61 protein-coding genes and 1 pseudogene (2 of these 62 cut by a window edge) are annotated in these 53,533 nt (G+C 52.7%); 34 read left to right on the forward strand and 28 right to left on the reverse strand.

The window, feature by feature from the left end; genetic code table 11:
* Positions 1-812, forward strand: the 3' portion of a protein-coding gene (locus tag F3J26_RS11545; protein ID WP_166993919.1) for a Y-family DNA polymerase. Its footprint begins 457 nt before the window's first position; only the last 812 of its 1,269 coding nucleotides appear in the window; its start codon lies off the left edge, out of view; it ends in the stop codon at positions 810-812.
* Positions 813-1,047: 235 nt separating this feature from the next.
* Here the strand turns inward: F3J26_RS11545 and F3J26_RS11550 are convergent, their stop codons facing one another.
* Positions 1,048-1,860 carry a hypothetical protein gene (locus F3J26_RS11550; protein ID WP_166993921.1) on the reverse strand — a complete coding sequence of 271 codons (813 nt, stop codon included), beginning with the start codon at positions 1,858-1,860 and terminating at the stop codon, positions 1,048-1,050.
* Between the two features lie 459 nt (positions 1,861-2,319).
* On the opposite strand from F3J26_RS11550, the pseudogene F3J26_RS11555 reads away from it, so the two are divergent.
* A pseudogene (locus tag F3J26_RS11555) lies at positions 2,320-2,490 on the forward strand (isocitrate/isopropylmalate family dehydrogenase); the annotation flags it as partial.
* A gap of 114 nt (positions 2,491-2,604) precedes the next feature.
* The gene (locus tag F3J26_RS11560) at positions 2,605-3,423 is read left to right on the forward strand and encodes a carbon-nitrogen hydrolase family protein (protein WP_166993925.1); all 819 of its coding nucleotides are present in this window, start codon (positions 2,605-2,607) and stop codon (positions 3,421-3,423) included.
* A 93-nt stretch (positions 3,424-3,516) separates the two neighbouring features.
* Here the strand turns inward: F3J26_RS11560 and F3J26_RS11565 are convergent, their stop codons facing one another.
* Together F3J26_RS11565 and F3J26_RS11570 are read right to left on the reverse strand one after the other, a co-directional pair.
* The gene (locus F3J26_RS11565) at positions 3,517-4,587 is read right to left on the reverse strand and encodes a serine hydrolase domain-containing protein (RefSeq protein WP_166993927.1); all 1,071 of its coding nucleotides are present in this window, start codon (positions 4,585-4,587) and stop codon (positions 3,517-3,519) included.
* 292 nt (positions 4,588-4,879) lie between these two features.
* Complete coding sequence (locus tag F3J26_RS11570; RefSeq protein ID WP_166993929.1) at positions 4,880-6,493, reverse strand: ABC-F family ATP-binding cassette domain-containing protein; 1,614 nt, start codon at positions 6,491-6,493, stop codon at positions 4,880-4,882.
* A gap of 370 nt (positions 6,494-6,863) precedes the next feature.
* Between F3J26_RS11570 and F3J26_RS22685 the strand changes: the two genes are divergently transcribed.
* A complete protein-coding gene (locus F3J26_RS22685; RefSeq protein ID WP_166994060.1) occupies positions 6,864-7,067 on the forward strand; it encodes a DUF6434 domain-containing protein in 204 nt (67 codons plus the stop codon).
* Positions 7,068-7,145: 78 nt separating this feature from the next.
* Here the strand turns inward: F3J26_RS22685 and F3J26_RS11580 are convergent, their stop codons facing one another.
* Entirely contained in the window at positions 7,146-8,354 is a 1,209-nt protein-coding gene (locus F3J26_RS11580) for an MFS transporter (protein ID WP_166993932.1), read from the reverse strand.
* Between the two features lie 102 nt (positions 8,355-8,456).
* Between F3J26_RS11580 and F3J26_RS11585 the strand changes: the two genes are divergently transcribed.
* Complete coding sequence (locus F3J26_RS11585) at positions 8,457-9,365, forward strand: LysR family transcriptional regulator (protein WP_166993934.1); 909 nt, start codon at positions 8,457-8,459, stop codon at positions 9,363-9,365.
* Positions 9,366-9,515: 150 nt separating this feature from the next.
* Here the strand turns inward: F3J26_RS11585 and F3J26_RS11590 are convergent, their stop codons facing one another.
* Together F3J26_RS11590 and F3J26_RS11595 are read right to left on the reverse strand one after the other, a co-directional pair.
* On the reverse strand, positions 9,516-10,400 hold the full coding sequence (locus F3J26_RS11590) for a GGDEF domain-containing protein (RefSeq protein WP_008456730.1): 885 nt from the start codon (positions 10,398-10,400) through the stop codon (positions 9,516-9,518).
* Between the two features lie 224 nt (positions 10,401-10,624).
* A complete protein-coding gene (locus tag F3J26_RS11595; RefSeq protein ID WP_166993936.1) occupies positions 10,625-10,846 on the reverse strand; it encodes a DUF7661 family protein in 222 nt (73 codons plus the stop codon).
* Between the two features lie 252 nt (positions 10,847-11,098).
* Here F3J26_RS11595 and F3J26_RS11600 point away from each other — a divergent pair, with 252 nt between their 5' ends.
* From F3J26_RS11600 to F3J26_RS11630, 7 genes are all read left to right on the forward strand, one after another.
* Positions 11,099-11,296, forward strand: coding sequence for a hypothetical protein (locus F3J26_RS11600; RefSeq protein WP_008456727.1), 198 nt, complete (start codon positions 11,099-11,101; stop codon positions 11,294-11,296).
* Positions 11,297-11,437: 141 nt separating this feature from the next.
* A complete protein-coding gene (locus F3J26_RS11605; RefSeq protein WP_008456726.1) occupies positions 11,438-11,710 on the forward strand; it encodes a hypothetical protein in 273 nt (90 codons plus the stop codon).
* A 293-nt stretch (positions 11,711-12,003) separates the two neighbouring features.
* Positions 12,004-12,435 carry an ASCH domain-containing protein gene (locus tag F3J26_RS11610; protein ID WP_166993938.1) on the forward strand — a complete coding sequence of 144 codons (432 nt, stop codon included), beginning with the start codon at positions 12,004-12,006 and terminating at the stop codon, positions 12,433-12,435.
* Between the two features lie 99 nt (positions 12,436-12,534).
* Positions 12,535-12,750, forward strand: a complete 216-nt coding sequence (gene fumD / locus F3J26_RS11615) for a fumarate hydratase FumD (RefSeq protein WP_008456724.1) — start codon at positions 12,535-12,537, stop codon at positions 12,748-12,750.
* A gap of 40 nt (positions 12,751-12,790) precedes the next feature.
* Complete coding sequence (locus tag F3J26_RS11620; protein WP_205246474.1) at positions 12,791-13,144, forward strand: DUF1304 family protein; 354 nt, start codon at positions 12,791-12,793, stop codon at positions 13,142-13,144.
* Between the two features lie 338 nt (positions 13,145-13,482).
* Complete coding sequence (locus tag F3J26_RS11625) at positions 13,483-13,641, forward strand: YqaE/Pmp3 family membrane protein (protein ID WP_008456722.1); 159 nt, start codon at positions 13,483-13,485, stop codon at positions 13,639-13,641.
* 361 nt (positions 13,642-14,002) lie between these two features.
* Positions 14,003-15,112 (forward strand): SDR family oxidoreductase, encoded by a 1,110-nt coding sequence (locus F3J26_RS11630; RefSeq protein WP_008456721.1) that lies wholly within the window; start codon positions 14,003-14,005, stop codon positions 15,110-15,112.
* An 80-nt stretch (positions 15,113-15,192) separates the two neighbouring features.
* On the opposite strand, the gene F3J26_RS11635 is transcribed toward F3J26_RS11630, so the two are convergent.
* Entirely contained in the window at positions 15,193-16,041 is an 849-nt protein-coding gene (locus tag F3J26_RS11635; RefSeq protein WP_166993940.1) for a Vmh family MBL fold metallo-hydrolase, read from the reverse strand.
* A gap of 132 nt (positions 16,042-16,173) precedes the next feature.
* Between F3J26_RS11635 and F3J26_RS11640 the strand changes: the two genes are divergently transcribed.
* The gene (locus F3J26_RS11640) at positions 16,174-17,052 is read left to right on the forward strand and encodes a LysR family transcriptional regulator (protein ID WP_008456717.1); all 879 of its coding nucleotides are present in this window, start codon (positions 16,174-16,176) and stop codon (positions 17,050-17,052) included.
* A 93-nt stretch (positions 17,053-17,145) separates the two neighbouring features.
* Positions 17,146-17,451, forward strand: a complete 306-nt coding sequence (locus tag F3J26_RS11645; RefSeq protein WP_008456716.1) for a hypothetical protein — start codon at positions 17,146-17,148, stop codon at positions 17,449-17,451.
* Here the strand turns inward: F3J26_RS11645 and F3J26_RS11650 are convergent.
* Together F3J26_RS11650 and F3J26_RS11655 are read right to left on the reverse strand one after the other, a co-directional pair.
* On the reverse strand, positions 17,445-17,798 hold the full coding sequence (locus F3J26_RS11650) for a DUF488 domain-containing protein (RefSeq protein WP_166993942.1): 354 nt from the start codon (positions 17,796-17,798) through the stop codon (positions 17,445-17,447). The two genes, F3J26_RS11645 and F3J26_RS11650, sit on opposite strands and share 7 nt — an antisense overlap.
* The gene (locus tag F3J26_RS11655; protein WP_166993944.1) at positions 17,795-18,298 is read right to left on the reverse strand and encodes a 2-thiouracil desulfurase family protein; all 504 of its coding nucleotides are present in this window, start codon (positions 18,296-18,298) and stop codon (positions 17,795-17,797) included. Before F3J26_RS11655 ends, F3J26_RS11650 begins: the two co-directional genes overlap by 4 nt.
* A gap of 162 nt (positions 18,299-18,460) precedes the next feature.
* Between F3J26_RS11655 and F3J26_RS11660 the strand changes: the two genes are divergently transcribed.
* Positions 18,461-19,168 carry a CTP synthase C-terminal region-related (seleno)protein gene (locus F3J26_RS11660; protein WP_166993946.1) on the forward strand — a complete coding sequence of 236 codons (708 nt, stop codon included), beginning with the start codon at positions 18,461-18,463 and terminating at the stop codon, positions 19,166-19,168.
* Positions 19,169-19,401: 233 nt separating this feature from the next.
* Here F3J26_RS11660 and F3J26_RS11665 read toward each other — a convergent pair whose 3' ends face one another.
* Positions 19,402-20,142 (reverse strand): class I SAM-dependent methyltransferase, encoded by a 741-nt coding sequence (locus F3J26_RS11665; protein WP_166993948.1) that lies wholly within the window; start codon positions 20,140-20,142, stop codon positions 19,402-19,404.
* A 22-nt stretch (positions 20,143-20,164) separates the two neighbouring features.
* Positions 20,165-21,367, reverse strand: a complete 1,203-nt coding sequence (locus tag F3J26_RS11670; RefSeq protein WP_166993950.1) for a CynX/NimT family MFS transporter — start codon at positions 21,365-21,367, stop codon at positions 20,165-20,167.
* A 98-nt stretch (positions 21,368-21,465) separates the two neighbouring features.
* Between F3J26_RS11670 and F3J26_RS11675 the strand changes: the two genes are divergently transcribed.
* Positions 21,466-22,266 carry an AraC family transcriptional regulator gene (locus F3J26_RS11675; protein ID WP_008456703.1) on the forward strand — a complete coding sequence of 267 codons (801 nt, stop codon included), beginning with the start codon at positions 21,466-21,468 and terminating at the stop codon, positions 22,264-22,266.
* Here F3J26_RS11675 and F3J26_RS11680 read toward each other — a convergent pair.
* A complete protein-coding gene (locus F3J26_RS11680; protein WP_166993952.1) occupies positions 22,256-23,791 on the reverse strand; it encodes a methyl-accepting chemotaxis protein in 1,536 nt (511 codons plus the stop codon). The genes F3J26_RS11675 and F3J26_RS11680 overlap by 11 nt on opposite strands.
* A 294-nt stretch (positions 23,792-24,085) precedes the next feature.
* Between F3J26_RS11680 and F3J26_RS11685 the strand changes: the two genes are divergently transcribed.
* Genes F3J26_RS11685 through F3J26_RS11700 form a run of 4 tightly spaced genes read left to right on the forward strand, consistent with a single transcriptional unit; the run spans position 24,086 to position 27,203 of the window.
* The gene (locus F3J26_RS11685) at positions 24,086-24,943 is read left to right on the forward strand and encodes an ABC transporter substrate-binding protein (protein ID WP_166993954.1); all 858 of its coding nucleotides are present in this window, start codon (positions 24,086-24,088) and stop codon (positions 24,941-24,943) included.
* A gap of 1 nt (position 24,944) precedes the next feature.
* On the forward strand, positions 24,945-25,763 hold the full coding sequence (locus tag F3J26_RS11690) for an amino acid ABC transporter ATP-binding protein (RefSeq protein ID WP_166993956.1): 819 nt from the start codon (positions 24,945-24,947) through the stop codon (positions 25,761-25,763).
* Positions 25,760-26,518, forward strand: coding sequence for an amino acid ABC transporter permease (locus tag F3J26_RS11695; protein ID WP_166993958.1), 759 nt, complete (start codon positions 25,760-25,762; stop codon positions 26,516-26,518). The genes F3J26_RS11690 and F3J26_RS11695 overlap by 4 nt, the downstream gene beginning before the upstream one ends.
* The gene (locus tag F3J26_RS11700; RefSeq protein WP_166993960.1) at positions 26,508-27,203 is read left to right on the forward strand and encodes an amino acid ABC transporter permease; all 696 of its coding nucleotides are present in this window, start codon (positions 26,508-26,510) and stop codon (positions 27,201-27,203) included. Before F3J26_RS11695 ends, F3J26_RS11700 begins: the two co-directional genes overlap by 11 nt.
* Here the strand turns inward: F3J26_RS11700 and F3J26_RS11705 are convergent.
* Positions 27,184-27,630 (reverse strand): DUF441 domain-containing protein, encoded by a 447-nt coding sequence (locus F3J26_RS11705; RefSeq protein ID WP_034808455.1) that lies wholly within the window; start codon positions 27,628-27,630, stop codon positions 27,184-27,186. The genes F3J26_RS11700 and F3J26_RS11705 overlap by 20 nt on opposite strands.
* Positions 27,631-27,780: 150 nt before the next feature.
* Between F3J26_RS11705 and yoaI the strand changes: the two genes are divergently transcribed.
* On the forward strand, positions 27,781-27,885 hold the full coding sequence (gene yoaI, locus F3J26_RS22790; protein ID WP_284143111.1) for a small membrane protein YoaI: 105 nt from the start codon (positions 27,781-27,783) through the stop codon (positions 27,883-27,885).
* Here the strand turns inward: yoaI and F3J26_RS11710 are convergent, their stop codons facing one another.
* The gene (locus tag F3J26_RS11710) at positions 27,886-28,389 is read right to left on the reverse strand and encodes a YbaK/EbsC family protein (RefSeq protein WP_166993962.1); all 504 of its coding nucleotides are present in this window, start codon (positions 28,387-28,389) and stop codon (positions 27,886-27,888) included.
* A gap of 72 nt (positions 28,390-28,461) precedes the next feature.
* On the opposite strand from F3J26_RS11710, the gene F3J26_RS11715 reads away from it, so the two are divergent.
* A complete protein-coding gene (locus tag F3J26_RS11715) occupies positions 28,462-29,286 on the forward strand; it encodes a phosphotransferase family protein (RefSeq protein ID WP_166993964.1) in 825 nt (274 codons plus the stop codon).
* On the opposite strand, the gene F3J26_RS11720 is transcribed toward F3J26_RS11715, so the two are convergent.
* Positions 29,283-29,729 carry an NUDIX hydrolase gene (locus tag F3J26_RS11720; RefSeq protein ID WP_286180250.1) on the reverse strand — a complete coding sequence of 149 codons (447 nt, stop codon included), beginning with the start codon at positions 29,727-29,729 and terminating at the stop codon, positions 29,283-29,285. The two genes, F3J26_RS11715 and F3J26_RS11720, sit on opposite strands and share 4 nt — an antisense overlap.
* A gap of 104 nt (positions 29,730-29,833) precedes the next feature.
* Here F3J26_RS11720 and F3J26_RS11725 point away from each other — a divergent pair, with 104 nt between their 5' ends.
* On the forward strand, positions 29,834-30,259 hold the full coding sequence (locus F3J26_RS11725; RefSeq protein ID WP_008456684.1) for a GNAT family N-acetyltransferase: 426 nt from the start codon (positions 29,834-29,836) through the stop codon (positions 30,257-30,259).
* 52 nt (positions 30,260-30,311) lie between these two features.
* Here the strand turns inward: F3J26_RS11725 and F3J26_RS11730 are convergent, their stop codons facing one another.
* The 3 genes from F3J26_RS11730 to ycgZ form a co-directional block, all read right to left on the reverse strand.
* Positions 30,312-30,590 (reverse strand): biofilm development regulator YmgB/AriR family protein, encoded by a 279-nt coding sequence (locus tag F3J26_RS11730; RefSeq protein ID WP_286180251.1) that lies wholly within the window; start codon positions 30,588-30,590, stop codon positions 30,312-30,314.
* Between the two features lie 37 nt (positions 30,591-30,627).
* Positions 30,628-30,993 (reverse strand): hypothetical protein, encoded by a 366-nt coding sequence (locus F3J26_RS11735; protein WP_286180252.1) that lies wholly within the window; start codon positions 30,991-30,993, stop codon positions 30,628-30,630.
* Between the two features lie 72 nt (positions 30,994-31,065).
* Positions 31,066-31,314, reverse strand: a complete 249-nt coding sequence (gene ycgZ, locus F3J26_RS11740) for a regulatory protein YcgZ (protein WP_166993968.1) — start codon at positions 31,312-31,314, stop codon at positions 31,066-31,068.
* 307 nt (positions 31,315-31,621) lie between these two features.
* On the opposite strand from ycgZ, the gene F3J26_RS11745 reads away from it, so the two are divergent.
* The 3 genes from F3J26_RS11745 (at position 31,622) to F3J26_RS11755 (ending at position 34,821) form a co-directional block, all read left to right on the forward strand.
* Positions 31,622-32,812 (forward strand): EAL domain-containing protein, encoded by a 1,191-nt coding sequence (locus tag F3J26_RS11745; protein WP_166993970.1) that lies wholly within the window; start codon positions 31,622-31,624, stop codon positions 32,810-32,812.
* Between the two features lie 129 nt (positions 32,813-32,941).
* On the forward strand, positions 32,942-33,670 hold the full coding sequence (locus tag F3J26_RS11750) for a MerR family transcriptional regulator (protein WP_166993972.1): 729 nt from the start codon (positions 32,942-32,944) through the stop codon (positions 33,668-33,670).
* Positions 33,671-34,071: 401 nt separating this feature from the next.
* Positions 34,072-34,821: an SDR family oxidoreductase gene (locus F3J26_RS11755; protein WP_166993974.1), complete on the forward strand. Its 750-nt coding sequence runs from the start codon at positions 34,072-34,074 to the stop codon at positions 34,819-34,821.
* Positions 34,822-34,946: 125 nt separating this feature from the next.
* On the opposite strand, the gene F3J26_RS11760 is transcribed toward F3J26_RS11755, so the two are convergent.
* Complete coding sequence (locus tag F3J26_RS11760; protein ID WP_039292166.1) at positions 34,947-36,230, reverse strand: YeaH/YhbH family protein; 1,284 nt, start codon at positions 36,228-36,230, stop codon at positions 34,947-34,949.
* A 71-nt stretch (positions 36,231-36,301) separates the two neighbouring features.
* On the reverse strand, positions 36,302-38,236 hold the full coding sequence (gene yeaG / locus F3J26_RS11765) for a protein kinase YeaG (protein WP_008456669.1): 1,935 nt from the start codon (positions 38,234-38,236) through the stop codon (positions 36,302-36,304).
* A 424-nt stretch (positions 38,237-38,660) separates the two neighbouring features.
* On the opposite strand from yeaG, the gene F3J26_RS11770 reads away from it, so the two are divergent.
* Entirely contained in the window at positions 38,661-39,407 is a 747-nt protein-coding gene (locus F3J26_RS11770; protein ID WP_008456668.1) for a MipA/OmpV family protein, read from the forward strand.
* 98 nt (positions 39,408-39,505) lie between these two features.
* Here F3J26_RS11770 and F3J26_RS11775 read toward each other — a convergent pair whose 3' ends face one another.
* Together F3J26_RS11775 and gapA are read right to left on the reverse strand one after the other, a co-directional pair.
* Complete coding sequence (locus tag F3J26_RS11775; protein ID WP_166993976.1) at positions 39,506-40,396, reverse strand: aldose epimerase family protein; 891 nt, start codon at positions 40,394-40,396, stop codon at positions 39,506-39,508.
* 83 nt (positions 40,397-40,479) lie between these two features.
* Positions 40,480-41,475, reverse strand: a complete 996-nt coding sequence (gene gapA, locus F3J26_RS11780; protein ID WP_008456666.1) for a glyceraldehyde-3-phosphate dehydrogenase — start codon at positions 41,473-41,475, stop codon at positions 40,480-40,482.
* A 344-nt stretch (positions 41,476-41,819) separates the two neighbouring features.
* Between gapA and msrB the strand changes: the two genes are divergently transcribed.
* A complete protein-coding gene (msrB, locus tag F3J26_RS11785) occupies positions 41,820-42,233 on the forward strand; it encodes a peptide-methionine (R)-S-oxide reductase MsrB (protein ID WP_008456665.1) in 414 nt (137 codons plus the stop codon).
* 39 nt (positions 42,234-42,272) lie between these two features.
* Complete coding sequence (locus F3J26_RS11790) at positions 42,273-42,554, forward strand: YeaC family protein (protein WP_008456664.1); 282 nt, start codon at positions 42,273-42,275, stop codon at positions 42,552-42,554.
* Positions 42,555-42,601: 47 nt separating this feature from the next.
* Here the strand turns inward: F3J26_RS11790 and chiD are convergent, their stop codons facing one another.
* The 4 genes from chiD to sppA all read right to left on the reverse strand — a co-directional run bounded on the left by chiD (position 42,602) and on the right by sppA (position 47,691).
* Positions 42,602-43,876, reverse strand: a complete 1,275-nt coding sequence (gene chiD, locus F3J26_RS11795; RefSeq protein ID WP_166993978.1) for a chitinase ChiD — start codon at positions 43,874-43,876, stop codon at positions 42,602-42,604.
* A 205-nt stretch (positions 43,877-44,081) separates the two neighbouring features.
* On the reverse strand, positions 44,082-44,717 hold the full coding sequence (pncA, locus tag F3J26_RS11800; protein ID WP_166993980.1) for a bifunctional nicotinamidase/pyrazinamidase: 636 nt from the start codon (positions 44,715-44,717) through the stop codon (positions 44,082-44,084).
* 9 nt (positions 44,718-44,726) lie between these two features.
* A complete protein-coding gene (gene ansA, locus F3J26_RS11805) occupies positions 44,727-45,743 on the reverse strand; it encodes an asparaginase (protein WP_008456661.1) in 1,017 nt (338 codons plus the stop codon).
* A 97-nt stretch (positions 45,744-45,840) separates the two neighbouring features.
* Positions 45,841-47,691 (reverse strand): signal peptide peptidase SppA, encoded by a 1,851-nt coding sequence (gene sppA / locus F3J26_RS11810; protein WP_166993982.1) that lies wholly within the window; start codon positions 47,689-47,691, stop codon positions 45,841-45,843.
* Between the two features lie 232 nt (positions 47,692-47,923).
* Between sppA and F3J26_RS11815 the strand changes: the two genes are divergently transcribed.
* Entirely contained in the window at positions 47,924-48,475 is a 552-nt protein-coding gene (locus F3J26_RS11815) for an NAD(P)H nitroreductase (RefSeq protein ID WP_166874945.1), read from the forward strand.
* 44 nt (positions 48,476-48,519) lie between these two features.
* On the opposite strand, the gene phoC is transcribed toward F3J26_RS11815, so the two are convergent.
* Positions 48,520-49,269: an acid phosphatase PhoC gene (gene phoC, locus F3J26_RS11820; RefSeq protein WP_008456655.1), complete on the reverse strand. Its 750-nt coding sequence runs from the start codon at positions 49,267-49,269 to the stop codon at positions 48,520-48,522.
* Between the two features lie 230 nt (positions 49,270-49,499).
* Here phoC and selD point away from each other — a divergent pair, with 230 nt between their 5' ends.
* From selD to F3J26_RS11835, 3 genes are read left to right on the forward strand one after another with little or no spacing between them, the layout of a single operon-like run.
* Entirely contained in the window at positions 49,500-50,540 is a 1,041-nt protein-coding gene (gene selD / locus F3J26_RS11825) for a selenide, water dikinase SelD (RefSeq protein WP_008456654.1), read from the forward strand.
* A gap of 3 nt (positions 50,541-50,543) precedes the next feature.
* On the forward strand, positions 50,544-52,538 hold the full coding sequence (locus F3J26_RS11830; RefSeq protein ID WP_166993984.1) for a DNA topoisomerase III: 1,995 nt from the start codon (positions 50,544-50,546) through the stop codon (positions 52,536-52,538).
* Positions 52,495-52,740: a YnjH family protein gene (locus F3J26_RS11835; protein WP_286180254.1), complete on the forward strand. Its 246-nt coding sequence runs from the start codon at positions 52,495-52,497 to the stop codon at positions 52,738-52,740. Before F3J26_RS11830 ends, F3J26_RS11835 begins: the two co-directional genes overlap by 44 nt.
* Here F3J26_RS11835 and F3J26_RS11840 read toward each other — a convergent pair.
* Positions 52,706-53,116 carry a pyrimidine (deoxy)nucleoside triphosphate diphosphatase gene (locus F3J26_RS11840; protein ID WP_166993986.1) on the reverse strand — a complete coding sequence of 137 codons (411 nt, stop codon included), beginning with the start codon at positions 53,114-53,116 and terminating at the stop codon, positions 52,706-52,708. The two genes, F3J26_RS11835 and F3J26_RS11840, sit on opposite strands and share 35 nt — an antisense overlap.
* Positions 53,117-53,186: 70 nt before the next feature.
* Here F3J26_RS11840 and F3J26_RS11845 point away from each other — a divergent pair, with 70 nt between their 5' ends.
* Positions 53,187-53,533 carry the 5' portion of a carboxymuconolactone decarboxylase family protein gene (locus tag F3J26_RS11845; protein WP_166993988.1) on the forward strand. 220 nt of this gene lie beyond the right edge of the window, so 347 of the gene's 567 nt are visible here — the first part of the coding sequence; it begins with the start codon at positions 53,187-53,189; its stop codon lies beyond the right edge, outside the window.

Consider the following 53,533-nt stretch of genomic DNA (forward strand, 5'->3'; position numbering starts at 1 on the left):
CGAAGCAATGGCAAAAGCAGACTGGAGGCGTGGTTGATTTGTCTAACAAGGACAGGCAGCGGAAGCTGATGGCTGCGCTGCCGGTTAGCGAGGTTTGGGGCGTCGGTCGGCGTATATCAAAAAAGCTGGAAGCCATGGGCATTAAGACGGTTCTTCAGCTTGCGGATACCGATATTCGTTTTGTCCGGAAGCACTTCAATGTCGTGCTCGAGCGTACCGTTCGGGAGCTACGCGGTGAACCTTGTCTGGGCCTCGAGGAGTTTGCGCCAACAAAGCAGGAGATAGTGTGTTCCCGTTCCTTCGGAGAGCGCGTAACGGAGTACGCGCAGATGCGCCAGGCCATTTGCAGTTACGCCGCGCGTGGGGCAGAAAAGCTGCGCGGTGAGCATCAGTATTGCCGCTATGTGTCAGCGTTCGTGAAAACGAGTCCGTTCGCAGTTAACGAACGGTATTACGGCAATCATGCATCGGTGAAGTTATTAACACCGACGCAGGATACGCGGGATATTATCGCGGCAGCCTGCCGGTGTCTGGATGCTATCTGGCAGGATGGCCATCGTTTCCAGAAAGCAGGGATCATGCTGGGGGATTTTTTCAGTCAGGGAGTGGCCCAGTTAAACCTGTTCGACGATAACGCGCCCAAGCCCAACAGCGAACAGCTGATGACGGTGCTGGATCATCTCAATGCCAAAGATGGAAGAGGGACGTTGTACTTTGCCGGGCAGGGCGTCCAGCAGGCATGGAAGATGAAGAGAGAAATGCTTTCGCCGCACTACACAACGAGATATGTGGATTTGCCGCGGGTTAAATAATGTTGCTATGTGTCGGCAGTAATTCCCCCATTTCTCCCCAACGCTTCCCCAGACAAAAATAAGACATAAAAAAACCAGCCGTAAGATGCTGGTTTTAAATGTTGATTTGGTCGGCTCGTGAGTGTATCTATCTACGCTCAATGGTAGAGATGGTAAGCTTAAATTGATATTAAATTCACGGGCTGGTATAATTCCTATATGATTTCTGGCTGGGTTGTAATCCATATTTTAATTTTCATAGCTCGCTGAAGTAATTTATTTCCTTTTCCTCACTGATTTTAGAGCGCATTTCACGTATTTTTTTAATTTTATCCTCGGCCATGCTCATTTCCTGTTTCTTTTTGAATATTAAACTACCTGTAGCTAAAGTATTATCATTGCCTTGAGAAAACATAGTTAAGCTAACATCAGCTATGTAATGTGCTGTGTGCTTTTCACCACCTATATCCTTATAATAAATTATTACCTCTAGTTTATTTGATGACTTATCTAGAATTTCACCTGCACTATGAGCGTAGATTATATTGCAGCAAATCAATGAGATAAAATGAAAAGGAATCAGTATCTCCGATGGTGAAGGGTTTTGGCTACTAGATAGTATGTAGTCAATATCATCCTGCTTGAGGTCACGATGCCAAGAGCCGCCATCGCTCCCATCTGTTCTTTCAAGCGAAATGCCAAATTTATCTTTAACTAAGTAAAATGGTTTGCATAGTTTTTTTAAATTTTCATTTATATTGTTTATCATCTTGGTAGAGTCGTATATCCATTCTACTTTTATTTCTAATGCTGCGCCCAAACCTATGTTTACAGCAATATTCTTCTTATGGGAGTTATTTTCTGAATCATCTCTAAAATTGATTTTGTTGAAAATATTGTGACTCGTGTTGCTGAATTTATATTCGAAGAACTGGGGTTTAAGCAATATTTGCGGCTTATAAGAAAGTTTTCTCTGAATATTAGATTGACGAATAACTATCAATGCGGCTATTGCAGATATACATGCAGCTACAGCAGCACTAAGAGCGATAAACTTATCAATTGTCATAAATGATAATCTCAAATTGTAATATAAAAAGAAATTATTCTTCAAATCTCAAAAAAAATCAATGAGTTTACTACATAAAAACCATGCTCTTCATGATGAGAGATATCAGTTCTAAGAACATTTAAGCACCTTATTATCTTGGTCAGAAAAGGAGAGTACTATGGTCGATTATCCATATCGAATGGAGCAGCATTCGCATGCGGCCCAGGAGCATAGAAGTTTTTCTGAGGGTAGAAAACTTGTGCTTTACCTATATAACTCGTGTTAAGAATAGTGAACAGGCATAAAGCGGCAAAGATCGTCACTCGCTTTTTGACATACGAAGGTGGGGAATCTGGTTATCAAAACTCTAAGATTATTATACAAAAACAATAGCTTATAATTACTACCAAAAATGAGGAATTAAGAGAGGAAAAGCATTTTTATTGTTTTAAAACAAAAAGTTATAGAAGAAGGCTGGATCTGCTGCTGCGTCATATGGAATGGTTCGAAGCGGCAGACCTGATCGTTAAAGGTATGGAAGGCGCTATCGAAGCTAAGACCGTAACTTATGACTTCGAGCGTCTGATGGATGGCGCTAAGCTGCTGAAATGTTCAGAGTTTGGCGACGCTATCATTAAACACATGTAATCAGCGCCGCTGGTGATGTGACAACGGGAGCCTTAGGGTTCCCGTTTTTTATTGTTCGGTTTTGGATGATGGTTACAACCCCCTGCGCCAAAAGAACCTTGGGGCTGCCTGAATATGAGGCAAGGTGTTTGTTTTAAGATTTTAGCCGATGATTGTAAAAAAATTGCGGGGATAAGTATGAACGGTATTCGGGAAAGGTTAAGCATTGCCGCGGGACAGTTTGCTCCGGTTCGCGGCAATATTGAAGAGAATATGCGCTGTCACGAATTGCTGATTACTTTGGCCGCCTCGGCAGATGTAAACCTGATCATTTTTCCGGAGCTTTCTTTAACGGGTTATGAGCCTGAGCTAGCTGGAAAATTGGCTCTCATCGATGAGTCCTGCCTCCAGCCGCTTCAGGCATTGGCCGACCGCCATGAGATGACCATTGTGGCGGGGGCACCTTTGTATGTGCAGGATAATAAACCGGCCATTGGCGCATGTGTCATTTCTGCCGGGCAGCCAATTTCTTATTATCGAAAAATGTATCTTCACCCCGGAGAGTCTGATTACTTTTCATCCGGCACAGCGGCGTGTGTTATTACGGCCCGCACGTTTAACGTCGGTGTGGCTATATGCGCAGACGCCGGGCAGCCGAGGCATGTAGAACAAACGGTGCAGATAGGCGCTGAGATTTATATTAATTCAGTTTTGAGCGCGGGCGGCTATGAGAAAGATACCGATGTGCTTAAAAGCTACGCCAAATTTTACGCAATGCCTACGCTAATGGCCAATTACTGCGGCAACTCAGGCGGTTGGAAGCCAGTCGGGAAAAGCGCCGCATGGAATGCAAAAGGTGAACTTATTGCTCAGGCGCCAGAGGATCGTGACGCCCTGGTCATTATGGATTTCAAGGACGGTGAGTGCGCCGGGAGAGTGATTTACCTCAGCTGAGAGCAATATATTTACTGTGGTTTTATAGCGTGAAGGATTAACGTCCGCTCTGTGCCAGGTGCGGACGTTATGATGGTGTTCAGAAAAAGTTAGTTAATATCCAAAGTCACTTTGAGAATCATAGTCATTCAGGTCTATATTGAGTAGCAATTCCGATGCATGATAAGCGGCTTTCCCAGCGTTAAAATCATCTCTATTTGAAAGTACAACTACTGTTAACTTTGAATTAACGTGTCTAACGAAAAATGAAGCGTAGCCTATCCAACTTCCTGAGTGCAGCAGGCTTTTTTCTTTAAAATCATGCTGAATAAATAAACCAGAGCCATAAGCCTGATAACTCGCAACCCTAGAATTAACATCAGCCATTAGTTCATCGAAAGGCTCAGAAATCATGTCTATTATCTTGCTATTTCCTGATTTAATACTTGAGAAATTCCCACCCCATTTCATCAAGTCTTCTGCAGTAGAGTAAATAGCCCCATCGCCAGTTTGTGTCCATAAACTTTCATTATGATCATAACACCCTGTCAACTCAGAAGGGCTATATCCTTTAGCTGTTTCTATTTCGATAGGGTACGATTCGTTATAAAAAGTATCATTCATATTGAGGGGTGTGAAAATCATATCACGCGCAAATTGAGATATTTTCTGTCCTGTAACCCTCTCTATTAAAATAGAAAGAAGAAAATAATTCGTATTAGAGTAAGCGAACTTACTCCCTGCGATGAAATCTGGCTTGCTGCAATCGCAGACATCTTTCAAACTTTCTGTTGGAGACAAGTTCCCAGATAGTGAAACACCCCTTTCTTCCGCTATATCTATGTAGTCCCTTAATCCACTTGTATGGTGAACTAGATTATCTATTTTTATAAAACTTGCATACTCAGGAAGTTCTGGTATGAATTTTTTTATAGTATCATTTAAAGAAATTCGACCTTCGCTTTCTAATAAGTGAATGCAAAAAGCAGTAAATTGTTTTGAAAGTGAGGCGATGTTAAATACCGTTTTTTTACTAACATCAATACCTTTTTCAATATCAGCCTTACCACGCCCCAGATAATACTCATTGCCGTCATCAAATCTGGCCATGAGAACGACACCCGGTCCATCATCACAAACATCATTTAACAAAACACCCAGTTTCTCATTTAGCTGTAAATTCATATTATAAAATCCTTTTATTAAACCGATAAGTAAAAATGCCAACTATGAATCAATATTCAAAATAATGAATTATGCATATCCACACTAGATTATGATTGTAACATGTTACAATCACTTGATGTTATCAGTATAAAACTAATGTCTGCTCCTCGCTCACACCGGACCTTCAGCTTCATTGGCTCGTCCGCCAAGTGCCAGGAGTAGATATTGCTCACTTTTGCTTATGCGGCCTAAATCGGTATGTCACTAGATTCTGTTTGAAATTGCATGAGCCATAAGATCATTCAACCTGCTAACAGGGGGATAATTCCCAACCCTTATCTCCCGCAACCAGCCAGTGTGTTAGCTCAATCTGGCTGAGAAACACCTCATCGTGTGACACCACCATCAGGGTGCCCTGATACTGATTGAGGAAAGATTCCAGCGTATGCAGGGATACAATATCCAGATGATTACTCGGTTCATCGAGCAATAAAAAGCTGGCGGGCGAGTCAGCATAAATTAGCATTGCCAGCGCAGCTTTGAGTTGTTCCCCGCCGCTAAGTTCGCCGCAGGGTAATGACACACGAGATGCATCCAGTCCAAGCTGGGCAAGTTGCATACGCAGTTGGGATTCCCCCACCTGAGAATTCACCGCCAGAAGTTGCTCAAGTGCCGTTTTTTGCCGATCCAGAATGGACATCTGCTGGTCAAGATAAGCCGCTTTAGCCCAGACCTCACGATGACCAGACACCGGCGGCAACAGACACGCTAAGGTTTTTAATAATGTTGATTTACCGCATCCGTTGGAACCGACAACACCGATCCGTTGCCCGCCGTTAATGGTCAGCGTTATCTCGCGAAAAGAAGCAGGAACAAAAGGTAATACGACCTCGTCAAGGGTGGCGACCTTCTGCGGTAATGCCCCGAATGTAGAGGTGATGTGCATGGCGATGTGCGTAGATACCTCAATTTGCTTTATGGCTTGCTGCACCTGCTGGCTGAGCAACGCCCGCGCCTGGGTTTGCTGCTTTATCCGTTTTCCTGCTGAAGTCTCACTCCGGCCTTTTTGACGGCCCAGCAATATTTTTGCCTGATTCGCATTCTTACCCTGCCGGGTACCCCGGGATCCGCGTTTTTCAAGTCGTTCGCGTTGTTCACGCAGCGCCTGCTCTTCGCGCTTACGCTCGGTTTTGAGGCGCACCAGGTTTTGCGTGGCGGAGGCAGTCTCCTGCGCTTTCATTTGCTGGTAAAAATCATAGTTGCCGCCGTAGCTGCGTAAACCGAGCGACGATAGTTCGACCATTCGCTCCATCTGCTGCAGCAACGTCCGGTCATGACTGATGAGTAAAAGACCACGGGGCCATTGGTGCAACTGCCGCATCAGCGTCAGTCGGCTGGCGGCATCCAGATGGTTGGTAGGCTCATCAAGGATAAGAAAATCTGCCTCAGATAGCATCGCGCCGATCAGTGCTACCCGCATGGCTTCTCCGCCACTCAGCTGATTGACCGCTGAACCCGGCGAAAGGTAACCCAATCCCGCGGACTCTAACTGCGCCTGCAGCCGCTGGCGAAGGTCCCAATTATCACCCACAAGGTCAAAATAAGCCGGGTCGGTGCTGCCTGCTTCAATGCGATCCAGCGCGGCTAACTGGCTGTCGACTCCCGCAAGCATCGCCACGCTATGATAATGGTGCGGTGTCAGATGCTGCGCCAGATATCTGACACGACCTGAGCAACTACACTGGCCGGAAGTCGGCGCCACCTGGCCTGAAAGAATTTTAGCCAGCAGGCTTTTACCCACGCCATTTCTACCGACCAGAGCAGTATGTCGGTGGTCAAATTGTTCAGTGAGATCTGAGAAAAGGCGTTTCCCATCAGGCAATACAAAAGAAACGCGATCGAGCGTAAGAATAGAATTCGTCATGCGATAACCCTGAAATTAATGCACCAAAACAGCCCCGAGGGAAACTGCATAAAGGCCGTCAAAGATGACGGTGGGCATTAATTGCGCATTGGACGAATACCTCTAAAGAGACGTGAAAGTGGGCCGATTATAAAATTGCCAATTTCTGTCTGTCAAATGACATCCAGCGACCAGACCACGGTATTAGATACAACGGGCAGGGAGCAATGTCGGTTTGTTAAACCTGACACCACAGATGGAGATGCCGTGGATGTTCATTATGTTGACGCCTCTTACGAGGCCCGGTGCATCTCTGGCGCAGCATTTAAGCGCCAATGTGCTAAGTTTAACGCCACTATCGGCTGCTTATTACAGGAGTAAATAAGTCAACATCGACTGGCACAGTGCGGTATTAACACGCTCGACTGTAGTGGATAAAAACTACAAAAATACACAAAACGTTCGCCGTTTCATGATCGGTGAGTGTGGGCCGCATTTTCGGTTTGATCGTGAATTTATGGCATGGATACGTAATGGCATGCCCAAAAATTTGGGTGATGTCGTTGATGAGTGGAGGCGCAGACATTCATTCTAGAGAAGGAACGCCCGCGTTTCACATTGCGGAGTCCGTCTGGTTCACGCCCGTCCGCATCGCAAACAATCAGCCGCTAATCTAATCACTCATAAGGCGCTCAGCCTGAATCGTCCGTTTATCCAGTTTCTTTTGCAGAATAATAACGAGAATTGGAAACCCTGATGCGGAAATGGCACATAGCACCAGCAACATATTAATATTCTGGGGCGCTATTTCATCAGTGGGTAAGAGAAAGGCTGACAGGAAAAATGCGGCAGTAGTCATCAGATACATGATTGATGTCTGCAGGGATGCGAATCCCGCCCGTTGCCCGTTATCTGGAAACTGAATGGTAAGCGCCGAGGATGAAACCAGGCGGCTGTATGATGCTCCGAGAAATAAAATAATAAATAACGCCGAATGCGGATAGCCCAGAGCGGGAATTAGCAAACTCAGTATAAAAATGAGGGTTGCGCCAGTAGCCAGACTCGAAGCAGAAAAACGAGAAGTTAATGCGCCAGTCATTTTGCTAGACAGGTACCCGGCAATGCCTCCGGCGAAGAACAGCCAGGACAACTGCTCCAGTGAAGCACCCAACAGCCGGGTCATTAATGGCACCAGAACCGGGATGACCAGCATCGGGCTAAACTGCACCAGCGCATTACCCGAAGCGAACAGGAGAGTATTTCTATCGAGAGGGAGAGCGGGGGGCGTGTCGCAGCAGACCTGATCCCGAGGGATAAAGGAGACAATAAGTGGCAAGGCTAATAAACACAGGGTACTGATTAACCACAAAGCGGGATGCCAGCCATAATGAGTACACAGAAATAATATCGTGGGCATGCCTGCAATGCTTACTACCGAATATGAAGCAATCACCGTGGCCAGCATTTTTCCGCGCAAGTTAGCCGGGGCGTGATTGATCAATATGCTAATCCCCACTCCCATTGTCGTCCCTCCCACCAGGCCCGCACAGAATCGCAATGCCAGCAGAAGGTTAAAACTGGCGGTGAACGTAGTCAAAAACGTCAGCAGGCCCAGCAGCGCCATATTGGCGATTAAAAAACGTTTCTTGTTGAAACGGCCGATCCAGTAAAAGGCAATAATGCCCGACAGGACGGCCCCGAACGTATACATCCCGGAAACATAGCCGGAGAATGAGACGGGAACAGAGAAATCAGCAGCCATAAAAGCAAAAACAGGGTTGAACATCATGTATTCCAGCGCGTTAGTGAACTGGATAAAAGCCATGATAAGCGCTATCCGCATAAGGGATTTATCGTTAAATGTCTGTGTAACCGGTGGCATAGCAGGCACCTGTGAGTGAAAGATGCCTGAGTTTAACGGCTATCAATACTGGTGATTAGGTGGTAAAAATGGCACTTATTATTATCATTTATGGGATAGTTGATGCGTCCGGCGCTTGATTTTAATACCCTGAAAGTGTTCATTGCCGTGGTTGAAAAAGAAAGTTTTGTTGGGGCATCAAAAGTGCTTGAGATGCCGACATCCAACGTGAGCCGCTGTATCTCTCAGTTAGAAGACAAACTGAATATGCAGCTCATTGAGCGCAGCACCCGGCATATGAAACTCACTCAGGCGGGACATTTGCTTTATACCCGAGCGAAGCCCTTAGTGGAGGCGCTCGAGCAAACTGAGACAGAATTAACTTTGCGGCAAGTGCAACTCAAAGGCCCATTGCGCCTGTGTATTCCTAATGAACTGGGGCCTGCATTGCTGGGGGCTGTTATTGCCGACTTCGCCTGCCGACACCCGGACCTGGAAATCAGCTGTGTCACAAATTTGTCCGGGTTGGAATCTCTGCGCGACGATCTGGATTTAGCTATCATTGTTAGCCGCGGCAAGTTGGATGACAGTGACTACATTGCCCGCCACCTGTTGACTATCCCTTGTACGGTTGTTGCAGCCCCGGCCCTCATTCAGCGCTATGGTACGCCCGAACGCATACAGCAATTTGAAGAATTACCCTGTATCACAACGGTCAGTGCGCTGAAAGGCGCGCCCTGGCAGTTCGTCAATAAAAAGGGAGGATTCGAGACTATCAAGGTGAAAGGTCAGTATCGGGTCAACAGCGGAGAGATGGCAGGGCGAGCGGCGGTAGCAGGTGTCGGGTTTGCCATTCTGGCGAAGCAAGCCTGCCAGCCATGGATTGACGACGGCCGGTTAATCGAAATTGAGTTCGAACACTCGGCAGCCCCATTACAGCTGTTCGCTCTTTATTCCGATCGGCGCTATTTGCCCGGTAAAATAAGAGCGCTGATTGATTTTATGCATCAGGAATTGAATCATATAAGTTAAGCTTGAAAAGCCGCAGGAATCAATGAGCCTCTAAACACATAATCTCTCTTTCTCGTTCATAGCTGCAGCGTATTCTCAATACTGTTGTCGGATCGACTATTTGATAACGTTTTCATGGTTTGCCAGAAAATTTCTGCGACTTGTGGCTCATTATGCATAAACTATACGATCTCTGCCGCTTCTCTTGGCCCTATATAATGCTTTATCCGCTGCGGCCAGAGCATACGATGAAGAGCTGTTCATCTGTTTAACGGCAGCACCAATGCTGAGAGTTATAGTCTCTCCGTTACCATCTTTGCATGAAACTGAGTCTTTTATTTCATTGATAACGGCTTCAGCAGCCATGTTATTAAAAATAATTACAGCAAATTCCTCGCCGCCTGATCGTGAGATGAATATATCCTTTGAGAGGAAGTGACTCAGCTGTAAGCCGATATTTTTAAGCGTTATGTCGCCAAAATCATGCCCGTAAGAATCATTTATTTTTTTGAAGTGATCAATGTCGATAATACACAGTGTGCCATATTTAGCATCAAGCTCCCTTAGCTTCATATTAAGATGTCTTCTATTGGGTAATCCTGTAAGTTCGTCAGTTAATGAAAGATCTATCGCAGCTTTATAATTATTATTAATATACTTAATAAATCTCTTGAAGGAAAGAACAATAATAAACATGGCTGGTGCATAAAGCACTGCTGCTATTAAAGAGGTCGTATCGCGATCTAAAATTTCCACTCCACCAGTCAGCGAGGCTAAGCTTGAGTTTAAAAGAAGGAATAACGCAATTCTGAACGACGCTATGTATTTTTCTTCTGATTTAATATGAAAGGATTTTCTGATGAACCATGTTAGCAGGGAAATGGTGCAAGCATTGATAAAGAAATAAAAGTTAAGTCTGCTGACGCTACCCATTGTCAATGTTAAAATCAGGATTATTGCTGTCGCACCGCAGACATAAGCGGTAATCATTCTGTAAAGCAGTCCTTGAGCTGACTCTGCCTCCTCAATAAGTTTGTCATGTATTTTAAAATTCATTTGAAGACCTTAACCGCATGCATAACTCGGAGTGTTATTTAATCACATTACCAGTAGGTTGTTAATCATCTTTGGCAAAGACAAATAGTTAGAAATATTGCTGTTTAGCCGAAGTTTAAGGATTATGTTATTTTTCTGTTATGTTGGGCTGGAAACAAGCGAGTATTTATATAATTTTTTCTTCGGCTTGTGTTCCGGCTAAATGTATCCTTCCTGGACCAATTTCAGCTATCTGTACGCCGCACATCCGGATGCTTTTCACTCGCCGCTTCATGGTAAATATCTCCGAGCCAGCCGGGGAGTTCATCTTCCGTTAGCCATCCCGGGATAACCACATCATAAATCCGGGAATATTTGCCCTCGTTAGGATCAACGCGATAAAGCAGCCATTGTTCACTGACTTTCTTTACGCCCAAACGTCTACCAAAGACATCAAAGTGCAGCATACTTTCCCCTGGCGTGCCCCTATATTTATTAATGATAATCGCTACCGGGCCTGTTGAACAGGCCAGTATTTAGGGGGCATTTTTCCTCTTGTAAAATTCAGACATAAAAAATCCGCGAAATGTTACAGAGTTGTATCAATGAGTTATTTGCCGACGTCGCAAAAGGGCGGGGGATTAGGAAAAGATCCCAGTTTTGTCTGAGTTCTCTTGTGCTAGTTTAGAAAGACAGGGAATTTCATTTATGGAGTGAGTATGGACAAGGACAAGCACGTCTCCGAGGAGCTTCATCCTGAAACGTTGCAGGTGATCGGGGCGGCTGTCGTGCAACTGCTGGCGCGTAAAGAGGCGCTATCGCGGGAGTCGATAGCCGACATGATACATAAGCTGTATGCCAGTGGCCTGGATGACGTAGCGGTGCAGAGGGCGGTTGATGTCCTGATCCTGGGGTAAACGTGTGTTCAGGGCCCTCTATTAGTACGCTATTTTTATACTGCTTTGGCTAATAATCTTCAGTTTTAAACTGATTGTCTTCAAGTGACATGAAGATGTTAAAATTGCAGTTGATTATCATTATCATAAAAGGGATTGTTTATGAATAAGACGCTTATCATCTGCGCTATGTTGTTAACCGCCCACGCCTATGCCGCGAACAAGCCTGCTTCGGAACTCGTCTGGACCGAGGCGGAACAAGACCCGGGCTGCTACGGGAATGTGTGTGTGAGTAACGAAGAAAAGAAACCTCAAAATATGTACGGCAAGCTTGATAAAGGTGACCAAAAGCTGCTGTCCGATCCTTATTCTAAATACGATCGCGATAACAGCAACAGTACCGCCCGGGCTGGCGTGACGTTTAAATGGGATTAAACTCGCTGTTAATTTAAAAAGTGAGAGCCAGATGGCTCTCATCGTTGAGTCACTTACCGACAATGCGCTGAAAAAAAGATACTGTGTGAACCCATCTTTATCATCAAACAGAAATATCTCCTGTTTTCCGTCACAGCTCTGGTAAATTACCCCGTCCACACCCGTTTTTCGATGATGCCCTGCCGGGCCATTCCTTCAAATATATTGTTTAAAATGCAGCTAACACTGGGTTGATGCTCCATTCTGATGGCTTCGCCTGTATTTCAATCCCAAAAGGAGAGGGAGAATACTTCATGTCTACGCGACTGACTGAATACCAGAAAAAATATCCCAATGCGCAGGTATGGGCATTTGGCGATTCGCCTGAGCTGGCCGACGAGCTGGTGGATTTAGTTTTGAAGGGCCGCAAAACAGCGACATGTTCTGCGGTATCTGCCTATGAGAATGGGGAAGAGGCTCCCGTACCCGGCGGATATAGCATTATTCTTAACGGCAGCGGTGACCCGGTTTGTGTTATCCAGACGCGGTCTTTAACGACTCTTAAATTTTCACAGGTCAGTGCAGAGCAGGCCCGTAAGGAGGGGGAAGGGGACTTAAGCCTCTCGTACTGGCGGCGAGAGCATCAGATATTTTTTGAAAGAACTGGTGAGTTTTCTGAAGAGATGCCCTTAATTTTTGAAGAGTTTATGCTGGTGGAACGCATCCCACAGGAAGAGAGCCCGTAACGTGAACTGTTCCAAAAAGCGTAAAAATTGTTTTGCTATTTTTAGTCGTCGATGGCGTTAAATGCTACTGTAAGATCAAACAGATAAGCCGGAGGCGAGATGGATAAAAAAGCTAAAGATGAAGCGCTGTACCAGGAGATGTGCCGCGTGGTGGGTAAGGTGGTGCTGGAGATGCGCGATCTTGGGCAGGAACCTAAACATATCGTGATTGCAGGGGTGGTCAGAACCATGCTGGCTAACCATAAAATCAAACGTTCCCCGCTGACCAGCGAAGCGATGGAACACGTGATCGAGGCGCTGGGCTATGAAGTGTAACCGGTGCCTGGCGACAAAATAACCCTTTCAGGAATTGCCTATGATTGCCAATATTCTTATCGGCCTGGTGGCCGTGATTCACCTTTATATTCTGGTGCTGGAAATGGTGCTTTGGGATAAACCGGCGGGGCGAAAGGCTTTTGGGTTGTCTTCTGAGTTTGCTCAACAGTCGAAAACTCTGGCGGCCAATCAGGGGTTGTACAACGGTTTTTTAGCAGCGGGATTGCTTTATGGACTCCTGGCGGCGAGCAGCGGCTATGAATTTAAACTGTTTTTCCTTATTTGCGTTCTGATTGCTGGTTTATTTGGTGGTTTAACAGCCAGTAAAAAAATACTTTACGTGCAGGCAGCGCCTGCGGCATTGGCATTGATTGCATTATTCGCAGGAATATAATCGAAAAAACCCGGCAAACGCCGGGTCACCATAAGGCTATCATCATTAATATAATTGGTGATCGACCGGATCGTTTTTTGAGTGGTTCCGGCCCCTCCAGTGGAGGAGAAATATAGGCATATTTCGATAGCGGAATGAGGGTTCATCGAGCTACCGAAGGCAAGAAATTATCCTGAGTTGTTATGGTTGGCAAGTGCCGCATGATATTTTTTTCAACATTGAGTTATGAAACTAAATTTTCCAGAATTATCACTCTGAACAAACCTCTGAGATTCGTCTACGCTTTAAGTGCAAGGTGTTTTTTTAGTATGGACTAATCTAATTTATCAGGAGTTTATATGGGGTTTTGGCGCGTTGTTTTCACAATTATCCTGCCACCGTTGGGTGTGCTTATCGGCAAAGGTTTTGGCTGGGCCTTCATCCTCAATATCATCCTCACCCTGCTGGGCTACTTCCCCGGCCTGATTCACGCGTTCTGGGTTCAGACCCGGGATTGACCTGTTGGGCCATTGCTGCGACGCCTGCGCCCGAGAAAAAATGACTGCTTTGGCAACTCACCTCCAGCCCACTGTTGTGGGCTTTTTATTTCCTGTAAATTAAAAAGAGTTCCTGATTACCCAGAAATAACGGTTCTGTTTATCGTTTATTAAGGTTTTCTTAATATTACCGACATCAATAAATAGTCAAAATAATTGCGCCTGAAATTAATTTTTTATTTTTATTTTTCTTTTAAAACAAGGATGTACAAACCGTTACACGAAAGTACTGGGCATTATGTAAAGGTAATCCGCTTTATTGAGGAAACGTTTATTTTTGCCATTTTACTATGCTCGTGTTTTCACTCCTGAGGTTATAATAATGAGTCAACTTTTGATTACCGGTGCGACAGGTTTCCTGGGCGGCGCGGTTTTAGCCCGATCCCTCTCTGAATCTTCTTTCAATACCGTATTACTATTGGTACGAGCGAACTCTCCTCAGGAGGGCGTGGCCAGAATCAGAAATAACCTTGCTAATTTTGGCTGTACTGAAGCACAGCTGGCACAAATTAACCCGGAAAATATATTGCTGGGTGACTTAGCCGAGCCTGAACATTTTCTGGATGATGAAAGACTGTCCAGCGTCACGCACGTTATTAACTGCGCCGCGGTGGCGTCGTTTGGCGAGAATGCGCTGATCTGGAAAGTTAATGTGGAAGGCACGCTGCAGTTTGCTCGCCGCATGTCCCAGGTGAAGGGCCTGCAGCGTTTCCTGCACGTCGGCACCGCAATGTCCTGTGTACCGGATGCGGGCACGCTGGTAACGGAAAGCATGTCGAGCAAGCCGGAAGAAGAGCACCTGGTGCAGTACACCTGGTCTAAGTCCACCATCGAACGTATGATGTCCGAGCAGTTCCCGCAGCTGCCGCTGGTTATCGCTCGTCCATCCATCGTGGTCGGCCACAGCGAGCAGGGCTGTCGCCCGTCCAGCAGCATCTTCTGGGTCTTCCGCATGGTGCTGATGCTCGGGAAATTTATGTGTTCCCTGGATGACAAAATCGACGTTATTCCGGTGGACTATTGCGCAGAAGCGCTGCTGCTGCTGGCGAAGAGCGACTCGCTGAAAGAGAAGATCTACCACATCTCCGCCGGGGACGTGAGCAGCATCCGCTTTGCTGACATCGATGAAGCGATGTCCAGCGCGCTGAACCAGACGCCGATCTTCTCCAATTACGAGCAGGTGGATTACAGCGAGCTGGTGAAAAGCCGCAGAAGCTTCAAATCCATTTACGGGCCGTGCAATGAGCGCTTAATGCTGCGTGCGATGCGTCTGTACGGGGAGTTCTCTATGCTGAACGTGCGTTTCTCTAACGAGAAGCTGCTGGATTTAGGCATGTCTCCACCGCCGCGCTTTGTGGATTACATCAGCCGTTGCGTGGAAACCACCCGGGATTATTCTATTCCCGAGCTGATGAAGGTCGACTTCAAATAATAAAAAGGGAGCGCAGGCTCCCTTTTTAGTTTGCTGATCGTAGTAAAGGGAGCTTTTGCTCCCTTTTTACGTTTAGCGAATCACCACTTCATTTCGCCGGTATTCACTTTGGCGCTCATCTCCAGCGAGCTTTCATCGGCCAGGCCCGGATATTTTTGCTTCATTTCCGCGATGACCGGAGCGCTTTTGCCTTTCTTCAGCGCCAGCTCAAAGTCGGCTAAATAGTCGCCGGTAAAGACCACCGGGGCCGCGCCTGGTTTGACTTCACCAATGTAGTGGCCCGGGATCACGCGTTTTGGCTTCAGGGCCGCCATTTCATCCAGCACATCGCGCCATTCCTGACGGGCAGCTTTTGTCTGGGAATCGGCGGTCCAGACGTGAATACCGGAGCTGACACCTACGCCGCCAAGAATCGTTTTGTTGGCCGGGATCCACAGATATGCAGCGTGAGAAGCGGGCTGGCGCAGCTCAATTTTTTCACCGTCGACGGTGAAGGTTGTCTCGTGCGTCACCTGCGGCACGAAGACTTCTTTTGGCGCGCCATCTTTCAGGATTGGGCCCCAGTATTTGAGCTTCTCTGCTTTGGTTTGGTTGATATGGTTGACGACCAGCGGCGTGGCTTCAATTTTTACCTGCGGGTACGCTTTAACAATGGGCTCCAGGCCAAAGTAATAATCCGGGTCACCGGCGGTGATAAGCACGCGGGTCAGCTTTTTGCCGCTGTGTTGAATCATTTTCACCAGCGCCTCGCCGTCTTTAACGCTGAACTGGGCATCAATCAACGTGGCTTCCGTTGGGCCGCTGATCAGCGTAGAGGTGACCGGGAAGACGCCTTTGTCCTGCGGGTTGTAGACGTCCAGCGTCAGCGGGGCGGCAAAGCTTGCCGTGGAGAACAAAAGGGTGGCCGCGGCCAGGGTCTGTGTCTTCATCTTTTTCTATCCTGATTAACTGAATCAATGGGCCCGCTTGGGAATGAGAAACAGTGTAAATTGCATTTTGTGAATCGTAATGGCCTTATTCAGGTAAGATAAGTTTCATAAATCGAACAGATGGGCGAAAGAATGGACAGAATCATTGCTGCAAAAGTCTATACCCGCATTTGTGAACTGGGCAGCCTGAGCGCCGCGGCGCGGGCGTTAAATATGTCCCGGCCGATGGTGAGCCGCTATCTGGAGCAAATGGAGCACTGGGCGGGAGAGCGGCTGCTGCATCGCTCCTCCCGCAAACTGACGCTAACGCCGACCGGTGAGCGGGTGCTGCAGCAAACCCGGGCGCTCAACGAGGTAGCGGAAAGTATTGCGGCGCAGAAGCAGCAGGATTTGCCTTCGGGGACTCTGCGGGTGGCCTGTTCCCAGTTTGGCGCCCGGTATTACATTGTGCCTTTCTTGTCTGACTTCCTGCGCGACTACCCGGACGTGAGGGTGGAGCTGCACGTCAGCAGCCAGGCGGTGAATATGATTGAGGAGCGTATCGATCTGGCTATTCGCATCACCAACGATCTCGATCCCAATATTATCGCCCGCCGCCTGGGGGAATGTGACTCCCGGCTTTATGCCTCGCCGTCCTACATTGAGCAAAGGGGGATGCCGCGCACGCCGGGCGATCTCGCGCACCACAATTGCCTGCAATATAGCTATTTCCTGCGCAACATCTGGCAAATGGTGGATGAAAACGGTGAGCCGCTGAACGTGGAGGTAAGCGGTAACTTCAGTGCCAATGACTCCGTGGTGCTGATGGATGCGGTCGCGGACGGCGTGGGGATTGCGATGCTGCCGGTTCAGGATGCTAAGCCGCGGTTCGAGAGCGGGGAGCTGGTCAAAGTGCTTGAAGCTTATCCGCCGCGATCGATGGGGATCTACGGTATCTATCGGAGCCGAAGCTACCTGCCCGCCGCGTTGAGGCTGTTCCTGGCGGCGCTGTCGGACAGGCTCGCAAAATAATTTAAGAAAAACCTTAGTTACGGGTAGCCATGCCGTTTACTTTTTGCGCCAGGAATGTTCTGATCTCGCGGCGAAAAAGTGAGGGGAGCAGCAATGTTTCAATTAAAACCGGGCAGCCTGGCGATGATCATCGGCGCTCGTACTGCCGCTGGGCGGGTGAATATTGGTAAAGCGGTAGAACTGTTCGGGCTGTGTCAGCCGGGGGAGCGCTTTGTTAATCCGGTGACAGGCGTGGTAACACAGCTTCCGCCGGAGGCAAACTATCCGCTTTGGCTGGTGACCGGCGAGGTTATCGCCTTTGATGGCCGCCAGGGCTACGCCTTCGTGCGTGCCGAGCATTTAATGCCGCTGGACAAAGATTTTTCCCCACAGGAAGACGAGCTCCATCTCAGCTATTGATCCCGGCAGTGACGTAAAAAGTCGGCCAGCACTAGCGCATGGTTCTGGTCGGTATTTTTTGCGCCATAGAGCAATGTCAGCGTGCCGTGTTCGCCGTGTCGCGCAAGCGCCTGGGCTGCGTTCTGATGTTGCCTAAGCTCTTGCCTGTAGAGCTTGCTGAAGGCGGCAAAGTCGATAGTTTCGCTGTGAAAGGCTTGGCGTAGCTCGTTCGAGGGCGCCAGTTCCTTCGGCCATTCATCGTAGTGCAGGTCGATTTTTTTCATTCCTCTTGGCCACAGTCTGTCCACCAGCACGCGGTAGCCATCATCTTCAGCCGGGGCTGCATAGACTCGTTTACAGCGGATCATGCTCTCTCCTTATCGACGGCCTCAAGCCTGCTCAGCAAGAGTGGGACCTGATGGTCCGCAAAGACTTCGATGCCGTGCTGGCGCAACAGTGCTGCCGCGACGCCCTGACCCGGGATTGTTTTGCCTGCAAAGTGGCCATCGTAAATCTTCTGACTGCCGCAGGTCGGGCTGCCGTCAGTAAGAATAGCAAACAGGCAGTTATTCTCCCGGGCGGTTTGAAGCGCGAGCCAGGCGGCAAGAAGATAAGGTTCGGTGACGTCTGCGCCGTCGCTTTCCAGAATGGCGGCATGTCCGAGTAAAGCGGCTTCACCGCTGCCTCCACTAAGCTCTGCGGGGAGGCGAGGTGTTGGCAGCCCGGCGGCGAGTTCAGGACAGTGGATAACCAGGCGGCCTTCGGCCTGCAGTCGGGCGAGGGCTGCGCCAGTTTGTGATTTTTCGCGACCATCATAGCGGACCTGAAACCCCATCAGACAGGCGCTAACCAGTATTTTTGCTTTCATTTTTTTCTTCGATGAAGTGAACTCGACACGTTACTACATTGTTTGTCCGGGTGGAAAGCGGTGAAAGACTGCCAATTTTTGCGGTTGCCAGCGCAAAGTAAAACGCCTACTCTATCATTCCTTATGTTGTTCTCTTCCCTCAAACATAAGGCCAACCAAAGCATGTCAGACACACAGTTGAAATCCACTTTACGTATTGCGCTTGTCGGCGATTATAACCCGGCGGTGATTGCACACCAGGCCATTCCTCAGGCGTTAGATAATGCGGCCGCCGCGCTTGGCGTCAGCGCGGATTATGACTGGGTCTCCTCGCTGGAAGTGACCAGCCCTGAAGATCTGGTGGGCTATGACGCCATCTGGTGCGTACCTTCCAGCCCTTATCTGAATGAAGATGCCGCTTACCTTGCCGTTCGCTATGCGCGAGAAAACGGCGTGCCTTTCCTCGGTACCTGCGCCGGGTTCCAGTATGCGGTGGTGGAGTATGCGCGTAACGTGCTCGGCTGGGAAGATGCAGGCCATGCGGAAACCGCGAGCGAAGGGCGACTGGTGATTGGCCGCCTGAGCTGCTCGCTGGTGGAGGTTTCAGACAGCATCTCGCTGCTGGCAGACTCCATCGCCGGGCGTGCCTATGGCAAGACGGAAATTGAAGAGGGCTACCACTGCAACTACGGCATTGCGGAGCTGTTTGCCACCGCCCTTGCCGGTGACCCCCTGAAGCCGACCGGCTGGGATAAGCAGGGCGAGATTCGTGCGGTTGAACTTCAGGGGCATCCGTTCTTTGTGGCAACGCTGTTCCAGCACGAACGTAACGCGCTGAAAGGCAGACCATCCCCTTTGGTTGAGGCGTTCCTGGCCGCCGCGGAGAGATAAATTCGGGGTTTAGGGGCGCGGGTAACAGCCCTCACCCCGACCCTCTCCCAAAGGGAGAGGGAGAAAACATATGTCGGGGAAAGTGCTCCCAGGTAGCTTTATCTATTCCCTCTCCCTTTCAGGGAGAGGGTTAGGGTGAGGGTAAGAAAACAGAAGCGACATGCGGTTGAAGTCACCGTCGGATATAAAGCGATGCCCTGGCTCCTGCTTAAATCGCATCATAGACCTTATCTTTACCGAGGCTTAGTCGCCCGAAGAATCAAAAAGGCCGGACGGCGCATCTCTTTTGCCAGACGTGGATGCTGTGTCAGGGTTTCTGCCGTCGGTTTGGTTTCCAGCATTCGGGTGAGGGCGAAGCCGCTGTCGAGCAGGGTATTGACATAGGTTTCCGTAGTGCGGTGGTACTTTTGTACATCCTCCACGAACCAGCTGGTGTGGCGTAAGCCTTGCTGGTGATAGTGGTTCACCGGCCAGATAACCTCTTCTTTATAGGGTTGCCAGCCTACCGGGAAGGCGGTGCACATTGGGTGTTCCACGGAGAAGATAAACTGCCCGCCGGGTTTTAACGCAGCAAAGATAGCGTTGCTCAGGCGGGCGAAATCTTCGAGGTAGTGCAGCGCCAGCGACGAAATCGCCAGATCCCAGGTTTCACCCTCCGGCGAGAATTGCTCCAGCGGTAAATTGTGGTAGCTGATGTTTGTGTCCTGGGTTGCGGCTCGCGCCTGGGCGAGCATCTTTTCCGAGATATCAAAACCCGTCACGCTTGCCGCCCCGTGGGCGCGGGCGAAGCGGGCAAAGTCGCCAAAGCCGCAGCCCAGGTCGAGGATCTTCAGGCCATCCAGCGCGGGCAGCAGGGAGTAAAGCTCGGGGATCTCCAGCAGCCCGTTAAGGCCAGAGTCTTGCTCCCGTAACTGACGGTAATTTTCAAAAAATACCGGGTCGTCGAAAATGTTCTGCGGTGCCGATGATGCCATTCGATCCTCCTTGGGGGTCTGTTCAGGCCGCGGCTTTCTCCGCCGCGCCAATCTCTTTCTGGCGTCCAGCATAAGCCCCAAAGACGCCCATGACGACCGAAAGTAGCGCGCAACCTAATAAAGGGATCGCCCAGCTGCCGGTTATGTCATGAATCTTCCCCATCACCGGCGGGCCGAAGGCGGCCAGAAGATAGCCTACGCACTGAGCCATGCCGGACAGCGCCGCCGCCTGATGTGCGGAACCGGTGCGCATCCCAATGAAAGAGAGCCCCAGAATCATCGCCGCGCCGGAGCCAAAGCCGCCGAGCGACACCCAGAAGATGGAGAAGGCCGGCAGCAGCCACAGGCCGAGCGTCGCCAGACACCACAGCAGCGCCATCAGAGCGGCAATTCCGCGCTGGTCTTTCAGGCGGCTCAGGATCAGGCCGACAAACAATCCCGGAATGGCGGTGGCGAGCTGCAAAATACCGTGTATCGACCCGGCCTCGGCTTCGTTGTAGCCGTGGCTGATCAGAATGGAAGGCAGCCAGCCGATAATCACGTAATAGACCAGCGAGTTAATCCCCAGATACAGGGTGACCTGCCAGGCCAGCGGCGAAGACCAGATGCCGCGGCTGTGCAGCGCCGGGTTGCCGGACAGATTCATTACCGTGCTGCTGCCAAGCTGCGGCAGCCAGACAATCAGCGCCAGCAGCGGGAAGATCATCAGCGACAGCATGGCGCCGGACCAGCCGAAGCCGTGCAGGGCAATCGGCACCACCATCACCGAGCCCAGCGCGGCGGCCACGCCCATCGTGAGCGAGTAAGCACCGGTGAGTTTGGCGACCTGGCCGGGGAAGTCGCGCTTAAGCAGGCTGGGCAGCAGCACGTTGCCCATGGCGATCCCGCAGCCGATGATAGCCGTGCCGATATACAGCAGCGCGGTGTGGCCGGCGGAGCGCAAAGCAATCCCGGCGCAGATGATCAGCAACGCACCAAACAGGCTGCGCTCGGTACCAAAGCGGCGGGCGATCCCGGCGGCAAGCGGGGAAACAACCGCAAAGGCCAGCAGGGGCAGGGTGGTTAAAATCCCGATCTGCGCGGTGGACAGCGCAAGTGCATCGCGCACCATATCCAGCAGCGGTGCCGCGCCGGTAAAGGTGACGCGCAGGGTGGTGGCAATCATCAGAATGCCGAGCAGAAGCAGAGCGCGGCTCTTTTTGCTCGCTGAAGTCGTGGAAGTCATGTGTCTGTGTCCTGAAAAACGGTAAAGCAAAGATACACGCTTCTGCCTTTTTACGAATCAAGCTAAAATGACAGATTATCGCTAAATTCGGACATGCTATGGAACGTGACCTGGATCTCGAAGGGTTTGACCCGGACAGCATCGTGACGCCCGCGCTGGCGTTTCGCATTCGCGCCGCGCAAACCTATAACGAAAAGCCCATCCACACCCATCGAAAAGGACAGCTGATCCTGGCGCTCCACGGCGGTATCACCAGCGAAGTCACCAACTCGATGTGGATGGTGCCGCCGCAGTATGCGGTTTGGGTGCCGGGGAAAATGCCACACAGCAACCGGGTGACGGCGGACGCGCGGCTCTGCTTTTTGTTTATTGAACCGGAGGCGGTCGCCATGCCGCAGGAATGCTGCACGCTGAAGATCTCGCCGCTGGTGCGGGAACTGATCCTGCGTCTGTCCAACGTTCCCCATGAACATCTCGAGTGTGCGCCCATTCAACGGCTGGTGCAGGTGCTGTTTGATGAGCTACCTAATCAGCCGGTGGAACAGCTCCAGCTACCGATCTCCTCACACCCCAAAATACGTGCGATGGCGGACAGCATGGCGAAAAATCTGAAGGAGAAGAAAACGCTGGCCCAGTGGGCGGACGACATGGCGATGAGCGAGCGTAATCTGGCCCGGCTGGTGGGGAAAGAAACGGGGCTGAGTTTTCTGCGCTGGCGGCAGCAGATGCAGCTCATCGTGGCGCTGCGGTATTTGATAAGCGGGATGACCGTGCAAAACGTGGCGGAGTCTCTGGGGTATGACTCCACCACGGCGTTTATTACCATGTTTAAAAAGGCGCTCGGCACCACGCCAGGGCGTTATTTAAGCACCCTGGGCGGGGACGATTTTACAGACTAGCCAGCTTAAACTGGGACACGGCGGTATTCAGCTCATAGGTCTGCGCCAGCAGCGATTCGGCCGCCTCGGAGGCCTGATTCACCATCGCCGCGTTTTGCTGGGTGGTGACATCCATCTGGCTGATGGCCGTGCTGACCTGCTCAATGCCGCTGCTTTGCTCATCGCTGGCGTGGGTAATCTCCACCATCAGCGCAGCGACGCGCTTCACGTCCTGCACCACGGTGTTGATGGTCTTGCCCGCTTCGTTTACCAGTCTGCTGCCGCTGGCGACCTGATTCACCGAGTCTTCAATTAACTCTTTAATTTCTTTGGCCGCACTGGCGCTGCGCTGGGCCAGGCTGCGCACTTCGCCGGCAACAACCGCAAAACCGCGCCCCTGGTCACCGGCTCTGGCGGCTTCTACCGCCGCGTTCAGCGCCAGGATGTTGGTCTGGAAGGCGATGCTGTCGATAACGCCGATGATATCGGTGATTTTGTTGGCGGAGCTTGAAATGCCGTCCATGGTTTCCACGACCTGGGCCACTACCGCGCCGCCCTGTTCCGCGCTTCTCGAGGCGGTATTGGCCAACTGGCTGGCGCTTTGGGCATTCTCTGCGTTTTGCTTCACCGTGGCGGTCATCTCTTCCATCGACGACGCCGTTTGCTCCAGCGCGCTGGCCTGTTCTTCGGTGCGAGAAGCCAGGTCAATATTGCCGCTGGCAATCTCGCCGGAGCGGGTGGATATCTGGTTGCTGCTTTCGTGCACCAGATGGATGACCATGGTGAGCTGCTGGCACATGGTTTCCATCGCGGCCATGACGCTGCTTCTGTCGCCGTCGCGCACTTTCACTTCTCGGGTGAGATCTCCGCAGGCCACGGCGTTGGCAATCTCGGCCACTTCACTTGGCTCGCCACCCAGTGAGCGGAAAATCGTGCGGTGAACCCACCAGCCGACAACCAGCAGCAGCAACACGGCGGCACCGGAACCGATCAGCTGCCATTGCGTGGAGTTAATGCTGCTGTGTTGGGCTTTTTCTACCGCGTTATCGGCATACTCGGCGGAGGCTTTAACGAAGGATTCAATGCCTTTCTGGTGGGCGAAAAAGTCTTTATCGGCCGCTTTCAGCTTTTCAAACAGCGGCGTCGGGGCGCCCGAACGAATAAGCTCCACCAGGTCATTGGCATCTTTGATCATTGCCATCCCGGCCTGGTATTGTTCCCCGAGCAGATTCTGCTGCAGCTCAGGTGGCAGGGCGGCCTTCCAGTAATCAACGCGCTGGTGCCATTGCGCGCTGAGGCGCTTAATTTCGGCATCGGCCTGATCGACGCTCAGCGTGCCTTCCACCACGCGCGAAAGCACCAGCCGCAGTTCAATCAGGTAAATCGGTGCGGGCTTGATGTCAGACATCAAATCCTTTGCCAGCAGGCCGCTTTCGGTGCTTTGGGCGCTTCGGTGGCTGCCGTAGAGTGAAATGGCGGTAACCAGGGCGGACATCAAAATCGAACAGCAAATTAATAGCAACAAATTGTGAGCCAGTGATTTCATTTTGCCTCTCCTATTATTTGAAAAGCTTATCGGCCCAGGAGAAGGGAAACTTTTTCACCAGATCTGAAAACTAGCGGGTGAGTCACAAATTTATGCCATAAATCGCCAATTTTTTATTTTTAAAATAATCACTTAACTCAATTATTTGTTAAATCTATAAGTAAAAGATTTAACGTAGAATTAACTAATATGTTTTCTGCATATGCAATGCAGGATTAAGCATTGGCGAGGGAAAGGCGCTTGTGCGAGCGTAAAGGCATAGCTCGCTCACAGACGGGATAACAAGGAAAATCAATGGCACAGGTAAAGGCTTTAACGTACACAACTTCACACACAACAGCGCAACGTAAATTAACGCTCTCTGCTTTGGTTCTGGCCCTGTCCGGCCTGGCCTCCGCCGCGGTTCACGCAGACCAGCTGGCGGATATTCAAAAAGCGGGGGTGGTTAAAGTGGCCACTTTTGACGCAAATCCACCTTTTGGCTCTGTAGATGCTAAAACACACGATATCGTGGGCTATGACGTTGATTTCGCGAAAGCACTGGCTAAATCTCTGGGCGTTAAGCTTGAGCTGGTGGCCACCAACCCGGCGAACCGTATTCCGCTCCTGCAGTCCGGTAAGGTCGACCTTATCGTGGCGGATATCACCATTACGCCGGAACGCGCCCAGGTGGTAGATTTCTCTACCCCTTATTTTGTGACCGGGCAGCAGTTCCTGGTCCCGGCTTCCGGGCCGGATAAGCTTGAGGATTACGCGAAAGGGCGCGTGGGTGCGGTGAAAGGCACCACCGGAGAACAGGCGCTGGTGCAGCGTTTCCCGTCAATTCGAGTGCTTTCTTATGATGATATCCCGCTGGCTTTTACCGCGCTGCGCAACGGTAACGTCCAGGCGATCACTCAGGACAGCACTATTCTTGCCGGGCTGCTGGCCGAAGCGCCGGATAAGGCGAAGTTTAAAATTCTGCCGGACTTGCTGAGCAAGGAAGAGATTGGCGTTGGCGTGAAGAAAGGGGAACCTGCCCTTTTAAAAGCGGTTAACGACGAGCTGGTGAAGCTGGAACAAAGTGGCAAGGCAGAGCAAATCTACAGCGCCTGGTTTGGCCCCGACAGCAAAACCCCGCAGCCGCGCAGCTTTAAAATTGTAGCCAAATAATATGTTTAAACGACCGCCTCTTTTGTCCGCAGCTTCGGCTGCGGATTTTTTGCATCTGCAGTCCGCCAGCGTTGAATTTCGCAAAGCGAGTAAAAATTATGGTGAAACATCCGTCTTGCGCGAGATAGACCTGACTATCGCGGCCGGAGAAGTAGTGGCGATTTGCGGCCCGTCCGGTTCGGGGAAATCGACGCTGATACGGCTCATCAACCAGCTCGAAACCCTCAGCGATGGCGATATCTTTATCGATGGCAAATCCACCCGAGCGCTGAATAACAGGACGCTGCGCCGCCTGCGAAGCCGAATCGGGTTTGTGTTTCAGCAGTTTAACCTTTACGCCCACCTGACGGCTGAGCAGAACATTACGCTGTCGCTAACCCACGTTCACGGCTGGAAGCGTGAGGCAGCGCATGAGCAGGCTCTGGCGCTGTTGGCCCGAGTCGGCCTCGCAGACAAAGCGCAGCACTATCCGGCGCAGCTTTCAGGCGGGCAGCAGCAGCGCGTGGCGATTGCCAGGGCGCTGGCGTCATCGCCGCAAATTATCCTGTTTGACGAACCGACTTCGGCCCTCGACCCGGAGATGATCGGTGAAGTTCTGCAGGTGATGAAGGATCTCGCCCACAGCGGCATTACCATGATTGTGGTCACGCATGAGATGCAGTTCGCGCGTGAAATCGCCGACCGAGTGGTGTTCATTGACGGCGGAGCCATTCTCGAGCAGGCGGCCCCGGCGCAGTTTTTCCGCTCGCCGCAGCATCCCCGCGCCCGTCGTTTCCTGCAAAAGGTACTCGACCCGCTACATGCCGGGGCCGAATCATGAACAGCTACTTTGACTGGGCGGGGGTGTTAAGTGGAGCACCGCGAGCCTGGCTGATCTCCGGTTTGCTGACCACCGCGTGGGTGACGTTAGCCGGGATAATCATTGCGACGTTGTTTGCCGTGTTGTTGCTGGGGCTTCGGCTCGCCGGTGGCCGGGCGGGACGCTATTTCACGGCAAGCTGGATCTCCATTTTTCGCAATACGCCTTTGCTGGTACAGCTGCTTTTCTGGTATTTCGCGGCGTGGAACGCGCTGCCGCAGAGCTGGCGCGGCTTTATTAATGACGATCACAGCTGGTCCCAGCTGCCCGGCGGCGTCTGGTGGCTGACGCCGGAGTTTCTCTGCGCGGCGTGGGGGCTAGGGGTTTTCACCTCGGCATTTTTGGTGGAGGAGATCCGCAGCGGGTTGCAGGCGGTGCCGAAGGGGCAAACCGAAGCTGCACTTTCTCAGGGCTTCTCTGAGTGGCAGCTTTTTCGCACCGTGCTGCTGCCCCAGGGCGTGGTTAACGCCTGGCAGCCGGTGGTCGGGCAATATCTCAACCTGATGAAGCTCTCCTCGCTGGCCACGGGCATCGGCTTTGCCGAGCTCACCAGCCAGGTGCGCCGTATCGAAAGCTACAACGCCCATGCGTTGGGCGCTTTTGCCGCAGGCACGGTGCTTTATCTGCTGCTGGGGTTGGCGATGAGCGGGCTATTTACACTCTTTGCGCCAGGGAAACGCGGGTTACGTAAACCGGAGGTACAGCATGATCGCTAACATTTCGGTTATTACGGACAACCTCGATTATTTGCTGTGGGGAAAAATGGCTCAGGGCGAGCCGGGCGGCGTGTTGCTAACGCTGATGATGGCCGTGGGCGCTGGCGTGCTTGCCCTGGGGCTGGGGTTATTGCTGGCCTGTGTCGCCTGGCGCTACGGCGGTATTGTGCGGCGGGTACTTTTCATTTGGGCCGATTTGATCCGCGGCATTCCGCTGATTTTTGTTATCTTCTGGCTCTATTTCCTGCTGCCCGCCATTACCGGGCGTGATTTACCGGGGCCGTTAACCGTCACGCTGGCGCTGGCCTGGTTTACGTCTGCGGCGGTGATGTACACCACGCTGGCGGCGCTGAATGCGCTGGCGAAGGGGCAAAATGAGGCGGCAATTGCCGGCGGGTTTACGCCATGGCAAACGCTGAGGTTAGTGCTGTTGCCTCAGGCGCTGCGCAACGCTTTACCGTCGTTTGCAGGGCTGTTTATCTCGCTCATCAAAGACACGTCGCTGGCGTTTATCGTCAACGTACCGGAGCTGACAACCGTGGCCGGGCAGGTTAACAGCCGGGTACAAATTTACCCGGCGGCCATTTTTATCTTTACCGGTCTGGTTTATTACCTGCTGTGCAGCGCGCTGGCCTGGCGCATTCACCGCTGGCAGCGGCAGGAGGCTACTGCTTACCCACAATAAGGGAAACCAGCCCGGCGGCGATCAGCGGCCCGACCGGCACGCCACGGAACAGGGCGACGCCAAGGACGGTGCCAACCAGCAGACCGCCTACCAGGCCTGGCTGACTGCCCATCAGCGTCACGCCGCGCCCGCCGAGCCATGAAACCGCAATCCCGACGACAATCGCCACCAGCGATTTCCAGTGGGTGAAAGAGTGGATCAGGTTGCTGGCGGGCAGGGTGCCGCTGGCTATCGGGGCCATCACGCCGATAGTCAGAATAATGATCCCCACCGTCAGGCCCTGTTTCTCAATCCACGGAAAAAAGGTGTTCAGCGGGGTGACGCGCACAATAATCAGCACGAGGATGGAAACCGCGACGGTGGTGTTATGGCTGACAAAACCTAATCCCGCCAGCGCCAGAAGGATCAAAAGTGTGGGGTCAAAAATCATGATATATCCTTGCCAAATAAGAGGTTTTTAACTTTTATTGTTGTGGCGAATGGCCGACAGTGATTCTGTGGCCGTTCATCATTCTGTCATTTTTGTGGTCAATAATTGAACGATATGACAGCGAGCAATGGCTTGCGGGAGAAAAGGATGGGCGATCCAGCGTTATTCGACACGATTTGCATCACTGCCGCGTTCCTCGGGATCGCTTCGGTATTGGTGCTGTCTGTCCTTTATCTCGAACGCCTCGGGTAGCTATTCGGGGCGGTGAAAATTGACCAGCTCCGGGCGCGCAATGCGCAAATAATCCTGCGTATCCATCACCACTGACTTTTCCAGCAACCCTGCATTGAAGGCAATTTCTGAAAAACGCTCGAAAATAGACGGGTCGGCCACCAGCCGGAGCTGAGCGTGAAAGCTGAACGGCGGAATAGCGCCAAACACACATCGCGTTAACTCATCCACTTCCGCCGGGCTTGCCAGCGACGCTTTCAGGCCGCCCAGATGCTGCGCCAGCAGGCTCAGATCCGCCTGTTTGTCCGCCGCCAGAATCGCCAGCACGTGCAGCTTGACGCCGTTGCCTTTGACTTTGCAGACCAGCGCTTTTGCGCCCTGGCCAAGTTCGGTGCCGCGGATTGCCGAGACTTCTTCACATTTCCCCGCCGCGACATGTTTTACCACACGGTAGCGGGCCTGCTGTTGCTCGAGTAAATCGATAAGTTGCTGATGGACGTCTTCGCCTTTTGCGTGGGATGTCATTGCACTGCCTCTTGTCGTCTTTCTAAGTCTCTGCTTTGAATTTTCATCCTATCGCGATAATAGTTATCTGACATGCAAAAATTCGGGCAAAAGATGGCTAATAATGTACTGACGCAGATGGGAAATGCCCTCGTGCGTGAATGCGTTTTTCAGGGAAAACCTGCTGTTGAAAAGCGAGATGCTTCCGAAGTTGAACTCGATTTTTATCAGCACCATGCCTCCGTGTTTAGGGCGGAGGGACCTGGCATTCCCGACGTTTATTCCCTTAACCGCCAGGCACGACGGCTGATCATCGAATTTATCCCGCAGCCTTGTTCACTGGAAACGCTGACTGCCGACCCCGATTTGTATGAAAAGCTGGCGTTGCTCCATCATTGCCAGATGAAACCCTCAGGGACATTCAGGCGGCATCAGTGGAGGGATGAGCAAATGGCGTTGGCATTAAGCCTGCTGAAATTGCCCCCGGAGCTCGAAGCAGTTTTGCATTATTTCAAAGCTCAAAGTGATGTGCTTTTCGAGCCGCAGCAATGGGTTTCGGGGGATTCAAATGCCGGAAACTGGGGACGCCGAGCCGGGGGAGAGTTGGTTTTATTTGACTGGGAGCGCTTTGGCCGTGGGAGCCCGGCGATAGATTTGGCACCTCTGATTAAAGGAATGGGGGAACCGGCCAGTATTCACCTCATGGTAGCGCGATATCAACAAGTGGCACCTCAGTGGTCGAAGTCACGCCTGACACGTCATGTGCTTTTGGCTAAAGCCTGGCTGGTGGTAGAAGTGCTGAATCTTCTTTCCCACAGACACCCGCAAATGTTAACCCGGTATCTTGAGTGGTATCAGGCTAACTTGCCGGCCTGGTTGCCACAGGCCCAGCATGTATGGCGCTCTACGTTCGCTTAGCTTAGCCAGCCGTATTCGGAATAAATCTCGCCGTTGATAATAGCGCTGATGGCTTGTTTAACATAGGGCACGATGTTCTCCGGCAACTGCCTGATATTTACCCATAGCAGATCAGAATGCTTATTCGGCTCGGCGATATAAGGCTCGCGCTGCCAGTCTGAACAGAGAAAGAAGTGGCCCATCCACGAACGATCTTCGGTTTTAACGTGCATCAAGTGAACTGGCCTGAGGGCTTCGGTCTCAATGATCACCCCCGTCTCTTCGTGGGCTTCTCTGGCTGCGGCATTAAGCAGCGTTTCACCGCTTTCAAGACTGCCTGCGGGCAGGCTATAGAAGCCGTCCATCCAGCCGGTGTTCGCTCTGCGGATGAGACAAATTTCGTCTCTGCGGCGCAGGACAACAAATACGGCGACGGAAAGCCGATAGCGTTCTCTTTTCATCATTTTAGACTCTTGTTTTTACGGTCTGTAAATATATACAGTGTTGTCGGCCAGGCTCAACGCAAGAACTGGTAGGGTGATAAGGGGCAATGTCAGTGAGGTATGCGATGTCGGGTTTCAAACTAGAAATTTCTGATCAAATCAGCGAGGAGTATTCGCTGCCCATCGAAGCGGGGCTCGGTGAGTTTAACGATGCGATGAGTGGGATAAACGATCGCCAGCCGCTGGCGGTTGTGGTTCGCAGTTCCGAGAGTGGGAAAGTTGTTGGTGGGATGTTGGGGCGTTCGTCCCTCGGTGTACTGTTTATCGATCTGTTTTATTTACCGCCTGAGTTAAGAGCGCATGGATTAGGCAGCGAGATCCTGAGGACGTTTGAAACAGAAGGGCGCAGGCGCGGCTGTGTGGCTGGTTTTTTATATACCATCAGTTTCCAGGCTCCGGACTTCTACCGCAAGCATGGCTGGGAGGCATTTGGCAAAATTGACTGTTTACCCGAAGGCACCAGCCGATATTTTATGAAGAAAACGCTGTAATTCAGAAACAATAAAGGCCGGTTCTGGCCGGCCTTAATTGTTTGCGCAGGCCTTAAATATCGTCCACGGTATGGCCCACAACAATCTCTAAAGCATTGCGATAAACGTCGCACATGACGACGTCTTGAGTCGTTTCCAGGGCGTCAACCAGCCAGATAATAATCGCTTTATTGGAAACGCTCTTATTGGCAGCCAGAATGGCGGTGACGGCCTGACTGATGGCAGCATTTTCCTCTGCGTGTCGGTCTGCTGTGCTTATTATAAAGTCGGATAATGCGTGGTCTACGATTCCGGTATGCATTGCAGAGGGATTAGAAATTAGCTGTGTCATAGTCATTCACCGTTTTTCAGTTGTTGGCCATGGGCCGCTAGTGGACATTTTTTTCGTTAAGCCGTTGAGTCTTAACTGCGCCTGAAAGCGCTTTTTTTTCTGTCTTTCCTGTCAGACTCTGGGAAATATTCCCCTCGATTTCAGCGATAATTTTCTGTAGCGCGTTACGTCGCCGTACTTCTTGCTCCGATATAAACATCGCTTCTAACCTGGCAACTAAAGCGCGGGTATTAATTGCGCTGTTGCTGTTCAGTAACGACAGCGCTGCTTCGCCGATAATCTCGTCCGTTAATTGTTCATCGTCGCTTCTCTTCACTTCGTTACTCCTGATTCCTTCGCCGGGGGTAAATACCGCTGGCATGAAGTCATTTGCCGGAGTCTGAGAATGAGGAAAATTCAGCATTTATACTTCAAGGTGACTCTCCCACCAGGGAGCGTACGCATTACTCTGATTGAACTCCGGGCTGGTTATTCGCTAGCGAGTAAAAAGCATGCCCAACAGGGCCTGATAGTGCTTTTCTTCTTCCGGTTCAGAAACGCGATCGAGTCGAGAGAGCAATTTGGTACAGATCGCTTTTCTGTTCAGATTGCGGCCATCGCTGAGAATTTCGAGCACAATTTGCCCCATTGTTTCCTGCTGAGACGGCGGCGCAACGCGGCTAAAATAGCGCGCAATGTCATTTTCTACGCTGTTCTGACCTGGTATAAAAGTGTCCTGTCGCATAAGTTGCTCCTGTAAATTCACACGTTGCAAGATGTTAACTAAGTTATGCAATTGCTATAAAAACTGTACACGAAGGTGTATTAGTTTGCCTGTTATTTTTTGACTAAAAATGCTAATCTTTATTTATCAATTGGTTATGATTTAAATTTTTTAACTTATCGATACGTAAAATTGTACATTTTGACTAAAGGTAAATGGCGAGCAAAACATTCCATGTTGTTAAGTTGTTTAGACTTTGTTGAGTATGTGGCGACGTCAGGACGGGGATCTGTTAAGTTACTCCCTTAACCTTTCGCTGGAACCCGCCATGCTCACGACAGTTATTTACCGAAGCCACATCCACGCCAGCACGCCGTTTGAGGTTTTGGAGGCGATGGTCTCCGCGGCAAATGCAAAAAATATTGACGCTAATGTGACGGGGATCCTGCTATTCAACGGCAGACATTTCTTTCAACTCTTGGAAGGCCCGGAAGAGAGCGTGCAGAAGGTTTATCACGCTATTTGTAAAGACGATCGCCATCACAACATTGTTGAATTGCTCTGTGATTACGCCCCGGCCCGCCGCTTTGGGCGAGTGGGCATGGAGCTTTTTGATTTAAGAGAGCACGATAAAAACGATGTCTTGCAGGTCGTTCTGGAAAAAGGGACTAGCCGATATCAACTGGCTTACGATGACCGGGCCTTGAGTTTTTTCCGGACCTTCATCGAATCGACGGAAAAAGAGAACTATTTTGAGATCCCTCCGGGTGATGCGTGGGAATTTATTCTCGATGCGCCGACTCATTCGGCATCAAGTCCACAAACGCTGCATAAAAAGATAGTTTTTCAACCGATTGTCGACCCAATGGCTCGTACTGTCGCGGCAGTAGAGGTGTTAGCCACGGAAGCTAATTCAGCGCCAGAGGAAGGGGGCGATGTTTACCTGGCTGAACTGCTGAACGCGAAGGCCGCTTTCACCGCAGCATGCGCCGCTAATATTGGCGTGCAAACGCTATGCATCAATCTGCTGCCGATGACGCTGGTCATGATTCCTGACGCCGTGGAACAACTGCTGGCGGATATTGAGGCGAACGGGCTTGTTCCCGAGCAGGTGGTTATTGAGTTTACCGAAAGCGAAATCATGCCGCAGATGGATGCGTTTACCGACGCTATCAGGCAGCTTAAATCGGCCGGTATCAAGCTTGCGATTGATGATTTTGGCGTCGGCTTTGCTGGGCTACAGCTGCTGGCACAGTTTCAACCTGAAAGGCTGAAAATTAACCAGTCGCTGATTCGGGGCATTCATAAAAGTGGGCCACAGCAGGCGATTATCCAGGCCATAATCAAATGCTGCGCCTCCCTTGAAATTGCGGTTTCAGCCACGGGTATTGAGCAACCGGAAGAGTGGATGTGGCTCGAGGCGGCCGGTATTTCTCACTTCCAGGGAAGTTTGTTTGCTAAACCCTGCGGGCACGGCGCTTTCCGTATTGCCTGGCCGGAGCGTAAAGCAGAGTTGTGATATCTGCCGCGTGTCGTGCCTCAAAGGCATCAGATTTCACTTGTACAACTCGTAAAAAAATTGTACACATTGAACAGATTGAGTGATGTTTCAATGGAGACGTGGGATCTGTGTACGGGGAGGGACACTATGGCCTATTACACTATCGGTGATGTAGCAGAGCGATGTGGTATCAACCCGGTCACCCTGCGAGCCTGGCAGCGCCGCTACGGCTTGCTGAAGCCCCAGCGTAGCGAGGGGGGGCATCGCCAGTTCGATGATGCGGATATTCAGCGCATCGAAGAAATCAAATACTGGATGAGCAAAGGCGTTTCCGTAGGCAAAGTGAAAGCCCTGCTGGAGCGCAGCCACGTGCCGGAAGAGCAGCTGTGGGTAACGCTGCAAGAAGAAATGATGCTTCTGGTCAGGAAAGTTAATCCTGGAAAGCTGCGTGAGAAGATTACTTCTCTCAGCCGGGAGCACAGCGCAGACTTACTGATTGATAACCTTTTGCTGCCCGTGAGGCAAAAACTTAGCCAGGATGAATCCACGGCTTTGTTGATGCGCAGCCTGCTGGATGGCGCGTTGATCTGCCATTGTGCCCAGAGCCTGGCGGCGGCGCAGAACCAAAGTTTGGGCGACATCCTGCTGATTGGCTGGCAGACGGACGATCGGGCTGCGTTATGGCTGGAGGCGTGGCGCCTGTCCCGCAGAGGCCTGACCGTGAACGTATTTGCCGAGCCGGTGGATACGTTGCGTCCGGAGCTTTTCCCCGGGCAACATATTTTCCTATGGGTGGGAAAGACGTTATCGACAGCCCAGCAGGAACAGCTGCTTCACTGGAAACAGTGGGGATACGACATTGAGCTCCATCAATAAGCAGGCGTCAGCCTGATTCAGGTTATTCCCCCGTTTTCTTTTCTCTCAGGGATAAAAAGCCGGTGAAGCGCCGGCTTTAAGCTTTTCCTTATCCGCTGCAAACCGATGATTCGTTTCAGGTACACCTTTCAACGTGGGATAGCCTTAAAAACATCCAAAACGCCTTCTCCAAATGTTGAAGGCTTGTCATTTCGCGCACCCTATCCGGTTTTGCCGGGCCCGCCATAACGCGTTTATCCATCAATAAGTTAATTAAAAAGCAAGAAACAGAGTTTTTATGGCATAGCCTGGACATAGGCTTACGGATAAGCCGCTGAAATCAAACGGCGACACGCATCAAGAAAATGAACAGAAAGATTCAAAATGAGTTTCGGAATCTCATTAATGAAATGGGGAAAGTGATGAAATTACTTGAAGGTAAAGTCGCTGTGATTACTGGCGCCTCGGAAGGTATTGGACGGGCTGTTGCTATTTTGTTTGCTCAGCATGGCGCTTCGTTGATTCTGAATGCGAGGAGTCAGGCACCGCTGGATGCGCTGGCGGCGGAGCTTCGTTCCGTTGGCAGTGATGTCAGGATTTTTGTCGGGGACGCAGGCGAGGAGCAAACGCATGCTTCAATCGCCGCCCTGGCTGCTGATGCATTCGGCGGTATCGATATTGCGGTCAATAATGCCGGTACAACGGGCACTATCCGTCCACTGGCAGAGATCACCCCTGACGAATGGCAGCATACGCTGACCGTTAACCTGACAGCGGGTTATTTCGGTGCCCGGAGCCAGATCCCGTTGATGCTCAAACGAGGTGGGGGTTCTCTTATTTTTATCTCCAGTTTCGTCGGTACCAGCGTAGGTCTGCCGGGAATGGCCGCATATGCGGCAGCTAAGGCCGGGCTGATGGGGCTGGTGAAGGGGCTTACCGCAGATTATGCCGGACAAGGCATCCGTGCCAATGCCTTACTGCCTGGAGGAACGGAAACCCGAATGGCTGGTGATGAGCATCAGAAAGCCTGGGCTGCGGGGCTGCATGCGTTGAAACGTCTGGCACAGCCGGAGGAGATAGCCAGCGCGGCACTGTTTCTGGCGAGTAATATGTCGAGTTTTGTGGCTGGTTCAGCCTTGTTTGCTGACGGGGGAAACGCTGCGGTTAAATAGGAAGCCGCTTGAACATGACTTTTTGAGTGTCGGGCGATTTCTTTGAAGGCACTGAATGCATGAACCTGTTGCCAACTGAATCCGTTTGGCAACAGGTTTTCATCGTGCAACTTACTGATTTTTAACTAGCTATGAGAGTCTGAAGTCTGTTTTTGGAACAGTTCCCGGAACACAGGATAAATATCATCCTGATCGCGGATATGCTGCATCGCGAAGTTCTCGAAAGTGGCCTGCAGATTTTCGTATTCGCGCCACAGGGTCTGGTGCGCCCGGCGGGTGATTTCGATGTAGCTGTAGTAACGCACCACCGGCAGCAGTTTTTTCGCCAGGATCTCATGGCACAGCGGCGAATCGTCTGCCCAGTTGTCGCCGTCCGAGGCCTGCGCGGCGTAGATGTTCCACTGCGCCGGATCGTAGCGCTCCTGCACGACTTCATCCATCAGCTTCAGGGCACTGGAAACAATGGTCCCACCGGTTTCCTGTGAGTAGAAGAACTCGTGTTCGTCCACCTCCTTCGCCTGGGTATGGTGGCGAATATAAACCACCTCCACGTTTTTATAGGTCCGGCTCAGGAACAGATAGAGCAGGATATAAAAGCGCTTGGCCATGTCTTTTGTCGCCTGGTCCATCGAACCGGAGACGTCCATCAGGCAGAACATCACCGCCTGGCTGGAAGGTTCCGGGCGTTTCTCGTAATTCTTGTAGCGGAGATCGAAGGTGTCGATAAACGGCACGCGGGCAATTTTTTCCCGCAGCTCTGCAATCTCTTTGCGCAGGCGTTCCTCTTCCAGCAGCTGAGCGGGTTCGCTGCGGCTGACGGTGTCTAGGGTCTCTTCGAGTTCGTGTAGCAAACGGCGTTTACCCGCGCTCATTGCCGTACGGCGAGCCAGCGAGTTTTGCAGCGAGCGAACAACGCTGATATTGGCCGGGACGCCGTTAGAGGTGAAACCTGCGCGATGGGATTTAAATTCGGTGATCTGCCGGTGCTGGTTACGTTTCAGGTTCGGCAGCGCCAGATCCTCGAACAGTAAGTCGAGATATTCATCTTTGGAGATCTGGAACACGAATTCATCCTGGCCTTCGCCGTCCTGGCTCGCCTGACCCTGGCCGCTTCCACCGCCGCCACCTCCGCCCTGCGGGCGCTCAATGCGGTCGTTTTGTACAAAGTGGTCGTTGCCGGGATGGACGCGGTGGCGCAGGCCACCGCGACCCTGATGAAACATCGGTTCGTTGATATCCTCAATGGGGATGGACACGGATTCGCCGCTGTCCACGTCGGTCACCGAACGCTTGTTGATGGCCCCGGAAATCGACTGTTTGATCTGCGCCTTATAGCGGCGCAAGAAGCGCTGGCGGTTGACCGCGCTCTTGTTTTTGCCGTTAAGCCGCCTGTCTATGAAGTAGGCCATAGTTCCCCCAACTGCTTATGCCAGGTGCGCAAACAGGCCACGCCGCCCGGCGTGACCTGCATGAAACTCCCTTAAGAAGACTTACGGACCCGCAGATACCATTCACACAGCAGGCGAACCTGCTTGCGGGTGTAGCCTTTCTCCATCATCCGATCGACAAAATCATCGTGTTTCTTCTGCTCGTCGGTGGAGGTTTTGGCGTTGAACGAGATAACGGGCAGCAGCTCTTCGGTGTTCGAGAACATTTTCTTCTCGATAACCGTGCGCAGCTTCTCGTAGCTGGTCCAGTTTGGGTTACGACCGTTATTATTGGCCCGGGCACGCAGCACGAAGTTGACGATTTCATTGCGGAAATCTTTCGGGTTGCTGATCCCGGCCGGTTTTTCAATTTTCTCCAGCTCCGCGTTCAGGGATTCCCGGTCAAACAGCTGGCCGGTATCCGGGTCGCGGTACTCCTGATCCTGAATCCAGAAATCAGCGTAGGTGACATACCGGTCAAAAATGTTCTGTCCGTACTCTGAGTAAGATTCGAGATAGGCGGTCTGGATCTCCTTGCCGATAAATTCCGCATATTTCGGAATCAGGTAGCCTTTGAGGTATTCCAGGTATTTCTCTGCCTGATCCTGCGGGAACTGCTCGCGTTCGATTTGCTGTTCCAGCACATAGAACAGGTGCACCGGGTTCGCTGCCACTTCAACGTGGTCAAAGTTGAACACGCGGGAGAGGATTTTAAAGGCGAAGCGCGTCGAGAGCCCGTTCATGCCTTCATCGACCCCGGCGTAGTCCCGATATTCCTGGTAGGACTTGGCTTTCGGATCGGTGTCTTTCAGACTTTCCCCGTCATAGACGCGCATTTTCGAGTAGATGCTGGAGTTTTCCGGCTCTTTCAGGCGCGACAGGATAGAGAAGCGAGAAAGCGTTTCCAGGGTGCCCGGGGCGCAAGGCGCGTGGGACAGTTCGCTGTGGTTGAGCAGTTTCTCGTAGATTTTGATCTCTTCCGAGATGCGCAGGCAGTAAGGCACCTTGACGATGTACACGCGGTCAAGGAACGCCTCGTTGTTTTTGTTATTGCGGAAGGTGACCCACTCGGATTCGTTCGAGTGCGCAAGAATAATCCCGTTGAACGGCAGGGCAGAGATGCCTTCCGTGCCGTTGTAGTTGCCTTCCTGAGTGGCGGTCAGCAGCGGGTGAAGCACCTTGATGGGCGCTTTAAACATCTCCACAAATTCCATGATGCCCTGGTTGGCCCGGCACAGCGCCCCGGAGTAGCCGTAAGCATCCGGGTCGTTTTGCGCGTGGTGTTCCAGTTTGCGGATATCCACTTTACCGACCAGCGCAGAGATATCCTGGTTGTTCTCATCGCCGGGTTCGGTTTTGGCAATCGCAATCTGCGCCAGAATGGACGGCCAGACTTTCACCACGCGGAATTTGGTGATGTCGCCGCCAAATTCGCTCAGGCGTTTGGCTGCCCACGGCGACATGATGGTGCCGAGGTAGCGGTTAGGGATGCCATATTCTTTTTCCAGAATGGAGGCGTCTTCCTGTGGGTTAAACAGGCACAGCGGATGGTCGTTGACCGGGCTACGTTCGCCGTTGGCGCTCAGCACGTAAATAGGCACGCGCTGCATCAATGCTTTCAGGCGCTCGGCCAGGGAAGATTTACCGCCGCCCACCGGCCCCAGCAGATAGAGAATTTGTTTCTTCTCTTCCAACCCCTGAGCCGCGTGTTTCAGGTAGGCCACGATCTGTTCGATAGCCTCTTCCATGCCATAAAACTCTTCAAACGCCGGGTAACGGGCAACCACCCGGTTTGAAAAGAGACGGGACAGCCGTGGCTCTGTGGCAGTGTCTACCATCACTGGCTCACCAATGGCCGTCAATAGCCGTTCTGCCGCATTCGCGTAGGCACTGCGATCTTGTTTACAGATAGCAAGAAATTCCTGCAGTGTGAACTCTTCGTCCTTGGCAGCTTCATAGCGCTGGCGATAGTGATCGAATATATTCATGGCATGCCGTCCTTTCGTTTTTAGCACAGGTTAAAGAGCCGTTGGTATGTGTAATAGAGGCTCCCCGGAAGACGTCTGCTAAATGAACAGCAACCCTTGTGCCAGGTTGATACCGGGCGCTCACGCCGCCGTCTCAGCGTTTCACCTTCCTAAAATAAAGCGTAGATGGCATTTGCAAAACTTGCATACGGCCAACGCTCAATTTCAATGACATATCAATAACTCATCCTAAAAATTTCGTATTTGAGATAAGCGACAGTGTTTGCTTTCATCTGGCTGACATAAAGCTGAAAATCCGCCGTCATCTGATTGCGGGAAGCTAAAAAGTTGGTTGAAGGTTGTGACTAAGTAAATTATTTGGGATGGGAGCCAAGGGCGGTTACACTTCCTGCGCTGATTATTTGATTAAAGGACTGAAAGGATTGTGACCAAATTCAAAATTCTCGCATTAGGCGTACTGTTAGCCTCTTCCGTTACCGCTGCGCACGCAGAGGGCCCATGGTCTATCGGTGCGGGGGCGCTGGTTTCGCCAAACCCTTACAAAGGTGACCAGAACCGCGTCTATCCGGCGCCTCTGCTGGGCTATGAAGGTGACAATTTCTACTTCCGCGGGTTTAACGCGGGTTACTACTTGTGGAATGACCAGGCCGATAAGCTGTCCGTCACCGCCTATTATTCGCCGCTGCATTTCAGGCCGAAAGACAGCAATTACGACAGCATGCGCGCGCTGGACTACCGCCATTCTACCGTGATGGCGGGCCTGTCCTGGGTGCATAACACCGACTATGGCTTCCTGCGTACCGTGCTGGCCGGGGATATCCTGAACAACAGCAACGGCATCACCTGGGATACCGCCTGGCTGTACCGCTACAACGCGGATAGCCTGACGGTCACGCCGGGGATTGGTGTCGTGTGGGACAGCAAGAATCAAAACGACTACTACTACGGCGTGAGCGGCAAGGAGTCCAACCGCAGCGGCCTGAACGAGTACGACGCGGGTAACAGCTGGTCACCGTACGTTGAGCTGTCCGTCAACTATAAGCTGAACGCCGACTGGAACGTGTTCGGTATGGGCCGCTACATGCGTTTGTCCAAAGAAGTGACCGACAGCCCAATGGTCGACAGCAACTGGACTGGTGTGCTGCTGACGGGCGTGAACTACAGCTTCTAATAGGTGCAATCAGTGCACTAAAACGGGGCGCTTGCGCCCCGTTTGCTTTTTAATGGGGCAGAGGTTGACGGCCTTTGCCCTAAGCTGGTGAAAGTCGCTTAGCCTTTCTTCGCCACGCTGATGGTCTGGCTCAGACGGGTCGGTTTTTCCGCGCTGGCTTTCTGTTTTTTAGATGCGCAGGCGGTTTCTACGCAGACGAAGGTTTTGTAGCCGTCGTCCGGCATATCGCCCATCGAAACGGACAGCGCCGGGCCTGGGTTCCAGCCCACCACGTTGTAATGATGGTGATGAACCACGTTCAGGATGCGCTTCAACTGGCTGGCATCATGAATGACGCTGCACTCTTCCGGCTCCAGATAAAGACGATCGGTGCGGTCAGGGAAGGTTTGTACGCCGTCGGTCAACTGGCCCGGAGCTTCATTCAGCACTTTATCGATATACGGATTACCCAGGCCGCTGACCTTCACATCTGCGATATCGCCGACGTTGAAGTAGGTGTGCAGGGCAGAGGTAGTTTCGAACTCACCGTGTGCTTCCAGCTCGATTTCACAGGTTTTGCCCAGCTTGAAGCGGGCATACAGCGTGAATTCATGCGGCCACAGCTTCAGCGTCTCGGCATTGTTATGCAGCTCAAAGGTCAGCACCACGCCGTTGGCGTCTTCATTGTGCGCGCTCAGCGTCCACGGCTGGTTGCGGGCAAAACCGTGCGCCGGCAGGCCTGGCTGCTCCGCCGGACCAAACCACGGCCAGCAAATAGGCACACCGCCGCGCAGCGCTTTGCCTTTATGGAACGGGGTGATGTCGCTCAGCCACAGCACCTCATCTTCACCGGCAGGCTGCCAGGAGAGCAGGTGTGCGCCCTGAAGTGCGAAAGATGCCCGAACCTGTGGGTGATCAACGACGATGACGTCCAGCTCATCGTTTACGCGGCGGGTAAGCACAGGGGTAATTTGTTCGACGACCGGAAGTGCAAAAATTTTATTAATCATTTCTTTTTTCCTTAGTCCTGGTGATTTGAGGCAAAAAAAAGAGCGACCGAAGTCGCCCTTTAGGATCAGGTTCTCATCTCAACTTATTTGGAGATGTGAGCGATCAGATCCAGTACTTTGTTGGAGTAGCCAGTTTCGTTGTCGTACCAGGAAACCAGTTTCACAAAGTTGTCGTTCAGTGCGATACCAGCTTTAGCATCGAACACGGAAGTCAGTACTTCGCCGTTGAAGTCGGTAGACACTACGTCATCTTCGGTGTAGCCCAGAACGCCTTTCATTGCGCCTTCGGAAGCAGCTTTGATTGCTTTCTTAATTTCTTCGTAAGAAGCAGCTTTTTCCAGACGAACGGTCAGGTCAACAACGGACACGTTAGGGGTAGGAACGCGGAACGCCATACCAGTCAGTTTGCCTTTCAGCTCTGGCAGTACAACGCCTACAGCTTTAGCAGCACCGGTAGAAGAAGGGATGATGTTCTGAGCTGCGCCGCGGCCGCCGCGCCAGTCTTTGTGGGACGGGCCATCAACGGTTTTCTGAGTTGCGGTGGTAGCGTGAACGGTAGTCATCAGGCCTTCAACGATACCGAAGTTGTCGTTGATAACTTTAGCCAGTGGAGCCAGGCAGTTGGTGGTGCAGGATGCGTTGGAAACGATGTCCTGGCCTGCGTATTTTTCGAAGTTAGCACCGCGAACGAACATTGGGGTGTTGTCTTTGGAAGGACCAGTCAGAACAACTTTTTTCGCGCCAGCAGTGATGTGCTTACGTGCGGTTTCGTCAGTCAGGAACAGACCTGTTGCTTCAGCAACAACGTCAACGTTCACTTCGTTCCACTTCAGGTTAGCCGGGTCACGTTCTGCGGTAACACGGATAGTTTTACCGTTAACAACCAGGTTGCCGTCTTTAACTTCTACAGTACCGTTGAAACGACCGTGAGTTGAGTCGTACTTCAGCATGTAAGCCATATAGTCAGCGTCTAACAGGTCGTTGATTGCAACGATTTCGATGTCAGAACGTTCCTGAGCAGCACGGAAAACGATACGGCCGATACGACCAAAACCGTTGATACCTACTTTGATAGTCATAGTATTCCACCAGCTATTTTTTAGTGAATAAAAGGTTGGCTGTAAAATTACAAAAACCTTACGCAGCGTCAAGCGGAATCGTGTCAATCATTGCGACAAATCAATCCTGTGACCAGGGTTTGTACGACTGAACGCCTCACGCTTCCTTTTGGGCTTAAATCCAAATGGGGACGATGCGGGGGATTTTAAACGCCAGTCCCAACAATAATGTGATTCACGTCACGCTTTGTGCCGTGCCAGAATTTCAGGGCTAAGTTTAGAACAAAAAGCAGCACGGTGTTGTTAATTTTTTGTTAGAATGGGGCCGTGAGCTGTCCCAATTGAACTGACCGAGATGTACACCTATGTCTAATCAATTACCCCCTGATTCAAATAAGAAAAACCTCAGCGAAATGCAATACTACGTGACCCAGAAGCACGGCACTGAACCGCCGTATTCAGGGCGTTTACTGCATAATAAGCGTGACGGGATTTATCACTGCCTGGTGTGTGAGGCCCCGCTGTTTCTTTCGGAAACAAAATACGACTCAGGCTGCGGCTGGCCAAGCTTCTACGAGCCTGTCAGCCCCGATGCCATCCGCTATCTGACCGATAATTCCCACGGCATGGAACGCGTTGAAATCCGCTGCGGCAGCTGCGACGCGCACCTGGGCCATGTGTTCCCGGATGGCCCGCAGCCGACCGGGGAGCGGTATTGCGTTAACTCGGCCTCGCTGAGCTTCACCGACGGGCAAAATGGTGAGCAGGTTGAGGGTTGAAGAATCGATTCAGCTAATTATTCTGCGACGGGGTGCCCAATGAGCAATCTGGATGAGATGTTGAGCGTGATGACGCCGGAGATTTATCAGCGCCTGGCGACCGCGGTCGAGCTGGGAAAGTGGCCTGATGGCGTGGCGCTGACCCAGGAGCAAAAAGACAACAGCCTCCAGCTGGTGATGCTGTGGCAGGCGCGCCACAACACGGAGGCGCAGCACATGACTATCGACACCAATGGCCAGATGGTGATGAAGAGCAAACAGCAGCTGAAAGCGGAGTTTGGCATCGAGCCTGCGCCGTTTGTAACGATGAAGCTGCAGTAAACAAAAGGGAGACTCACTGGTCTCCCTTCGTTTTTCTGCGTCAACCGCTATTTAGCGTGATCGATGCCCAGCGACTCGGCGAGCTGTTTCGCCAACTGGTTGTTGTCATCCGCGCCGTATTCCCAGAACATCGCGCCGCCCAGCCCCTTCTCCTTGATGTACTCGGCTTTGATTTTCACCGAGCGCGGATTCTCATAGGAAATGGCAAACAGCGGTTTACCTTCAGCAGACTTCAGCGTCAGGTACGGCACCTTCGCGTCGTCATCCCACTCTTCGGTGAAGCGCTTCTGCGGGTCGTTCAGCATTTTCTTCACCAGGTCGTTGTATTTGACGTAAGTGTCTTTCGTCAGATCCACGCCCAGCGCGGTTTTAAACAGCTCCAGCTCACGCTCGCCGAAGTAGGGCTGTGTGACCGGGTTTTTCTGCGCGTCTGGTTTTGACCAGTCAATGCCCGGCTCTACGGCGCGCTTAGGTACGCGGCCATAGAAGCCGATGCCGAGGTTCATCTGCGCTGGTTTCAGCCCGGCTGCGAGATAGTTATTTACTACGAAATCAGCGCTGTACTTGTCGGCTTCGGCCACGGTCGGCCACTTTTTCGAATCATAGAGATTCGAGTTGAAGTACTGCGTACCGTATGCCATGTCGTAGGTCATCAGGTTGATGTAGTTCAGCACCGGCGCAATGGCTTTCACATCAACCCAGCTTTTCGGGCTTTCGGCATTGGCCCCGACGGCAATGGTAACCAGTTTTTTGTCGCCCACGGCTTTACGCAACTCTTTCAGCAGGGCTGTGAAATTATCCCGGTCGGCGTCCAGCTTATCCACCAGGCCCCAGGCGCCATTTACCGGGAACTCCCAGTCGAGGTCGATCCCATCCAGGCCATATTTGTCCATCACTTCCTGCACCGAGCGGATAAACACCGCGCGGTTTTCAGGCGTTGCTGCTGCGGCAGAGAAACCGCGAGCCCCCCACCCACCAACGGACAGCAAGATTTTCAGCTGTGGATTCTGTTTCCGCAGTGCCGGCAGGGTTTCAAGGTCGGAGACAACTTTTGGGGAAAGATAGATTTGATGCAGTTTTGACGAATCTTTCAGCGCTTCGTTGGTTTCGCCTTTCTCGTCGTTATAAATCAGGCCAAAGGAGTAATTGAGGTGGGTAATCTGGCGAACATCAAGCTTATTGATATCCCCCCCGGGACCGGCAGTGACGTCGCCGCCGCCGTTGAAGTAACCCACGGAAAGCAAAGATTCAGCCTGCGCAACGCCGCTGCAGGCGAGCGTCACCGCGGCCACCAGCGGTAACATTTTACGTGTGAATGACATAATGATTCCTCTTTGACGGGCACAACATAAAAGCTCCCCGGCCACGCTTAACAGACGAAAACGGCGGAAAGCGAAATCAGCTAACATGCTGAATAAATTCACTGAATATGATTATGAGAGCGCTCCCAGGCTAGGGCGAGCAAAAAAAGCGTAGATTGTGAGCGGAATCGATACAAAAGTGTGGGGCGGGGGGCCGCCCCTACGATTATTGGCAGGTAAAATCGGCGAAGGTCATTAGCGTGGCGCCTTCAACCGCCATCTCCTGGAATGCCTCCAGGCTGCTCTGGGGCCGCAGGTTCACGCCGCGACAGCCATCGGTGATGACTATCACTTCATAACCCAGCTCCAGCGCGTCAAGCACGGTAAATTTCACGCAGAAATCCGTTGCCAGCCCCAACACCACCAGGCTGCTGATGTCGTGCTCGCGCAGCCAGGCATCCAGCTCGGTTTGCTGCCGGTGGCCGTTATCGAAAAACGCGCTGTAGCTGTCGATAGCCGGATTTTGGCCTTTATAGACGATCTTATGGACGCCGGAAGCCTTCAGCAGCGGGTGAAGTTTCGCCCCTTCGCTGTTCTGAATGCAGTGATCGGGCCACCAGGTTTGCGCCAGGCCGTCGAGCATGCCCTCAGAAAAAGATTCAGTGCCTTGCGTACTGGCGAAACTTCCGTGCTTTGCCGGGTGCCAGTCTTGAGTGGCAACCACGTTTTCACCGCGGGCGTTAAACAGTTCGATAAGCTGGTTAGCGACCTCAACGGTGCTGTCACCTTCCGGAACCGCGAGCGTGCCACCGGCACAAAAATCGTTCTGCAAATCAATCAACAGCAAAGCACGTCGCGCCATTGGCGTTCCTTATTCGTCGGGGGTGAGTTCACCACGCAGGTTGCACGACATGGCATCACGGATCGCCTGGGCATCCAGACCCTGGCTCAGCAGATAGTGAAGCTTGGTTAACGTCGCTTCCACCGTCATATCAAAGCCGCTGATAACGCCCGCCTGCGCCAGCGCGTTGCCGGTAGCATAGCCGCCCATGTTCACTTTGCCGGACATACACTGCGTGAGGTTAACCACCACGATGCCGCGCGCGCTAGCTTCCTGCAACTCTTTAATGAACGCGCCCTGCTGCGGGGCATTACCCACGCCGTAAGAACGCAGGATCAGCGCCTTGACCGGCTGACGCAGGAAGTTGCCCACGACGTCGGCAGAAATGCCTGGATAGATGGTGACCACGCCAATCGGCTGCGGCGTGATCGGGTGGACAATCAGTTCGCCTTCGCCGTGCGGGGCCGGCGGCGTATTCAGCTTGCGGATGTGGATCCCGGCTTCCAGCAGCGGCGCAAGGTTAGGTGAAGCAAAGGCATCAAAGCCGTCGGCATGGGCTTTGGTGGTGCGGTTCCCGCGATAGAGACGATTGTTGAAGAACAGCGTCACTTCGTTGATCGGGTAGTTGGCCGCCACGTACAGCGAATTAAGCAGGTTGATTTGCCCGTCAGAACGCAGCTCCGCCAGCGGGATCTGTGAACCCGTGACGATCACCGGCTTGCTGAGGTTCTCCAGCATGAACGAGAGCGCCGAGGCGGTAAACGCCATTGTGTCCGTGCCGTGGAGGATCACGAAGCCGTCATACTCGTCGTAGTGGGCTTTGATGTCGTCGGCGATGTGCTGCCAGTCTTCAGGCGTCATGTCCGAAGAGTCCATCAGCGGATCGTATTCGTGGATCGTGAAGTCCGGCATTTCCGGGCGGTGGAATTCAGGCATCATCGCCAGCTGGCGCTGAAGATGGCCGGAAACAGGAATGTAGCCGTGTTCAGAACGCTGCATCCCGATAGTACCGCCGGTGTAGGCAACGTAGATAGATTTCTTTGGCATAGTTTTGCTCGAGGCTTTCGATATTTGCGGCAGAGTATAGAGAGGATGACGGAAAAAAAAAGCCCGGTTTAACCGGGCTTTGATTCATTTGAGTAAATTAACGCACATCGCCGCAGGTGAGGCAGAAGGCGTAACGGTTTTGCGGATCGTTCATGGTGCCGAATTTGTCATTCTGGGCCTTGACCGCCAGCGCGGCATCCGCCAGTGGCGCTGGCAGGTAAGCCTGAATGGCCTGCGGCAGCGCGGCGCGTACCGAGCCGGTCATGGCGTTAAAGACCATGTCGGTGAAGGTCGCGTCATCCTGCCAGAACGCCAGGTGCCAGCTTTTCAGCTTCGCCAGCTCGGCGGCTTTGGCCACGGCGTCGTCAAAGTCACCCAGGCTGTCCACCAGGCCGTTGGCTTTGGCATCTTCCCCGGTCCAGACGTGGCCCTGAGCAATCTGATCGATTTGCTCCGGCGTTTTCTTACGGGACGTCGCCACCAGGCCAATAAAGCGCTTGTAGCCGTTATCGATGCTGAGCTGCATCATCTGCTGTACTTCAGGCGGCAGTTTCTTGGTCACGGCCACGTCGGCCAGCGGCGACGTTGATACGCCGTCGGTATGCACACCAATCGCATCGAGGGTGTTTTCTACGGTGTTGATGACACCGAAAATACCAATCGAGCCGGTCAGCGTGCTTGAGTTGGCGATGATGTAGTTCGCCGGGGTGGAGATCCAGTACCCGCCGGATGCCGCCATGCCGCCCATGGAAACCACAATTGGCTTCCCGGCTTCACGCGCAGCCACAAGCTCTTCACGGATGGTTTCGGACGCAGTGACGCTGCCGCCAGGGCTGTTCACGCGGAAGACGATGGCTTTCACCTTCGGATCCAGACGCGCTTCACGGATCTGCATGGCCGTAGTATCGCCGCCGACCTGGCCCGGGGTTTCTTCCCCGTCCATAATCGCGCCGTTGGCGAAGATCACCGCGATGGCATCGCCTTGCTCAGACGGTTTTTTCACGGTGTAGTCGTAAATACTGGTGTAGCTAAAGTCTTTGTTGGCTTTGCTCCAGCCGAACTGCTTCACCAGTGCTTTGTCTACAGCAGCACTGCTCGCCAGCTCGTCCACGAGTTTATTGTCCAGGGCATATTTTGCGGTGTCGCCACCCAGTTTTTGCAGGTTATCCAGCAGCGCCTGAGCGCCAGGGAAAGCCTGCTGAGCGGTGATCTGGCGGTTGGCCGCGATGGTGTTCAGGTAGTTTTGCCACAGCTCACCAATCCAGCGGCTGTCCGCGTCGCGCGCGGCAGGGGACATATCGTCGCGGATATACGGCTCAACCGCTGATTTGTAAGTGCCGACGCGGAAGACGTGGGTCGAGACCTTCAGCTTATCCAGCAGGGTTTTGTAATACAGCGCGTTGGTGGCAAACCCGTGCAGGTCAACCATGCCCTGCGGTGAGAGCCAGATTTTATTGGCAAAGCTTGCCAGGTAGTACTGACTCTGGTTATAGCTGTCGCCCATGGCATAAACCGGCTTGCCGCCGTCGCGGAACTCGCGCAGCGCTTTACCGATGTACTGCATTGACGGCTGGTCGGCCCCGGCGAAATCTTTCAGGTCAAGCACGATGCCGGTGATATTGCGGTCATCTTTCGCCTGACGAATGGCGTCGACGATGTCGAACAGGGAATTCTCCTGCAGACGGTCAGAGCTGGCGCCCACCAGCTGGCGGCCAATCACGCCCAGCTTATTGCTGACCGACGGTTTGTCTACCACCACGCCGGTGATATCCAGCAGCAGCGCCCCGCGCGCAGGTTCTGCAGGCGTGCTTTTTACCTGCATCCAGATGCCGACTCCGACCAGGATCAGCAGGATAAGGAACAAGTTGAGAATAAATTCCCGAATAAAATTAAGCAGACGCCAGGTCCACTTAAAAAAGCCGCTAATAAATCGCCCAATGGTGCGCATGTTTTCTCCATAACCTTCAACAGGGGTATTACCCGCACGCCGCAATGAAGCTGGCTAAAGCGGCGAAAGTAAAGGCTATCCTAAAGAGAGGGCGAGGAAATGTCAGCAGGAAATCGGGGCGGCGCTGTAACAAAAACTACGGCTGTGTTAATTTTGTGAATGAAAATCATTTAACGGACTGGGGCAACCTCCACGCTTTGCCAGTCATTTCCTGTCAGTAAGGGGCTTTTAAATGGATGCACTTGAACTTTTGATTAACCGCCGTAGCGCCTCCCGTCTGGCCGAGCCGGCTCCGGCGGGTGAAGTGCTGGAAAATATTCTGCGTGCCGGGATGCGCGCGCCGGACCACGGTACGCTCCAGCCGTGGCGCTTCATTGTTATTGAAGGGGAAGGGCGCGAGCGCTTTGCTCAGCTTTTAGAGAAAGCAGCCCTTGCGGCCGGCATGGATGAAAAAAGCGTTGAAAAGGCGCGTACATCGCCGTTCCGCGCCCCGCAAATCATTGCTGTGGTCGCGCATTGCGAGACTAACCATAAAGTGCCGGTGTGGGAGCAGGTGGTTTCCGCAGGCTGTGCGGTGATGGCGATGCAAATGGCGGCGGTGGCCCAGGGCTTTAACGGTATCTGGCGCAGCGGCGCGTGGACTGAAAATGATTTGGTGCGCGAAGGACTGGGTGGCCGCGAGCAGGACAAAGTGGTGGGCTTCCTCTACCTCGGCACGCCGCAGTTGAAAGCGTCGACGACCATCAGCACCCCGGATACTTCTGCGTTCGTTTCTCGCTTCTGATTGGACATTATCCTGCCGGGCGCTGACCCGGCAGGTTCCATTTCTTATTTCTTCTGCTGTTTCGCAAACTCGTCTTTCGCTTTCTGCAGTTGCTGCTGGAAGGCGGCGTTGGTATGCAGCGTGGCCACTACGGCAGATCCCACGACGCGAGCGGCATCAATATCGCTCTGCCAGTGGTAACCGCAAATCACCCGGCTTTGCCCCAGATCAAACCCGCGTTTCAGGATCTCGTTCTGGCGCTGCGGGTTGATTTCCGCCAGCACCAGCGCGGTAGCCCAGCCAATTGAGGTATGCCCGGACGGATAAGAGCCATTTTTCGACAGCTTATCCTGCTCTTTGGTGTTACAGGTTGGCACACCGTAGAAGGCAAACGGGCGGATGCGCATGTACTTTTCTTTTGCACCGCGCGTGGCGAGGTCACCGGCGTCCTCAATCATGTTGGTCAGCAGCTTGTGCAGTTCCGGCGCATCTTTTTCGGTAATTGGCGAGCCAAACGCGCCGGAGAAAGCGTTAGCCACGCCGCCACCGCTCAGGTTGGCATCTTCTTCGGCCAGCTTGCCGCGTTCGGTGGCGCGCAGCAGGCGGCCCTTCTCATACATCGCCTGATCGTTCAGAAACGCAATGCTGCCGATTTCAGGCGGCGGCGGCAGCAGCGCCAGGCTGTCAATGGCCTGGGCGTTGGTCAGGTAATAGAGATCGGGCTTGGTGGTGGCGTCATTTCCCGGAGGGGCAAGGGCAAAGGCCGCAGAGGAGAACAGGCCGGCAATACAGAAGGCTAATACGCGTTTTTTCATTGTTATTCCTTACATGCGTGGGTTGTCCAGATAGTTGCCTCGATGGTTGTAACATTACTGTCATATTTGAGTAAAAGAGCGCATCGGCAAAATGCGGCCTGGCTTCAAAAAACTTCCGCTTTGCCTGCTTAGTGAGCAACGGCACGCGAATTAGGACTGCCAGACTTACCACCAGGGCGTTTGAGCGCTACCATATTGGGTACAGAATTTGGCGAAGAAAGGAAAAGTCCATGAAGCAAACCGTTCGTTTGACCCAGTACAGCCACGGCGCAGGATGCGGCTGCAAAATTTCCCCGAAGGTGCTGGAAACCATCCTGCACAGCGAGCAGGCGAAGTTTGTCGATCCTAATCTGCTGGTGGGGAACGAAACCCGCGACGATGCGGCGGTTTACGACCTGGGCAACGGCACCGGTATCATCAGTACCACCGACTTCTTCATGCCGATCGTGGACGATCCCTTCGACTTTGGCCGTATCGCGGCGACCAACGCCATCAGCGACATCTACGCCATGGGCGGGAAACCGATTATGGCGATCGCTATTCTCGGCTGGCCGATTAATACGCTGGCGCCCGAAATTGCTCGTGAGGTTATCGAAGGCGGGCGTTTTGTCTGCCAGCAGGCGGGGATTTCTCTGGCCGGCGGCCACTCGATTGACGCGCCTGAACCGATTTTTGGCCTCGCGGTGACCGGCGTTGTGCCCACCGAGCGAGTGAAGAAAAACAGCTCTGCTGAAGCAGGCTGCAAGCTGTACCTGACCAAACCGCTGGGCATTGGCGTGTTGACCACCGCCGAGAAAAAATCCCTGCTGCTGCCAGAGCACAAAGGCCTGGCGGCAGAGACGATGTGCCAGCTGAACAAAGTCGGCGCGGAGTTTGCCGATATTGCGGGCGTGACCGCGATGACGGACGTGACTGGTTTTGGCCTGCTGGGCCACCTGAGCGAAATGTGCGAAGGCGCGGGCGTTCAAGCTGATGTCTGGTTTGAATGCGTGCCAAAATTACCGGGTGTGGAAAGCTACATCGAGCAGGGCTGCGTGCCTGGCGGCACCTCCCGCAACTTTGCCAGCTACGGCCAGCTTGTCGGCGAGATGCCGGAGGCCTGGCGCAATCTGCTGTGCGACCCGCAAACTTCCGGCGGCCTGCTGCTGGCGGTTCGTGCGGATGCCGAAGCCGAAGTCTTTGCGGCTGCCGAGCGGAACGGCATTAAGCTCAGCGCCATCGGTGAATTGAAAGAGGCCCGCGCTGGCCGCCCAATGATCGAGATCCGTTAATTCATGCGGCTGTTTATTGCGGAAAAACCAAGCCTTGCGCGAGCCATTGCCGACGTGCTGCCCAAGCCCCATCGTCGCGGCGATGGGTTTATTGAATGCGGCAATGGCCAGGTGGTGACCTGGTGCATTGGCCACCTGCTGGAGCAGGCGCAGCCGGACGCCTACGACGGGCGATATGCCCGCTGGAACCTCGCTGACTTGCCCATTGTGCCGGAAAAGTGGCAGCTCCAGCCTCGCCCCTCCGTGACTAAACAGCTCAACGCGATTAAAAAGCTGCTGGCTCAGGCAACCGAAGTAGTTCACGCGGGTGACCCCGATCGCGAAGGGCAGTTGCTGGTGGATGAAGTGCTGGACTATCTCCAGCTTGCCCCGGAAAAGCGCCAGCAGGTGCAGCGCTGCCTGATCAACGACCTTAACCCGCAGGCCGTGGAGCGGGCGATTTCCCGCCTGCGCGCCAACAGCGAATTTATTCCGCTTTGCGTTTCGGCGCTGGCCCGCGCCCGTGCTGACTGGCTGTACGGGATTAACATGACCCGCGCCTACACCATTCTCGGGCGCAATGCGGGCTACCAGGGCGTACTGTCTGTGGGCCGCGTCCAGACGCCGGTGCTGGGTCTGGTCGTGCGCCGTGATGAAGAGATTGAAAACTTTGTCGCCAAAGATTATTACGAAGTAAAAGCCCACATCGTGACGCCAGCGGACGAGCGTTTTGTGGCGGTGTGGCAGCCGAGCGAATCCTGCGAACCCCATCAGGACGAAGAAGGCCGCCTGCTGAACCGCAAGCTGGCGGAGCACGTCGTCGCGCGTATCAACGGCCACCCGGCGCTGGTCACCGCTTATAAAGATAAACGGGAATCGGAAACCGCGCCGCTGCCGTTTTCGCTCTCCAGCCTGCAAATCGAGGCGGCGAAACGCTTTGGGCTGAGCGCCCAGAACGTGCTGGATATTTGCCAGAAGCTGTACGAAACCCACAAACTGATCACCTATCCGCGTTCCGATTGCCGCTATCTGCCCGAAGAGCACTTCGCCGGGCGGCATGCGGTGATGAACGCCATCAGCGTGCATCAGCCGGATTTACTGCCGCAGCCCGCGGTGGATGCCGATCTGCGTAACCGCTGCTGGGACGATAAAAAAGTGGATGCCCACCACGCGATTATTCCCACGGCCCGCAGCTCTGCAATCTCATTAAGTGAAAATGAGGCTAAAGTTTATGGCCTGATAGCCCGTCAATACTTAATGCAGTTCTGTGCCGACGCCGTATTCCGTAAATGCACCATCGATCTGGATATCGCCGGAGGCAAATTTATCGCTAAAGCGCGTTTCCTTGCCGAAGCGGGCTGGCGGGCGCTGCTGGGCAATAAAGAGCGCGATGAAGAGAACGACGGCACGCCGCTGCCGGTGGTGGCGAAAGGGGACGAACTGCTGTGCGAGCATGGCGAAGTGGTTGAACGGCAAACTCAGCCGCCGCGCCACTTTACCGATGCGACATTATTGTCCGCGATGACCGGGATTGCGCGCTTTGTGCAGGACAAAGATCTGAAAAAGATCCTGCGCGCCACGGACGGATTAGGCACCGAGGCGACGCGAGCCGGGATCATCGAACTGTTATTCAAACGCGCTTTTCTGGTCAAGAAAGGGCGCTATATTCATTCTACGGAGGCCGGGCGGGCGCTGATCCACTCGCTGCCGGAGCTGGCCGCCAGGCCAGACATGACCGCGCACTGGGAATCAACGCTGACGCAAATCAGCGAAAAGCAGTGCCGCTATCAGGACTTTATGCAGCCGCTGGTGCAAACGCTTTATGAGCTGATTCATCAGGCGCGAACCACGCCGGTGCGGCACGCATTTAAGGGTATCAAAGCCCAGGATGACGGAAAAAAAGCAAAACGTTGGGTCAAAAAAGAGGGAAGTGATGATGCCAGTAAAAAGCCTGCTCGCCGCCGTCGTGGGGCTAATGATGAGTCTGCCAGCGATGGCGGTGCAGTCCCGTCAGCCTGACGTTGACGTGGTGATCCCGCCGGAAGTGTTCACCAACAGCAATCAGCCGCAGACGCCGCCCTGCAACCAGTGCTGTATTTATGAAAATAAAAACTATTCTGAAGGGGCGGTGGTGAAGACGGAAGGCATTTTGCTGCAATGCCAGCGTGATGACAAAGTCTTAGGGACTAATCCGCTGGTCTGGCGCCGCGTGAAGCCATAAACGCCTTCAACAGTGGGACATCCGCCGGGGCGAGGGCATAGCCAAGCGCCTCCGGCGGTTCACACCAGACCAGCTCGCTGTGGCAATGGGCGATGGGTTTGCCGCTAAAGGCCTCAACATGCCAGGCGTGCAGATGAATCATTCTCCCGCTCACTTCGCGCTGATGGCTGGCCACGTAGCCGCTAATTTGTGCCGTAATTCCCAGCTCTTCCAGTAGTTCCCGCGCGAGCGCTTCAGGCTGCGTTTCTCCCCTTTCTACTTTCCCACCTGGAAATTCCCACAGGCCGGGCTGATCGCCATTTTCAGGGCGACGGGCGAGCAGAATTTTGCCTTCGTGCTCGATAATAGCCGCGACAACATCAAGGTTTTTTAGCATGGGTGTCAATTTTCCGTGGGGCTGGCGTGGCATAATACTCGTCCTGAGATGCCAGCAAAAGAGTAACTGAATGATGGAAACGAAAAGCGAGCCCTGGATTGCCCCCCTTAAAACGCTGCCCAAAAGCCTGCGCCCGATTGTGGCGATGCAGGAGAAAAATTTTGGTGCGGTGCTGAACCCGACCCGCTGGTGGGGGCGACTGCCGTATTTATTCTGGCTGGTGGCGCTGTTTGTCGGCTTTCTGGAAAGACGCCGGGCAAAAATCGACCCGGTGATTCGTTCGCTGGTGATGACCCGGGTATCGCAGCTGTGCAGCTGTGAATTTTGTATCGACGCTAACAGCCTGCGTCTTGCAGAGCGTAGTCAGTCGATGGATAAGGTGCTGGCGGTGGCCAACTGGCAAAATGAGTCGATATT

Origin of the sequence: Enterobacter sp. Ap-867, from assembly GCF_011752855.1 — a bacterium.
GTDB lineage: Bacteria > Pseudomonadota > Gammaproteobacteria > Enterobacterales > Enterobacteriaceae > Cedecea.

What these genes read in the sequence shown, in the direction of transcription:
- F3J26_RS11550 (WP_166993921.1), bottom strand. Translation starts at nt 1,860, where the DNA reads ATGACAATTGATAAGTTTATCGCTCTTAGTGCTGCTGTAGCTGCATGT.
- F3J26_RS11560 (WP_166993925.1), top strand. Translation starts at nt 2,605, where the DNA reads ATGAGGCAAGGTGTTTGTTTTAAGATTTTAGCCGATGATTGTAAAAAA.
- F3J26_RS11565 (WP_166993927.1), bottom strand. Translation starts at nt 4,587, where the DNA reads ATGAATTTACAGCTAAATGAGAAACTGGGTGTTTTGTTAAATGATGTT.
- F3J26_RS11570 (WP_166993929.1), bottom strand. Translation starts at nt 6,493, where the DNA reads ATGACGAATTCTATTCTTACGCTCGATCGCGTTTCTTTTGTATTGCCT.
- F3J26_RS11580 (WP_166993932.1), bottom strand. Translation starts at nt 8,354, where the DNA reads ATGCCACCGGTTACACAGACATTTAACGATAAATCCCTTATGCGGATA.
- F3J26_RS11585 (WP_166993934.1), top strand. Translation starts at nt 8,457, where the DNA reads ATGCGTCCGGCGCTTGATTTTAATACCCTGAAAGTGTTCATTGCCGTG.
- F3J26_RS11590 (WP_008456730.1), bottom strand. Translation starts at nt 10,400, where the DNA reads ATGAATTTTAAAATACATGACAAACTTATTGAGGAGGCAGAGTCAGCT.
- F3J26_RS11595 (WP_166993936.1), bottom strand. Translation starts at nt 10,846, where the DNA reads ATGCTGCACTTTGATGTCTTTGGTAGACGTTTGGGCGTAAAGAAAGTC.
- F3J26_RS11600 (WP_008456727.1), top strand. Translation starts at nt 11,099, where the DNA reads ATGGACAAGGACAAGCACGTCTCCGAGGAGCTTCATCCTGAAACGTTG.
- F3J26_RS11605 (WP_008456726.1), top strand. Translation starts at nt 11,438, where the DNA reads ATGAATAAGACGCTTATCATCTGCGCTATGTTGTTAACCGCCCACGCC.
- F3J26_RS11610 (WP_166993938.1), top strand. Translation starts at nt 12,004, where the DNA reads ATGTCTACGCGACTGACTGAATACCAGAAAAAATATCCCAATGCGCAG.
- fumD (WP_008456724.1), top strand. Translation starts at nt 12,535, where the DNA reads ATGGATAAAAAAGCTAAAGATGAAGCGCTGTACCAGGAGATGTGCCGC.
- F3J26_RS11620 (WP_205246474.1), top strand. Translation starts at nt 12,791, where the DNA reads ATGATTGCCAATATTCTTATCGGCCTGGTGGCCGTGATTCACCTTTAT.
- F3J26_RS11625 (WP_008456722.1), top strand. Translation starts at nt 13,483, where the DNA reads ATGGGGTTTTGGCGCGTTGTTTTCACAATTATCCTGCCACCGTTGGGT.
- F3J26_RS11630 (WP_008456721.1), top strand. Translation starts at nt 14,003, where the DNA reads ATGAGTCAACTTTTGATTACCGGTGCGACAGGTTTCCTGGGCGGCGCG.
- F3J26_RS11635 (WP_166993940.1), bottom strand. Translation starts at nt 16,041, where the DNA reads ATGAAGACACAGACCCTGGCCGCGGCCACCCTTTTGTTCTCCACGGCA.
- F3J26_RS11640 (WP_008456717.1), top strand. Translation starts at nt 16,174, where the DNA reads ATGGACAGAATCATTGCTGCAAAAGTCTATACCCGCATTTGTGAACTG.
- F3J26_RS11645 (WP_008456716.1), top strand. Translation starts at nt 17,146, where the DNA reads ATGTTTCAATTAAAACCGGGCAGCCTGGCGATGATCATCGGCGCTCGT.
- F3J26_RS11650 (WP_166993942.1), bottom strand. Translation starts at nt 17,798, where the DNA reads ATGATCCGCTGTAAACGAGTCTATGCAGCCCCGGCTGAAGATGATGGC.
- F3J26_RS11655 (WP_166993944.1), bottom strand. Translation starts at nt 18,298, where the DNA reads ATGAAAGCAAAAATACTGGTTAGCGCCTGTCTGATGGGGTTTCAGGTC.
- F3J26_RS11660 (WP_166993946.1), top strand. Translation starts at nt 18,461, where the DNA reads ATGTCAGACACACAGTTGAAATCCACTTTACGTATTGCGCTTGTCGGC.
- F3J26_RS11665 (WP_166993948.1), bottom strand. Translation starts at nt 20,142, where the DNA reads ATGGCATCATCGGCACCGCAGAACATTTTCGACGACCCGGTATTTTTT.
- F3J26_RS11670 (WP_166993950.1), bottom strand. Translation starts at nt 21,367, where the DNA reads ATGACTTCCACGACTTCAGCGAGCAAAAAGAGCCGCGCTCTGCTTCTG.
- F3J26_RS11675 (WP_008456703.1), top strand. Translation starts at nt 21,466, where the DNA reads ATGGAACGTGACCTGGATCTCGAAGGGTTTGACCCGGACAGCATCGTG.
- F3J26_RS11680 (WP_166993952.1), bottom strand. Translation starts at nt 23,791, where the DNA reads ATGAAATCACTGGCTCACAATTTGTTGCTATTAATTTGCTGTTCGATT.
- F3J26_RS11685 (WP_166993954.1), top strand. Translation starts at nt 24,086, where the DNA reads ATGGCACAGGTAAAGGCTTTAACGTACACAACTTCACACACAACAGCG.
- F3J26_RS11690 (WP_166993956.1), top strand. Translation starts at nt 24,945, where the DNA reads ATGTTTAAACGACCGCCTCTTTTGTCCGCAGCTTCGGCTGCGGATTTT.
- F3J26_RS11695 (WP_166993958.1), top strand. Translation starts at nt 25,760, where the DNA reads ATGAACAGCTACTTTGACTGGGCGGGGGTGTTAAGTGGAGCACCGCGA.
- F3J26_RS11700 (WP_166993960.1), top strand. Translation starts at nt 26,508, where the DNA reads ATGATCGCTAACATTTCGGTTATTACGGACAACCTCGATTATTTGCTG.
- yoaI (WP_284143111.1), top strand. Translation starts at nt 27,781, where the DNA reads ATGGGCGATCCAGCGTTATTCGACACGATTTGCATCACTGCCGCGTTC.
- F3J26_RS11710 (WP_166993962.1), bottom strand. Translation starts at nt 28,389, where the DNA reads ATGACATCCCACGCAAAAGGCGAAGACGTCCATCAGCAACTTATCGAT.
- F3J26_RS11715 (WP_166993964.1), top strand. Translation starts at nt 28,462, where the DNA reads ATGCAAAAATTCGGGCAAAAGATGGCTAATAATGTACTGACGCAGATG.
- F3J26_RS11720 (WP_286180250.1), bottom strand. Translation starts at nt 29,729, where the DNA reads ATGATGAAAAGAGAACGCTATCGGCTTTCCGTCGCCGTATTTGTTGTC.
- F3J26_RS11725 (WP_008456684.1), top strand. Translation starts at nt 29,834, where the DNA reads ATGTCGGGTTTCAAACTAGAAATTTCTGATCAAATCAGCGAGGAGTAT.
- F3J26_RS11730 (WP_286180251.1), bottom strand. Translation starts at nt 30,590, where the DNA reads ATGACACAGCTAATTTCTAATCCCTCTGCAATGCATACCGGAATCGTA.
- F3J26_RS11735 (WP_286180252.1), bottom strand. Translation starts at nt 30,993, where the DNA reads ATGCTGAATTTTCCTCATTCTCAGACTCCGGCAAATGACTTCATGCCA.
- ycgZ (WP_166993968.1), bottom strand. Translation starts at nt 31,314, where the DNA reads ATGCGACAGGACACTTTTATACCAGGTCAGAACAGCGTAGAAAATGAC.
- F3J26_RS11745 (WP_166993970.1), top strand. Translation starts at nt 31,622, where the DNA reads ATGCTCACGACAGTTATTTACCGAAGCCACATCCACGCCAGCACGCCG.
- F3J26_RS11750 (WP_166993972.1), top strand. Translation starts at nt 32,942, where the DNA reads ATGGCCTATTACACTATCGGTGATGTAGCAGAGCGATGTGGTATCAAC.
- F3J26_RS11755 (WP_166993974.1), top strand. Translation starts at nt 34,072, where the DNA reads ATGAAATTACTTGAAGGTAAAGTCGCTGTGATTACTGGCGCCTCGGAA.
- F3J26_RS11760 (WP_039292166.1), bottom strand. Translation starts at nt 36,230, where the DNA reads ATGGCCTACTTCATAGACAGGCGGCTTAACGGCAAAAACAAGAGCGCG.
- yeaG (WP_008456669.1), bottom strand. Translation starts at nt 38,236, where the DNA reads ATGAATATATTCGATCACTATCGCCAGCGCTATGAAGCTGCCAAGGAC.
- F3J26_RS11775 (WP_166993976.1), bottom strand. Translation starts at nt 40,396, where the DNA reads ATGATTAATAAAATTTTTGCACTTCCGGTCGTCGAACAAATTACCCCT.
- gapA (WP_008456666.1), bottom strand. Translation starts at nt 41,475, where the DNA reads ATGACTATCAAAGTAGGTATCAACGGTTTTGGTCGTATCGGCCGTATC.
- msrB (WP_008456665.1), top strand. Translation starts at nt 41,820, where the DNA reads ATGTCTAATCAATTACCCCCTGATTCAAATAAGAAAAACCTCAGCGAA.
- F3J26_RS11790 (WP_008456664.1), top strand. Translation starts at nt 42,273, where the DNA reads ATGAGCAATCTGGATGAGATGTTGAGCGTGATGACGCCGGAGATTTAT.
- chiD (WP_166993978.1), bottom strand. Translation starts at nt 43,876, where the DNA reads ATGTCATTCACACGTAAAATGTTACCGCTGGTGGCCGCGGTGACGCTC.
- pncA (WP_166993980.1), bottom strand. Translation starts at nt 44,717, where the DNA reads ATGGCGCGACGTGCTTTGCTGTTGATTGATTTGCAGAACGATTTTTGT.
- ansA (WP_008456661.1), bottom strand. Translation starts at nt 45,743, where the DNA reads ATGCCAAAGAAATCTATCTACGTTGCCTACACCGGCGGTACTATCGGG.
- sppA (WP_166993982.1), bottom strand. Translation starts at nt 47,691, where the DNA reads ATGCGCACCATTGGGCGATTTATTAGCGGCTTTTTTAAGTGGACCTGG.
- F3J26_RS11815 (WP_166874945.1), top strand. Translation starts at nt 47,924, where the DNA reads ATGGATGCACTTGAACTTTTGATTAACCGCCGTAGCGCCTCCCGTCTG.
- phoC (WP_008456655.1), bottom strand. Translation starts at nt 49,269, where the DNA reads ATGAAAAAACGCGTATTAGCCTTCTGTATTGCCGGCCTGTTCTCCTCT.
- selD (WP_008456654.1), top strand. Translation starts at nt 49,500, where the DNA reads ATGAAGCAAACCGTTCGTTTGACCCAGTACAGCCACGGCGCAGGATGC.
- F3J26_RS11830 (WP_166993984.1), top strand. Translation starts at nt 50,544, where the DNA reads ATGCGGCTGTTTATTGCGGAAAAACCAAGCCTTGCGCGAGCCATTGCC.
- F3J26_RS11835 (WP_286180254.1), top strand. Translation starts at nt 52,495, where the DNA reads ATGATGAGTCTGCCAGCGATGGCGGTGCAGTCCCGTCAGCCTGACGTT.
- F3J26_RS11840 (WP_166993986.1), bottom strand. Translation starts at nt 53,116, where the DNA reads ATGCTAAAAAACCTTGATGTTGTCGCGGCTATTATCGAGCACGAAGGC.